This is a genomic window from Lachnoanaerobaculum sp. Marseille-Q4761 (assembly GCF_017565785.1).
In the GTDB taxonomy this organism is placed as follows: Bacteria; Bacillota; Clostridia; order Lachnospirales; family Lachnospiraceae; genus Lachnoanaerobaculum.
The window spans coordinates 519,043-576,713 of the sequence record NZ_JAGEKB010000003.1 but is presented as its reverse complement, the minus strand read 5'-3'; the positions used below and the strand labels follow the sequence as shown (position 1 = coordinate 576,713).

Here is a 57,671-nt window from a genome sequence, read left to right as displayed (position 1 = left end):
GAACCCCGGGAGGGGAGTGAAAAAGAACCTGAAACCCTATGTTTACAAACTGTGGAACACCGCAAGGTGAACCGCGTACTTTTTGTAGAACGGTCCGGCGAGTTACATGTACAGGCAAGGTTAAGTATTAAAGATACGGAGCCGAAGGGAAACCAAGTCTTAATAGGGCGAGTTAAGTCAGTATGTGTAGACCCGAAACCGGGTGATCTATCCATGTCCAGGTTGAAGTTTGCGTAAAAGTGAATGGAGGACCGAACGCACATCCGTTGAAAAGGGTGGCGATGAGGTGTGGATAGGGGAGAAATTCCAATCGAACCCGGAGATAGCTGGTTCTCCTCGAAATAGTTTTAGGACTAGCCTCGTTAACAGTCTACCGGAGGTAGAGCACTGAATTTTTGCGGGGGCGTCAAAGCCTACCAAGAGATATCAAACTCCGAATGCCGGCTAGATGATAAACGGGAGTCAGACTACACGAGATAAGTTGGGTAGTCAAAAGGGAAAGAGCCCAGACCTACGGCTAAGGTCCCAAAGTGTGTGTTAAGTGGAAAAGGATGTGGGATTTCAAAGACAGCTAGGATGTTGGCTTAGAAGCAGCCATACATTAAAAGAGTGCGTAACAGCTCACTAGTCGAGAGGTCCTGCGCCGAAAATGTCCGGGGCTAAACACAACACCGAAGCCTGGGAATGTATTTTATACATTGGTAGAGGAGCATTCTTATAAGCGTAGAAGCCATACCGGAAGGAGTGGTGGAGTAATAAGAAGAGAGAATGCCGGAATGAGTAGCGAGAAAGAGGTGAGAATCCTCTTGGCCGAATATCTAAGGTTTCCTGAGTAAAGCTGATCTACTCAGGGTAAGTCGGGGCCTAAGGCAAGGTCGAAAGACGTAGTCGATGGATAACAGGTACAGATTCCTGTACTACATATAATCAGAACTGTGGGGACACGGAGACTAAAAACCGAACCCGGGAGGACAAAAACCGGGGCAAGCGAAGTACCTGTATGGGAGGCAAATCCACCATGCAAAGGGAAAACGTGATGCGTACCGAAAGTTAGTAGGGAAGTCGGTTAGGGAGCCGTCAAGAAAAGCCGCTATTGTATTATATGTACCCGTACCGCAAACCGACACAGGTAGATGAGGAGAGAATCCTAAGGCCGGCGGGAGAAGCATTGTTAAGGAACTCGGCAAAATGACCCCGTAACTTCGGGAGAAGGGGTGCCACTTTAAAAGAGTGGTCGCAGAAAAAAGGCTCAAGCAACTGTTTAGCAAAAACACAGGTCTATGCGAAACCGTAAGGTGAAGTATATGGGCTGACGCCTGCCCGGTGCCGGAAGGTTAAGAGGAGAAGTCAGGAAACGAAGCTTTGAATTGAAGCCCCGGTAAACGGCGGCCGTAACTATAACGGTCCTAAGGTAGCGAAATTCCTTGTCGGGTAAGTTCCGACCCGCACGAAAGGCGTAATGATTTGAGCGCTGTCTCAACAATGCACCCGGTGAAATTGAAGTACCAGTGAAGATGCTGGTTACCCGCGCCAGGACGGAAAGACCCCATGGAGCTTTACTCCAGTTTGGTACTGGGATTCGGTAATACTCGTACAGGATAGGTGGGAGACATTGAGGCATGAACGCCAGTTTATGCAGAGCCGCCGTTGGGATACCACCCCTGTATTGCTGGCTTTCTAACCTGCAGCCGTTAGCCGGTTGGGGGACAATGCCAGACGGGGAGTTTGACTGGGGCGGTCGCCTCCGAAAGAGTATCGGAGGCGCTCGAAGGTTCCCTCAGAATGGTCGGAAACCATTCAAAGAGTGCAAAGGCAGAAGGGAGCTTGACTGTGACACCGACGGGTGGAGCAGGTACGAAAGTAGGACTTAGTGATCCGGTGGTATAAAGTGGGATTGCCATCGCTCAACGGATAAAAGCTACCCTGGGGATAACAGGCTTATCACTCCCAAGAGTTCACATCGACGGAGTGGTTTGGCACCTCGATGTCGGCTCATCGCATCCTGGGGCTGTAGCAGGTCCCAAGGGTTGGGCTGTTCGCCCATTAAAGCGGTACGCGAGCTGGGTTCAGAACGTCGTGAGACAGTTCGGTCCCTATCCGGCGTGGGCGTAAGATATTTGAGAGGAGCCGTCCTTAGTACGAGAGGACCGGGACGGACTGACCGCTGGTGTACCTGTTGGAGAGTAACTCCATGGCAGGGTAGCTATGTCGGGACGGGATAAACGCTGAAGGCATCTAAGCGTGAAGCCCCCCTCAAGATGGGATATCTCATGTGAAAACAGTAAGACCCCTTGAAGACTACGAGGTAGATAGGGCCAAGATGTAAGTACAGTAATGTATTAAGTTGATGGTTACTAATAGGTCGAGGGTTTAACCAAAAGATAGGAAAATTTATAATACTCGGGATTTGGTAGGCAGTTTTGAAGATACATTTTCTTCAAAAATCTCTTGACATTTTGCTCTCTAAAGAGTAGAATATCACAGTATTCGGCCCCATGGTCAAGCGGTTAAGACATCGCCCTTTCACGGCGGTAACACGAGTTCAAATCTCGTTGGGGTCATGGCGAAAGCCTTTTTTGGAGCTTTAGCTCAGTTGGTTAGAGCAATCGGCTCATAACCGATCGGTCCCGGGTTCGAGTCCCTGAAGCTCCACTGCCCTTAGTTTTCTAAGGGCAATATTCCTTGATAGCTCAGTCGGTAGAGCATGCGGCTGTTAACCGCAGTGTCGTAGGTTCGAGTCCTACTCAGGGAGCTAAGATTTTATATCTTTAAAATATGGCCCGATGGCTCAGTTGGTTAGAGCGCCGCCCTGTCACGGCGGAGGTCGTCGGTTCGAGTCCGATTCGGGTCGCTTTTTATGCCGTAGTGGCGGAACAGGCAGACGCCCGGGACTTAAAATCCCGTGGGTAGAAATACCCGTACCGGTTCGATTCCGGTCTGCGGCAGTTTAAAATATGGCTCAAATCCTTGATTAATAAGGGTTTAAGCCTTTTTTATTTGCAGTTAAAAGTAGACGTTTCCAGGTGTATTTAAATGTCTAATACTGGTCTAAAAATACCTTTTAAAAGTAAGATGTCTAATATATATCAAGAATGCAGGCAGAGATGTAGCCTGTTTTTTATTATAAAAAATTTACTATAAAAAGCAGATTTCATAGTCCTTACAGAAGTAAGTATTCAAATGGTTTTCAGCATCAAATTGTACTAAAATAGTATAGAATAAAAAATAATAGTATAAATCTATTGATTTTATTATTCAACTTTGCTATTATATGGTTAATTATTTAACAAAGAATATGTCCATAAGAACATAAAAAATGATCTCATAGGGTATCACATCTTATGTGGACAGAAAGATTTTTAGGCTAGGAGGAAATGATTTTCTTAATGAGAGATAAGCCGGATGATTTGATTAAGCCTGTAATTAAAATAGAAGATTAATTTTATGGATATCTTGATTGTATCAGGCTTTTTAGGGGCAGGTAAGACTACATTTATAAAGGCTCTTTCGGAAAAGACCGGTAAAGAGTTTGCAATTTTGGAAAATGAATATTCAGACCTCGGTATAGACGGTGAAAGGTTACAGGATTCGACTATAAATATTTGGGAACTGACCGAAGGATGCATCTGCTGCTCTACCAAGAAGGATTTTGCAGAGTCGGTTTTGACAATTGCAAATACTATTTCACCTGATTATTTAGTGATGGAACCCACGGGGGTGGCAAACCTTGGAAATATAATCAAGAATCTTAAAAGGATAGAGTATGAAAAGATCAAGCTACTGTCTCCTCTGTGTATTTTAGATACAGAGGGGATGAGGAGCTATGGCAATGAGTTTCCGGATATATTCAGGTCCCAGATAAAAAGTGCCGGGCAGGTAATTCTTTCAAAGACTGAGAATTTATCTACTGAGGAAAGAAAAGTAATAATAAATGAAGTAAAAAGTATTGATCCTAAAGCAGTAGTTACTGACAGACATTATATGGAATATCATTTTGAGTGGTGGAATGAAATTCTTTGTACTTATTTGGACGGCAGCCGCAAAATAGAGGAAAACTCCGATGACATAAATGTAAATTTGGATACTTTTTCTTTATCAAATGTAACTGTCGGTAGTATCGGAGAGTTTGTATGTTTTATGGAAAATGTGCTCAGGGGAGGATATGGAGATATAATCCATGCCAAGGGCAGTATTTCATTAAAAGAGGGCAGTATCACATTTGATGTGGCCGGAGGAAGATATTCTATTCTTTTGGATGAAGAAAATAAAGACTCCAAAGTAATATTCATAGGAAATCGTATACGAAAACAAAAAATAAGAAAATTACTTTTTAAAAAATCTGAAAGCATAAAAATACTACCTTTTAGAAGGTATAGCAGTGCAGGATTTTAGATTTTTAAAGATTACTTAAAGGTTTCATTAAGTCAATTTCAGTATATCAAAACCAAGAGAGATTTATTTTCATAATTATTAAAAATTATAACAAAAAATAGATGGGAGCAATATGCAATTCTTATAAATTACATATAGCCCCCATCACGGAGATATCATATATATAGTATACAAGATATAAAAATTAATTCAAGTTGATTTTTTATGAATAAAACTTAAGTAATGATTAGTCTAAAATTGTTATTTATCTATTCTCTTTATAAACCGATTAAATTCAAGATCCGACATGGTATCATTTTCGTATTTTAATTTTCTGTAGGCGGATGGAGTAAGCCCGTATTTATGCTTAAAAGCTTTTGAGAAAACGGATAAGGATTCATAGCCACATGAATAGGCGACATTTTCAATAGACAGGGCGGAGTCATCAAGCAGATGGCATGCCTTGTTCAGCTTACAGTAAGTCAAAAATTCCGAAGGAGAATGTCCCATGCTGTTTTTAAAAAGTGTAAAAAGATAATTTCTGCTGATGCCAAGATGTGAAGATACATCATTTACACCTATAGGATGATAAAAATTATTCTGTATAAATTCTATAGCTCTTACCAAATAATCATTGTTTTTTAGCTCGGTTGATTGTCTGATGGATTCTGAGTACATAGTATCAGGGCAGAGAGAACTTAAAAAGTAGTATAATAAGGACTGCCTCTTTAATTCCTCCTTTAAACCGCTTGAATCGGTAGCCAATATATCTTCAGTAATGGAGATAAGATTGTTTTTTTCTCCATGCAAAATAGGGTTGTCTGAACTTATTCCCATTCTCCTTAATATCTCGGGAACTTTTTCTCCCTTAAAGCCTATCCAAAGATAATGCCATGGCTTTTCAAAATCAGCCTGATAAAATGTCATTGAGGTAGGCTCTATTAAAAATGCGGTGTTTTCTTTTAAATCATATTCTACATCAGAACAAAAAAACTTACCCCTTCCGCTTAATATATAATGTATTATATAACAAGGTCTTATAGCCGGACCGAAGCTGTGTCCGGGTTTGCATTGTTCATAGCCGGCAAAATTTATAAGGCAATCAGAGAAGGTACGGTCATTAAAAAGTTTAAAGTTTATACTCTTCATAATCCTCCATATATAGCAGATATTTTACTACAGATATAATTATATTTTATTTTGTTGAGCCTTGAATTGCAATGAGAAAAGTTGGTTTTAAATATATTTTTAAGTATGAATAATATGAAAAATAAAACATCATAGATATGATAAGAGTGAAAACATATTATTGGTGTTATGAAACATCATAAGATACAGACAAAAAAGATGAAACTAATTACATTTTAACAAAATTATATAACATTTTGAAATGCCAAGTCAAAAAAAATATATTATCATAAAACCATAAATTTTGAGGGAGGACTTAAAATGATTAAGAAAAAAATATTTGGTTTGGCAATATCTTCAATAATGGCATTATCTTTGGCGGCATGTGGCTCTTCAAATAATGAAACAACAGCCGGAAATGCTTCACAAAATGGCGAAACATCAGCAGCCGCTTCACAAAACAGTGGAGACGGAAGTAAGATTACAGTTGCTATATGGGATAATGGACAAAAACCCGGATTGCAGGAGATTATAAACGATTTTACCGCAGAAACAGGATATCAGGCGGAACTTCAGGTAATTACCTGGGATCAGTATTGGACATTACTTGAGGCGGGTGCTTCAGGAGGTGATATGCCGGATGTATTCTGGATGCACTCCAATGAATCACAAAAATACATGGAAAATGACATCCTTATGGACTTGACCGATAAGATAGCATCAAGTGATAAGCTGGAGATGGATAAATTCCCGAAGGATATTAAAGAATTATATGTAAATGACGGTAAAACCTATGCTATACCAAAGGATGTGGATACAATAGCACTTTGGTATAATAAGACAATGTTTGATGAGGCGGGAGTGGCATATCCTGATGAGAACTGGACATGGGATGATTACTATGATGCGGCTGTAAAGCTTACAAAGCCTGACGGAAGTCAGTACGGTACAGCCATGAATCCTTCAAACAATCAGGACGGCTGGTATAATATAGTTTATTCAATGGGCGGCAAGGTTATTTCAGATGATATGAAATCATCAGGAATGGATGATCCCAATACATTAAAGGCAATGGAATTTGTAGACAAGCTTAGAAAGGACGCAATGCCTGATGCTACAGTAATGTCTGAAACGGGTACAGATGTACTTTTACAGTCAGGTAAGATTGCAATGTTGCCACAGGGTTCATGGATGGTTGCGCCTTTTAAGGAGAATGAATATCTGGTTGCAAACTGTGATGTAGCTGTACTTCCAAAGGATGCAACAACAGGAAAGAGAGTAAGTCTTTATAACGGTCTTGGTTGGGCTGCCAATGCAGGTACAAAGAATCCGGAGGCTGCATGGAAGCTTATAGAGTGGTTCTCCACAAAGGAAAATCAGGAAAAACAGGCTAAACTCGGTGTTACAATGGCTGCTTATGAGGGAGTATCGGATATTTGGAAGGAGAATACAGATAAGTTTAATCTTCAGGCATATTTAACAATGTTAAATGACAGTGATATTGTAATCAGACCACATTCAAGAGCAACAGTAGTCTGGGAAAATCAAAATACAAAAAATCTGGTAGAGGCATGGAGCAATAAAGTAAGCATGGAAGAGGCATGTAAGAAGGCTGCATCCGATATGAATGAGCTATTGTCACAGGAGTAATAGTTGTGATTAACCATGAGCTGCTACATCTGTAGCGGCTCTTTATTATAGCCGGTAAATGTATTCCTCGTATAAGAAAATTAAAAGGATACTTTAGGGTATGAGTAAATTATCAGTATTACACTGAGGATAAATCAGCACTATAATAAGGAGAGTGTATGAGTAGATTAAAGATGTCACCAAGACAAAAAAGTGAGCTAAGATGGGGATGGGCATTTATGTTTCCGACAGTCTTAGGACTATTGGTACTTAATATATATCCTACATTTAGAACAATTTATCAAAGCTTTTTTAAAACCGGAGATTTCGGTAAAGGAAACAAGTTTGTAGGATTCGGGAATTATATAAAACTTTTTAAAGGTACAGAGATATGGCAGGCAATATTAAACACATTTAAATATGCAATAGTGGAAGTTCCTTTTTCTATAGCTATAGCTTTGGTGCTTGCAGTATTTTTAAACGGTAAAATAAAGGGTAGAGGTATTTATCGTACTATTTTCTTTTTACCTATGGTAGCAGCGCCTGCAGCGGTTGCAATGGTGTGGAGATGGCTTTACAATTCGGAATTCGGACTTATAAATAATATTTTCCACATAAAGGTAAACTGGATTTCAGATCCCAACTTGGCGGTATATTCTATTGCGGTTATAGGTATATGGTCAATAATAGGTTATAATATGATTCTTTTTATTTCGGGATTGCAGGAGATACCAAGTGATTATTACGAAGCATCAAGCCTTGACGGTGCAAGCGGAATACATCAGTTCTTTAATATTACAATACCGCTGCTCTCACCCACTATATTTTTTGTAACCATCACCAGAGTTATCGGAGGATTTATGGTATTTGACCTTATATATATGGTGATGGACAGGAATAGTCCGGCACTGCCAAAAACTCAGTCATTAGTATTTTTATTCTACCAGTATGCTTTTAGAAACCATGATAAGGGTATGGGAGCGGCAGTTGTGGTAATTCTTTTGATAATTGTTATATTTATAACTGTAATACAGATGTTGGCACAGAAAAAATGGGTTCATTATAATTAGGAGGAGATATGAAATTAAACAAGATTTTAATCCATGTGATACTGATTATTGTGTCCATAACTATGATTGTTCCATTTGCATGGATGGCACTTACAGCTTTTAAAACCGTAACGGAATCAACAAGTGTAAATCCTTTTACTATATTTCCTGCAAAGTGGATTACATCCAATTTTAATGAAGTTATCAACAATATGAACTTTATGAAACTATATCTTAATACATTTTTGTTGATAATCGGCAGAGTGTTTTTTGCAGTGATTACATCAACTATTGCAGGCTATGCACTGGCAAGACTTGATTTTCCGGGGAAAACATTATGCTTCGGACTGGTACTTTTTCAAATGATGGTGCCGAGTCAGATATTTATAATTCCACAGTATCTGATGGTAAGTAAGATAGGAATGCTCGATACTGTTTTTGCACTTATATTTCCGGGGCTTGTATCCGCCTTCGGTACATTTTTGCTAAGACAGGCATTTATGTCACTTCCAAGAGATCTTGAGGAGGCGGCAAGAATAGACGGATGTAATATCGGACAGACATTCCTTCTAATTATGATGCCGCTTGTTCGCTCGGGAATGATTGCTCTTGGTATTTTTACGGCGGTATTTGCATATAAGGATTTGATGTGGCCGATGATTGTAAATAAAAATATAATGCCTCTATCTGCGGCACTTGCGAAAATGCAGGGGCAGTATACAAATAACTATCCGCAGCTGATGGCGGCTTCATTACTGGCATGTATTCCGATGATTATTCTATATCTGATATTCCAAAAGCAGTTCGTGGAGGGTATAGCAACATCGGGAGGAAAATTATAAAAATTAGAGGTGTTTATGTCTATAAAAGCAAATAAAAATCTGATTACAATTACAACAAAGAATACATCATATCAAATGAAGATTGATGAGCTCGGCTATCTTTTGCATACATGGTATGGCGAGAGGATAGAGGATAATGAAGATATGTCTTATCGTATCAGCAATATGGACAGAGGGTTTTGCGGAAATCCGTATGAAACAATGGACAGAAGCTATTCGCTTGATGTATTGCCGCAGGAATACTCGACTTTTGGCAATGGGGATTACAGAGCGGACTGTATTCAGGTGATAAATCAGGACGGAACAAATGTAGTTGATTTAAAGTATGATTCTCATAAGATAAGTAAGGGAAAATACGAACTTAAAGGGCTGCCGGCATTTTTCTGGGAAAAAGAAGGGGGAGAGAGCTTAAAGGTAAATCTTATAGACAAAGTAAGCGGTATCAGGGTAGAACTTTTATACGGAGTTTTAGAAAAATATGATATTATCACAAGGTCGGTGAGAATAGTAAATACCTCAGATAATGTTCTTAAAATAAAAAAGGCATTATCCGCATGCATTGATATGCTTGACGGTGATTTTGAACTTGTGCATTTCCACGGAAAGCATGCGATGGAAAGAGAATTTGAGAGGAGTCCTCTTGCTCATGGTAAGCTGGTGCTTGAGAGTAAAAGAGGTACATCAAGCCATCAGCAAAATCCCTTTGTAATTCTTGCAAAAAAAGATACTACCGAAATATATGGTGAATGTATAGGGTTTGCCCTTGTATATAGCGGTTCATTTATAATAGAGACCGAAGTAGACCAGGTAAATCAGACAAGACTTGTGGCAGGGCTGCATCCCGAACAGTTTAGTTATGTGTTAAAGGCAGGTGATGAGCTGGTACTTCCTGAGGCTGTATTTACATATTCTAACGGCGGATTTGAGAAAATGACACATTCATTCCATGATGCTGTCAGAAACAATCTGCAAAGAGGCGAGTTTGTACATAAGCACAGACCTATACTTATAAATAACTGGGAGGCGACATATTTTGATTTTGATGCAGACAAGATATTTGATATAGCCTCAAAGGCAAAGAGCCTTGGTATAGAGATGCTTGTAATGGACGACGGATGGTTTGGTGAAAGATATGATGATACAAAGGGGCTTGGAGATTGGTATGTCAATGAAAAGAAGCTCGGTTCATCATTAAAAGAGCTTGCAGAACGCATCAATGCGATAGATATGAAGCTTGGCATCTGGTTTGAGCCTGAGATGATAAATGAGGATACAAAGCTTTACAGAGAACATCCTGACTTTATGATAAGAGTGCCAAACAGAAAAGGCACTAAGGGAAGGGAGCAGTTCGTACTGGATTTTACCAGAAAAGATGTGAGAGATTATATAAGGGATATGATGGTAAAAATCCTTGACAATGCAAATATCGAATATATCAAATGGGATATGAACAGGAGTCTGTCGGCTGTATATTCCTCTAATTTAGCGGCTGAGAGTATGGGAGAATTTCATTACAGATATGTACTGGGGCTGTATGATTTGCTGGGTGAGCTTACCCGAAAATATCCGAATATTATGTTTGAGGGATGCTCAGGCGGTGGAGGAAGATATGATCTTGGAATGCTTTACTATCATCCGCAGATATGGTTAAGTGATGATACGGATGCCATCGAAAGATTAAAGATTCAATACGGCAGCTCATTTGCATATCCAATAGGCAGTGCAGGTGCACATGTATCCGCATCACCCAATCATCAGACAATGAGAAAAACACCTTTTGAGACCAGAGCAACTGTGGCTATGGGAGGAACCTTCGGATATGAGCTTGACCTGAACAAGGTTTCAAAGACAGAGCAAAAGATGGTAAAAGCTCAGGTGAAGGATTATCTAAAATATGATGAGCTTATACACGAGGGAGATTATTATAGACTTACAAGCCCGTATGATAAGAGCAGAGTTACTGCGTGGCAGCTCTTATCAAAGGATAAATCATTAGGTCTTTTAAGCGTTGTGGTACAAAGCGTGGAGGCAAATGAGTCAAATATCTATATCTATCCAAGAGGTCTTGATGAAAATGCTTATTATAAGATAGTAGAAGAAAAGAGAAGAGGAAAGGTATGGATGAGTGGAGGTCTTGTGCTTCCTAGAATAAAGGAAGAATACGAGTCTTTCAGATTTGAGATAAAGAGGGTATAGACAGTTTTATCATAGATTAAGTTCTCAGTAAAAATAAATATATTTAAATTTTTTATAAGTTTTTTGCGGGTTGATTTTCAGCCCGTATTTTTATGTATACAGATTATATTCTATTGATAAATTTTATATAAAAATGACTGTACGTGTAAGTATAATCACTTCTGCCTTAAACTAATATATGCCGAAAATTATTAAGATTTTCTTATGGAGAAAAGGGGATTCCTTGTAGGATACTAATAAAAATAGTGACTGATTTTATGCAATACCTACAAAGAAAAAACGGCATAGAAAAAAACATTCACAAACTTAAGAAAGCTATATTGACAGCAAGAATTATGACCGATATAATCGTGCCATAAACTTTGTTACAAATTGTGGGCATTATTTAGATATCATTAGATATAATTATTGATTATGTTTAAAGGAGAGCAAGATGAACGATTTGGAACGCAAAGCATTTCTATATCAATCCAGAGAATACATTTCTAAATATTTCGATTTAAGCAGATTAAAAGATGATGAGCTTTATACAAAGATTGAAAAGCTGGTCGGTGAGCAATTAGGAAGTCTTTATATTCCCATACATGAAAGAGTAAATTTAGCAGATGAATTATATTCATCAATAAGAGGGCTTGGGCTCTTGGATATGATCATAAAGGATGATGATATCACGGAGGTTATGATAAACGGCACTGATGAAATCTTCATTGAAAAGAACGGAAAGATTAAAAGGCTGAATCAAAGCTTTGAAAACCAAAGAAAACTTGAAGATATAATACAGCGTATTGTAGGCAGAGCCGGCAGAGAAGTAAATCAGTCAAACCCGATAGTGGATACAAGATTGCCGGACGGCTCAAGAGTAAGCGTAGTATTACCGCCGATAGCATTAAAAGGACCAACTCTAACAATTCGTAAATTCTCAAAAACACCTATGACGGTGGAACAACTCATAAAATATAAATCCATTACACCAAAGATAGCCAAGGTTTTAGAAACATTGGTAAAAGCAAAATACAATATTTTTATAAGCGGAGGAACCGGAAGCGGTAAAACAACATTTCTTAATGCACTGTCTAATTATATTCCCAAAAATGAAAGAGTAATTACAATAGAGGACTCGGCTGAACTTCAAATAGCCGGTATAGAAAATCTGGTAAAAATGGAAACTCGAAACTCCAATTCCACAGGAAAAGGTATGATAACTATAAGAGATCTTATAAGGACATCTCTTAGAATGAGACCTGAGAGGATAATAGTCGGAGAGGTAAGAGGTGCCGAAACTTTGGATATGTTACAGGCAATGAATACAGGTCATGACGGTTCACTCTCTACAGGACATGCCAATTCTACTAAAGATATGCTTAGCAGACTTGAAACCATGGTACTTATGGGAGCTGAGGGCTTGCCGCTTGAAGCTATAAGACAGCAGATATCCTCAGCTGTAGACATCATAATACATTTATCAAGACTTAGAGATCATAGCAGAAAGACTATGGAGATATCCGAAGTTATGGGAATAAAAGACGGAGAGATAGAGCTAAATCCTTTGTATGTATTTGAAGAGAGCGAGGAGAGTACTATGGACAATGTAATAGGGGAGCTTAAAAGAACAAAAAATCCATTAAAAAACACATATAAGCTGAAACTTATGGGCTATAAAGGAGTTATCTGATGTTTGATTTTTTAAAGAAAAGTGCAAATACATATAATGAGAATCACGGACTTATGGGAAATGCGGATGATTATAATATATATCATATGACTTGGAAGGATTATATCATAGGTTATTTAATAGGTTTTGTGCCGGGATTTGTGGTAATTATGATATTTTTTAGAATAATGATAATCTCGGCAATAGTAGGAGCTTTTTGCGGAATACCTGCTATACGCCTTTATCGCAAATATCGTAAAGAAAAAAGGAAAAGAGACTTGCTTATAGAATTCAGAGATTTGCTGGAGGCACTTACAACATCATATTCATCGGGAAAGAATACTATGGAAGCCTTTGCGGAAAGCTATCAGGACTTATTAAGCCTATACGGTGAAAAGTCGGATATTGTAAATGAAACCAGAATAATAATAGCAGGTATGACTAATAATATAATCATTGAGGATCTTTTAAAGGACTTTGCAAAAAGATGCGGACTTGATGATGTGGAAAGCTTTGCATCCACATTTGAGTCGGGACTTAGACAGGGTGGAGATATAAAGCAGGTTGTGTGGGACAGTAGAAAAATAATAAATGATAAGATAGAGATAGAGATGGAAATAAAAACCATGCTTACAGAAAAGGAAAATGAATTAAATATCATGATGGTAATGCCGCTTGTAATAATGATTACATTAAGCGGAATGGGAACAATGTCTGCGGCGGCAAATACAGCTTTTTCGGTAATGGTAAAAATATTTGTAATAGCATTGTTTGCCGGAGCATATATTATGGGAAGAAAAATAGTCAATATAAGGATATAAAAACATGATACTTATGATATTAACCACTTTGCTTGCTGTATTTGTCTTATATTTGCATTTTAAGTTTCATAAAAGATTTGATGAGGTCTTATCGGGAATACCGGAGGGTGAATACCCTATGTCGGATATTTATTATATCGGATTTGGATTTATGGAATTGATACATTTTGATATGAACAGCAAAAGTGCAAGGGGAAAAATAAAGCTTATTTCAGAAATATACGGAAAACAATACGGTCCTTATTATTTTTATATATTAAGGGGCGGACAGATAACATTCGCTATAGTACTTAGCGTACTGATGTTTTTAATAACGGGATTAAGCGGCAATTATAAGCTTGTGATAGCAGGATTAACAGTCGGAGGCATGATGGTATGGTATCTGGATGAAGTATTAAACGATAAGATAAATTCCAGAAGAGATGAACTTTTAAGAGATTATCCCGGAATGCTCTCAAAGCTTACCTTGCTTGTAAATGCCGGTGTGCCTATAAGAGAAGCATGGGTGAGGGTGGCAGCTGATAATGAGGGATTACTTTATCAGGAGATGAGAAACACGGCTATGGAGCTTAGCAACGGTATACAGGAAATAGAGGCTTATAAGGCTTTCGGTGAAAGATGCTCTATAAAATCCCTCAAGAAATTTTCTACAATGATGATACAAAACCTGCAAAAGGGTAGTAAGGAAATAGTTATATTTCTTAAAGATATGAGTAATGAAGCATGGGAAGAAAAAAAGCATGAAGTAAAAAGAAAAGGTGAAAAGGCAAGCAGTAAGCTGATAATGCCTATAGGACTTATATTTTTGGGAGTAATGATTTTAATAATTGTGCCAATGTTTGCAAGTCTTAGATTTTGATGTTAAAGCGAATGTCGACTAAAGCTTTTTCATAAAATTATTAAAAAGAGAGGAGAAATAGGAATGGAAAAAATGTTTGAACTTATTGATCTGTTTTTTATGACACAGACAATGAAACTTCAGGGAGCTTTGAAGGCTTTTTGTGAAGAGGAGAACGGAGCTTCCGATATGGTTGCGGTTATGGTACTTATAGTTATTATAATTGCAATTGCAACTCTATTTAACGGAAGGCTAAGTGAAATAGTAGGACAGATACTTGATAATCTGGGAGCCTTTGCAAGAGGTGGTACACAGTAAAGCCTTTGAACTAAGGAGGAGATATGCGAGGTGAAAATAATCGTGGTACATTGATGGTGGAAGCGGCATTTATATATCCATTGTTTTTATTTACAATAATTGCAATGCTGGTATTGGGACTTTTGAAACTGGAGCAGACTCTTGTACAGTTCGCTGCTACAAAGATTGCTTCACAAGCTGCAAGAGAAGCGGCATATCCGGGATATGAAGAATATCTCGCACCTGTGAGTACAGGTATAGATATAGATATAATGAGTTTCCCTGATGCGACAGGAGTTGACAGCTTTTATAAAGAAAGAGAACTTTATGCAGGATTTTTTAGAAGTAAGGATGAAGTTGGGAACAGTTTTGAAGAAAAATTAAATGAGCTTTTACAAAAATACACCATGGTTAGCGGATTGAGAGTAGACTCCGATATAGAAATTACCGGAATAATAACACCTACAGTAAAAGCCAATGTAAAATACGGCATAAGATTGCCTGACGGGCTTGCAAAGGCACTCAGCCATGTAGGTGTTCCGGCAAGTTTTGAACTTTTGGAATCAAGCTATGCATTCTCCTCCAATGCAACAGAATTTGTAAGAGACATCGACCTCGGTGCAGACCTTATAGATTTCCTTTTAGAAAGATTTAATCTAAAGGAGAGAGTCGATGTCTATGTAAATAAGCTAAAGACATTAAGAGATAAACTGGGCGGAACAGGCAGGTGAAAATATGAAAATCTTTTATAACAAGCGTGGTTCGCTAACCGTATTTATGGCAGGTATCTTAACAGTGGTTATTATACTTACGACTGTTTTGGTAGACGGCGGAAGAATAATACTTGCAAGAAATATAGTATCGGGTGCAGGTGATATGGCACTTAATGCAGGACTTACATATTATAACTCGGTTCTTCAAGATACATACGGACTCTTTGCCATTTCCAAAAATATGGATGAACTTGAGAAAAATCTTGAGGTATATTTTAATGCTACATTAAAAAGTGGCGGACTGTATAATCAGGGCTTGGTAAAAGAACTTGTTGATATAGCATTATCGGGAAGAGGTACACAAGAAGTTTCCGATATAATGAAAATGAAGTTGGCTAAGGGAGATTTTTCTATAAGCCAAGCAACAGGTGCAAATCTATCCAATGTAAATATTTTAAGGGCACAGGTACTTGATTATATGAAGTACAGAGCACCGGCGGTTATAGGATATGGATTCTTAGAAAAAATGAATATACTTAAATCATTGCCGGCTCAGCAAAAGGCATTGGAAGATAAAAAGGATTATGAAAAAAAGCTAAAGGAGATACAAGACCTTTGTTTAGAAATATATAAGCTTTCCAGGGAGTATGAGGATTATCTTATAAATGCAACAGGAAATTTTAAAACACCTAATGAGATAAAAAATGATATATATAGCCTTGGTGATAGAAACTTTGAATATGCTACAAAAGATGCGCTTGCATACATACAAGTAGAAAAATTACCTAAAATCACTTACAATGAATATTGGTTGACTGATAATGGTGATGTGCAAGGAGGTGATTTGGAGTATTCTATGGAGAATTTTGAAAGTGAAATAGCTGACTTAAAAACGGATTTTTATACAGTCACAAGTTCACTTTCATATAGTGGCAGGATAGCTACACCAAAGGGGGATGCTTCTTTAGAATACAATAGATTTAGTGATTATTTAAAATATTATAAAAGGTATAAGACAGAAGTTTATGAATTTCAAACAGTAGTTGCAAGGTATAATATTGCAGAAAAAAATTATATAGAAAGGAGGGCGGAGTTAGAAAAGAAAAAGAGTGCTTATAAAGCTAAGCGTGATGAAGAGAATGATTATGCAGCTGAAATAGCGGACTTGAATAATCAATTAAAGGATTTAGACGATAATTGGAAAATACTAAAAGAATGGTATGATAAAAGTTTTGTCGGAGATTGGGAACAAACAGGTGTAAATGAAGTTGTACCTGATAATTATGGAAGCTCAGAATTATCAAGTGCACCATTGGGACCAAATTATAATGTAAACAATCTTAGAGAAAAATATATGAAAGACCTTAAAGAAGATATCAAACTTCTTGCTACTCCTCAAATGAGAAATGCAAGAGAATATCATTTATGGTTTAGCGGATTAAAAAAGAGAGCTGTAGATGTAAGAGATAAACTTGTAAAATTAAAGAGTGCATCAGAACAATTACAGGAAATAGCCGACAAATGGAATGTGGATATTGGTAATATGGCGGATTCAGGTGTAAAAAATGATATGCGTCAAGATTATAATACCAAGACTAAGGCGGTTATAGAGGGATATGTTGATGAAATGACAAAAATATTTACAAGGTCTATAGACTATTCGACCAAAGTTATAACAAATCTGGAAGCTTTCAAATATGCAGGTATAACTCCGGCTACTTCGGATGACAGTGATGATGAGTGGGTGGACAGCATAATATCCTATGTATCATCATTGACAAATACCGACACTTTAGAAACGGTTGCTGCACTTGAATCAAAGCAGGAAGCACTTCATACTCTGGGGGCTTATATGCCTACAGTGGATAGTGAACTTCAATTCCTTGGTTTTGAGAGCACTATACCGGCTAAGATACCTAAAGTAGTGGAAAAAGATGACGGATATGAAGTGGTAGAATCAGAATTTATATATAAAGAGCCAAGACTTAGAAACTTTCTTGGTGTAGAATGTTATGACTCCAAAGCAATATATAGTGAAAGCGAAACAGAAAATACTGACGGAAAGTACTATGTAGATCTGCTTTTTGCATTCCTTGAGAAAAACAGCTTGGCAACAAAGCCTGAGGATGAAGCCTCGGAATATAAAGAAATGCGAAAAAAGATGATCAAAGGCTCGGATATTGACAATACACCGGAACCGGTGCAGATAAGCGATACTAAAATAGCTGATGTAATGAATACAAGTGCACAGGCCGCCCAGATAATGGATGCAGATACTGTGGAGTCATTGCAAGGCAGTAAGGCGGATGATTTGGCGGACAATGCTTTGAAAGCATCAAAAGAAGCTATTTCAGGCTTTGATAAAATAGGGGATATACTGGTAGGCGGAAGAGATAAGCTATATCTTATGGCATATACCACTACAATGTTCAGTTGTTATACCACGAATAGAGAAGAGGGAGGCAACAAGAATGAAAAGACTCTATCAGGTGTACCCTTTAGTGAAAAAAACAATGAAGCCTACAGAGCAGAGCAGGAGTATATACTCCTTGGAAGCCCAAGTCTGGAAGAAAATGTGAATGGTGTAAAGTTAAGAATATTTGGGATAAGATTTTTGTTGAACGCCATATATGCATACACCAGTGACAGTGAACTAAGAAATGAAACCTTCACTATGGCTACTGCAATAGCCGGTTGGACAGGTTTTGGAGTGCCGCTGGTACAAAATATATTGTTGCTTGGAGCTGCACTTACTGAGAGTGTATTGGATATCAATGATCTGGTATCGGGTAAGACTGTAGCACTGTATAAGAATCCTCAGGTATGGAGAGCAAGATATTTCCGAGGAATAGTTCAGGCAGCAGCACAGGCTGCTGTAGGGGAATTGTATAAGAAGATGAATGAGTATACTGATGAGGCAAAAGAGGAGTTTAATGATACACTTGATAAGTATGTAGATAATATGGTGAATACATCTACAGATACCATTATTACATCCATACAGACGCCTATACAGGAAAAGGTGCTGTGGTGTACGGCACAGGTAGGAGATGCCAGAGACGGACTGGAAGAAAGGCTTAAAACTGCACTTAAGGAAAGTTTTGATCAGATTCAGGCTGATTTGGAAGCCGAAGTGGCAACCGGAGGCTTGATGGCACAGGCAAAACTTAAGGCATTTAAGACTATTAACAACAGTGAAACCATAGATAAACTTGTAGAGAATGTTATGGAGATAGCAGGTATTAATAAGGATAATGTCAATCAATTAACAGAAAGTATAAATGATAGTATTAAGTTGTTTTTTGACGGCAAAAGAAAAGAGTTAGAGGATGCAATACATTCTGTTATTGATAGAACACAGCTGAAAGAAAAACTTAAGAGCAATGTTAACAATGCTCTTGATGCTGCAAATAGTAATGCTCAGGAAGCTATAAATAATAAGATAAATGAGTTTAATAAAGAATTTGAGGGTGCAGGCGGAGATTCTCTTACTATAGGAGATGGAGATAAGAAGCTTGAGCTAAACGGCTTTGATAAGACCAAAGCAAGTGTTTTTAATATGAGCTATAAGGATTATCTGATGGTTTTCTTAGCCATACAGTACTTAATAGATGAGCAAAGTGTAATATGCAGGATGGGAAATCTTATACAGACCAATGCGAGCAAGGAAGGTTCGCTTTATTATGCAGGGGAAGGATTCTCCATGCAAACAGCTACAGTACTGTTACAGGTAGAGGCTAAGGCACAGATAAAGCCTGTATTTTTGCAGAATGAAAAAATAAATAATAATAATGAGAAGTTTAAATTGGAGGGTCAATTCGGCTATCCTATAAATTATAAGGGTGTATTAGGATATTAAATATGGAGGTTGCCCCATAGGGCTGAAAAAAAGATGAAAAGTATTAGAAGAATGTTACTTATAGGTGTATTGGCTGCAGCAAGTATTATAGGAAGCGGATGTGGTAAATCAGATACAAGTACAGGTGGTACTATGAACAGCGAAAATGCAACAAACGGCGAAAGTACCGCAAAAGAAAGTAAGGTTGAAGAGACTACACAAAAGTCCACAAAGAAAAACAAGTTTGAATATCCTATAACACTTGGAACTATAGGTGGTATGGACCTTATGGCAAACCGTGAGTTCCCTAAGGCGGGTTTTTTTCCGGCAGGTGCTGGGAGCATTTTGGGATTTGAAGAGAATAAAGGAGAACTTGCATCCTGTTTTTATCAACGTGAATGTACATCTAAACGAGCTGCAGAACAAACTTGGAAAGTAGAATATACTGAGGATTTAGAAAAAATACCGGATTCAATGAAGGGATTGAAAACCTTATGGGATGATTTTGTAGCTGATGATAGATTGTTTTACATGTACTCTGCACAACAATATGAAGTGGTTGTAGATAATACTGAGAAGGTTACTTATAATGGTGTAGACTTTATAAAAGAGGAAGGTCGTATAGATGTAACAAGAAAAGATCCTTCAAATACGAGATATCCTGAACTTGTAAGAGGTAGATATATAGCATATTATTACTTCAGCCCTGAAGGGGCAGGTGCCTATGCTGCTGATGATAACCAAGGCTATGGAATGGGAATGGCGATATGGGGAGTAAGACCTGTTGATATGTCGGATGAAGCGGAAGCAAAGACTATGGAAGAAAACTATGAAAAGCTAAAAAATACAGCTAAAGCCTCTATGGAAACACTTATCAGCTTAGATGAATATTGGGAATTGAAAAGTAGGAAGGAATAGTGATAAAGTATCCTAAAAACAGCAGAGTAAATATTATTATTGTGATATTTGGTAAATACAATAAGTTCTCTTATTCATAAGCTTAGAAGAATATCGAAAGTCGGATAAATAGCTTATATTGAATATTTAAGTGTCCTATACACTCTATAAAATGCCCTATATTCCAAAAGCTTGAACTTAACGGTTTTGATAAGACTAAAGCAAGTGTCTTTAATATGAGCTATAAGGATTATCTTATGGTTTTCTTAGCCATACAGTACCTGATAGATGAGCAAAGTGTAATATGTAGGATGGGAAATCTTATACAGACCAATGCAAGTAAGGAATGTTCGCTCTACTATGCAGGAGAGGGTTTCTCTATGCAGACAGCTACAGTACTGCTACAGGTAGAAGCTAAGACACAGTTAAAGCCTGTGTTTTTGCAGAAGGAAGAAGTTAGTAATATTAATGAAAAATTTAAAAAGGATGATCAATTCGGCTATCCTATAAATTATAAGGGTGTATCGGAGTACTAAATTAAGGAGATAACAATGTGCAAAGATAAGCAGAAAGGTATTATTACAGTAGAAGCCAGTCTTATATTAATGATTTTTATTGCGTCATATATAACACTTTTAAGTATGATAAATGTGTATAGGGCGTATACATGTATACAGAATGCTATAGATCAGACGGCAAAGCAGGTATCTGAGTATGCTTATATAGCAAAGAAGCTGGGTGTACATAATATAGGACAGACTGCATCGAATGATGCAGGAGAATTTACTGATAAAACCAAAAAAATGTTAAATACGATACAGGTATTTTTTAATGCCAGTGCCAATGGATTGGAAAATGCAACGAATGTGAGTAACAATATCCTGAATGAGGACAGTCAGCAGTATCCGGAAGATGTTTTATCACAGATGGAGAGCGTGGGAGAGAGTGCACAGGAAATATATGATTCCGGTCAAGCTATATATACCTCAGTCAGTGGTTACTTTTCTGATGAGAAAGCTATTTTTAACGGAATCCTTGCTGTTATAAAGGACGGTGCTTATGATGCCGTGAAGCTGGCGGTAGCAATGCCTATCAGCAGGGCTGTTACAAATAAGTATTTAGAGGGGTATCCTACGGGTTATCTTGAGCATCTGGGAGTACAGGGAGGAAAGAACGGTATAAATTATTGGGGTTCAAGCTTCTTTCTGGATATGCAAAGCATTGAGATAAGTGCTTCATATAAGATGAGAATACCTCTGCCGTTTATAGATAAATATGATTTTGTATTGAAAAACACTGCATCTACAAGAGCCTGGATAGGAGACGGAAGTTTCAATGAGCCGAATGAAGTCGGTGGAGAAGTGGCAGGTGCCGCACTTGAGGACGGTGCAGATGAAAAACCCGGTGAGGAAGATAATTTTGATGATATTGTTCCGGTGCCTCCACAGGGCAATAAGCTGAGTATTCCGGCTTCCGTATGGGAGAAGAGTACAAAGGAGAGGGGCGAAGAGATAAGCAACTATGATAATACCGTCGTAAAGAGAAATCTGGATTCAAGTAGGTTTAAGGATATAGGTATATTTAATGAATCAGAGCGTTTTGTTGCCAGAACTCACAGTATAGATACTGATATGGTAGAGTATCAGGACGGCAAGAAGCTTTTGAAAGCCATAAAAAAGGATATGAAAAAACTGGAAAAATTCAGTGAACAAGACGAGATTACAACAGATAAATATGATACAAAATATTATTATCTGGTTGTAAAAAACAAGGAACTTACTATAGAACAACAAAAAGCGATAATAGCTGCCACCGAGTATGCAAAGCAAAACGGAATTATCTTAAAGCTATATACCACAGAATAGGAGATACAGGCAATGGTAAACTTGGTTTTCAGTATAGTATTTATGTTGATAACATATGCTATCACAGTATATATATACAAAAAAAGATATAATACTTCAAAGCAGAATATATTTTTGGCAGGTATATATTTATTGATAGGAATTACTATAGGTATCTTATACACTATATACGGTTATGATATTCTGAAAGTTTTTAAGGCTTTGAATATAATTTCTGTAGCACTCATAGTAGCGGGTGTTGATTATAGAGAAAAGATAATACCTAATGAAGCGGTTGTATTTATACTAAGTTTTGCCTGTATATTTATACTATTAAATGTGTTTAAAAGCACCACGGAAGCTCCGGCTGTTTTTATTGACGCATTGGTAGCGGTGCTTTTGGGTGGAGGACTATTTGCGATAAGTAAGGCAATAAGCAAAAACGGAGTAGGAATGGGAGATATAAAGCTTGTAGCTGCTCTAGGTCTGTATCTGAGAACTTATGCTCTGATGGGTGTATTGATGGTATCGCTTTTATCCATCGCATTATTCGGGTTTTTTAAGGTGTTGACCAAAAAGGCGACTACAAAGGATGAGATACCATTTGCTCCCTTTATAGCCTTCGGTTTGACAGTCTGTATGATATTGGGATTTTAGGAGCTATATATGACAATGAAGAAGATTTTGGTGCCGATAATAATATTGTTACTCATATGTGGCTGGGGCAATATAATAGGGAGAAATGCCGGAGAGATTAAGAGCTATAAAGAGCATATGGCAAATGCCAAGGCACTGGATGAAAAAGAGATTTATGTAGACGCCCTTGAGCAGTATAAGAAGGCATTGGAGTTTACAAAGGACAAGTTCCCTATAGAAGAGGCTATTCTTGATGATTATCTAAATCTTAAAAAGTATCAGGACTTTGAAAAGCAGGGCAGCATGATTTTGGAAAATTATAATTATCCAAGAAGTACAGTTAAAAAGATGGTTGACTACTATATGGATAGGAAGCAGTCAGCCAATGCCCTAAAGCTTGTAAATGCTTATCTGGAAAAGAATAAAGATGATGAAGAATTAGTAGAGTTACAGGGAAAGCTTAGGGGAATCTATACAGATGTTTACTTTTCAGGTGATTCTATAAATGAAGAGTATAACGGCTTTTATGTATTTACTGATGACGAAAAAGAAGGCTTGCTAAAGTCGGACGGTACGGAGAAGATAAAGGCTATATATGATGAAATATACCCATACGGTAAGGAGCCCAACTATGCCGCAGTATCTGATGAGGGCCAGCTTTATTATATTGATAAAAACGGCTATAAGAAGCTTATGACCGATTTTGAGGTGGAGGCTCTGGGTGTATTTGGAAATAAGCTGGCACCATATGTAAGTGAGGGAAAATATTCTTATATTGATGAGAATGCCGATAAAGCTACAGAAACAATATACGACTTTGCAGGAAGTTTTGCAAATAAGAGAGCCGCCATAAAGCAAGGTGATAAATGGGCAATTATAAAAAGTGATTTTTCACAGGTTACAGATTTTATATATGATGATGTGATACTGGATGACTTAGGGTTTTCCACTTCACAGAATGTATATATAGCAAAGCTGAACGGCAAATATCATATTTTTGATTTGGACGGAAATATGAAAGGAAGTGAAGGCTTTGATGAGGCAAAGGCATTTATGTCCGATGATGCCACTGCTGTCAAAATAGACGGCAAATGGGGATTTGTGAATAGGAGCGGTGATATAGAGATGATGACGGAGTATAAGGATGCAAAGCCTTTTTCAAACGGATTTGCGGCTGTATATGACGGGAAAATGTGGGGTTATATAAATAAAAACTCTACTGTAGTGATTGATTTTGAGTTTAATGAAGCAGGCTCTTTTAACAGCAGCGGGATAGCGGCTGTAAGAAAGGGTGCCTGGAAATTTATAAAACTTGTGGAATAGGAGGTTTTTAATGAAAATCAGACTGGCTTTAATAGATGGTGACGAGGATTACAGGAAAAGATTGTCAGATTTTTATATTAAAAATTATCATGACAAAATAGAAATACTTAATTTTTCTTCATTAGATTCATTTGAAAATAACAGGGGAAATAAGACCATTGATATTATGCTTGTATCTGAAACTATAGAAGATGATTTGTCTATGTATAGTGAAAAGATAAGTATTGCGTATTTATCAGACAGGGATTTAATAGAGAGAAAAAACAATATAAAGACAATAAATAAGTTCAAAAAGCCTGAAAAGATATATAAGGAGATATTGAATGTCCTTGCAGACGGAGTGAACGGAGATATTGCATATAAATTCAGTGAAGGAAATAATACCTTGGTGGAGGTGTTTATGCCGGTAAACGGAGGTGCCGGTGCGACTTCTTTAGCGATAGCATATGGAAAGAGATTGGTAAGGCAGGGTATACCTACACTTTATTTAAACTTTGAAGCATTAAGCTCATCCAATATTTTTTTGCCCGGAGAGGGGAATACGGGATTTGATGAAATAATATATGCGCTAAAGAGCAAAAAGCAAAGTGTTTCACTGAAAATAGAGAGTAATGTGCTAAAAAATGAGGACGGACTTGATTTCTTTAATGAGGCAAGGATAGTTCTTGATATGCTGGAGATGAGCGATGAAGATATATCTGTACTGATTAGAGAAATACAAAGTATGGGCAAGTACAGGCATATAATCATAGACAGCAATTTAAATCTTGGAAGCAGATTGAATATTTTCTCAAAGCTGGCTTATAAGGTTATTTTTGTTTTTGAAGACACGAAGCTTGGGATAAAGAAAATGTCTGATTTGAATGAGGCATTGCATCTGTTGGAAAATGGTGGAAATATTGATATAACAAATAAGCTCAGTCTTATATGTAATAAGGTAAAAGATATGAATCAGGTTTCTATTCCCGAAAGTCTTTCTGTTAGAGATTTTGTAAAAAATTATAATGTGGACAGCAAGGAATTAACACAGATTTTGTCACAGACTCCGTTTTTGGAGAATTTGAGATAGGGGGCTTTTGATGTTTAAAAAAAATGATACAGATAAAGGTATCGAGCTGATATATGATGTGGGTAAGAATGACAGGATTGATAATGTAAGTATTGGAATGATGAGGAATAATGATATTCCCGGACTTTTTCCCATAGATATAATCACAAATGATACCAATATTGAATTTAAGTATAAGCTTGGTCAGGTGAAAAATCTAAATGAGTATCTTGAAGAAGATCTTACAAAGGATGATTTATTAAATATATTTGAAAATATTTGTAAAGCAATAAGCTGTATTGAAGAATATATGCTTAGTGATACTCAAGTTTTTTTGGAAAATGAATATATATTCATAAAGGATGATACTCTAAGACTTATTTTATTGCCTGTATACGACAGAAGAAACAGTATAAGTATGCCCGTGTTCTTTAAAAATTTACTACTCGATATGATGGTAAAAAATGAGTATGCGGCTTATTTTGCATCTGATATAACCAGGCAGCTTACGGAGGAAGAAAGTTTCTCATATGATAAGTTTCTTGAACTGATATCTGCTTTAAAGCTTAAAAAACATATAGAAAAGCCGGAAATCAAAAAGCCTGCGATTAGCTCTGAAGCTAAGGAGAGAAGAGTCAATAATATAGAAAATTCTTTAAAACCCCGGTATTTAGGAGTTGATTATCAGGGATATAGTGATACAAAATATAATAATTCAGGATATAATAATATAAATCATAATAAAAAATATAATAATAACATCTTAACAAATTTCGATATTCAAAATTCAAATAAAATTCTTAATCAAAATCCAAGTCAAGATACACAAACAAATACCATAAATCCAGCTAAGGAAGGAAAGAAAAAGGGGCTGTTTTGCTTTGGAAAGTCTGAAAAGAAAAAAGAAGAAAAACAAGTAAGTACAAGCAGTTTTCAGACCAATAACAGCTTCCTTATTCCGGGAAGAGAAGAGCCTGTAAATGTAGGTTCACAGGAGAAAAAGGAGAAAAAGAAGTTTTCTCTTTTTGGAAAGAAGAAGGAAAAGGAAGTTGTTCAAAAGGATAATAATATTTCCCATACAATTCCTGTGGGAGGAAATTTTGGAGAAACCACTGTTTTACAGCAAAATCCGATAAATCCCGGTGAGACAACATTGCTTAACTTTTTCCCAACCACCTTAAGTTCATTTCTTATATGGATAAGAACGGGAGAGAAGATATTTATAAATAAGTCAAACTTTAGAATAGGCAGAGAGAAAAACTATGTGGATTTTTGTATAATCGGTAATACCTCTGTAGGAAGAAATCATGCCGAAATCATACAAAAAGACGGTTCGTTCTTTATAAGGGATCTGAAGTCATTGAATTTCACTATGGTAAACGGTGAGAAAATATCACCAAATCTGGAGGTGGAGCTTTGGGATAATGATATTATAAGTCTGGCAAATGAAGAATTTGAATTTCATATAGGATAGCTTATGAATTATTTTGTTGCGGCACAAACAGATATTGGATTAAAAAAAGCATGTAATCAGGACAGTATCATTTTAAAAAGAGCAAAATTTAAGGGAGAAGAGGTTTGTCTTGGAGTTATTTGTGACGGATTGGGTGGTCTATCCTGTGGGGAACTGGCAAGTAAAAGTATTGTGGAGGCATTTTCCGATTGGTTTTTACACCAATACAGTAAATATGAGAATGTTTGGGATGAAAACCGTTTTAGAATTGATATGGGAAATATTTTAATCTCTGAAAATGAAGGATTATTATATTATGGTAGAGAGCATGGTATATATCTGGGTACTACTATAACGGCGATAATATTGGCAGGAAATAAATTTTTTGCATGTCATGTAGGCGATACCAGATTATATAAAATATCATTGTCAAAAATCAGACTGCTTACCAATGACCATACTTTTATTGCAAAGGAAATAGCAGAGGGTAGGCTTACAAAAAAGGAAGCAAAAAATGCCCCCGAAAGAAATGTTCTTTTGCAATGTATCGGTGCGACAAAGGATGTAAAACCGGATATGTTTTGCGGAGAGGTGCAAAAAGGTGATATATTGCTACTTTGCAGCGACGGCTTTAGACATAAAGTGTCGGAAAAAGAGATTTTATCCGGGCTTTTAAATTGTGAGAATCAAAGGTTTAATGATGTATTACGGGATTTGATAGATTTAAACCTTAAAAGAAAAGAACAGGATAATATTACAGTTGCTTTGATAAAGGTGCAATGATAGGTGAAATATGTTGGAGATTGGCAGCCTTTTAGATGGAAAATATAAGATTTTAAATAAAATCGGTCAGGGAGGTATGAGTATTGTTTACCTTGCTATGAATGAAAAGGCAAATAAGCAATGGGCAATAAAGGAGATGAGGAAGGAAAAAAACAAAAATTATGAGGTCATGAAACAAAGCCTTATAACCGAAACCAATCTCCTAAAAGAGCTGAAACATCCCTACCTGCCAAGTATCGCTGATATAATTGAAAATGATGATACTATAATTATAGTGATGGACTATGTGGAAGGCAGACCTTTATCTGATATTCTGGCAGAAGAAGGTACGATAGAAGAGGAAATGGTAGTGGAATATGCCATACAGCTTTGTGATGTGCTGGACTATCTGCATTCACAAGATCCACCTATAATATACAGGGATTTAAAGCCGGCAAATATAATGTTAAGACCTGACGGCAAGATCACTTTGATAGATTTCGGAACGGCGAGAAAGTATAACTATGACAGTATATCGGACACCACCTGTCTTGGGACAGTGGGATATGCCGCACCTGAGCAGTTTGCCGGAGAAACTCTAAGGCAGACCGATGCTAGAACCGATATATATAATCTGGGTGCCACTATGTATCATCTTTTGACAGGTGTAAACCCTTCAGAACCGCCGTATGAGCTATATCCTATAAGAAGATGGGATGAGAGATTATCAAACGGACTGGAAAAGATAATACTCAGAGCTACAAGAAAGGATCCTGAAAAAAGATTTAATGATTGCAGGGAAATGGCATATGCGCTAAAGCATTTCAGGGATTTGGATGATTCATATATAGCCGGGCAAAAAAGAAAATTATTGTTTTTTGTAACAACTCTTTTTTTATCATTTTTTTGTTTTTCTATGTCTGTAGTTGTAAACGGAATGGAAAAAAGAGAGATATCCAAGGTATACAATAATTATCTCTCTGATGCGGCTCTTCACATTGCCTCAAGTGATAATAAAAAGAATATTGATGGTGATGTTTTAAAACTTTTTAAAGAAGCGATAAATATAGCACCGCAAAACACGGAAGCATATATAAGAATGCTTGATTACTACTGTGACAGAGGACAGACAAGAAACGGTTTGATGGCTATTTCCGCCATGATTGCATCAGGTAAGGGAGACTTAAGTAAGAATGACGATCTGATGATGAAAATGGGGCAGATATACTTTCTCGGTAACAGCAAGGATGCAGATTTCAGTGTTGATTACAGCAGTGCTGCAAGCTATTTTGATAAGGTGGATACAAAAAAATATCCTCAGGCAAAGTATTATTCTTCACTTTCCGGATCGCTTTCAGAGATAGGTACGGACTGGGAGGGAATAGTAAAGGATATGAATAATGTGGATGAGTATTTGAGTACGGAGGTAAATGAGAGGGAAAAAGTAGAAATATATATAACATTGTCAAAGATATACAGAGCAAATGCTTTCGGCATACAAAAGGTTGGAGAAAAGCCTTTTGATAAGGCTATGGAGCTTCTTATGAAGGCGGATGAGATACTAAAAAGTCCTTATACAGACAATGATTTAAAGGAAAATTATTTACCTGAGGTATACTTTGGACTTGCAGATGCCTACTATAGAAGAGCCAATATTGATTTGCAGGATAAAAGTGCAAAAGATGATCTGTATGAAGCTGTTTCATATTATGAACAGTATCTTATATTTGCCACATCCACACAGTCTATTATTTTTGAAAACAGAATAGGGGATATTTATAGGACACTTGGAGAATATGACAGAGCAGTGACTGAATACAAAAAAATCATTGAAAAGTATCCTATGGATGAGACGGCATATATAAGCCTGTCTACAATGCTTCTTATGGATATGAAGGATGTGGAGGGTTCAGCTGATATTTACAGAGAGGCAAGTAAGCTACCTGATATTGAATTCAATTCAAATTTTGTTTCATTAAAAAACAAATTACAAAATGTCGGAGGTATATAATGCACAGGATTTTATATTTTGGAGGACTTGCATCAGGTGCTGTTATGCTTATATTAAGTATTTTGATATGGTTTAAACTTGGTATAAGAAAGGCTTTCAGAGATGTTTTAAGCTATGGCTCAAAAGGTAAGTGGTTGGTAGATCCACAAATATTAAATAAGACCATGCCTCTTAGAAAGACTGATTCAGGCAGGATAATAACAGGTGCAACAGTAAAGAAAACAACAAATAAAATAAAAAATAATAAGATAAAAAACGATCCGGGTATAAATAACTCTGCTAAAATAAATTCTACAAGTACAAGCTTATTAAATACATACCATTTAAATATAATAAATCAGGAAGAAACAACTCTTTTAGAAAATTATCATGGTCAGATTCTTAAAAATCACAAGGAAAATATCAATTTGGAAATTATCGAGGAAATCAATTTAATTGCGGGAGGTAGATAGTTTTATGAATGTTGGAGATAAGGAAAAAAGGATAATATCAATAGTTATTTGTATTTGTTTTCTGTTTCAAATCATTTTCAGGTCTTTTGTCTTTGATTCTTTTGCGGCAGAGGCAAATCCTGTTATAGCATTGATTTTTACAGATGGTAAGGGATATTACATTAAGGAAGTTTCAACATTATTAAATCCGGATGGTACATTAATTCTACCAAGTCCAAGAGACTTTTTGTATGGTAATGATGAAAGCTACACAAGCTGGACTCCGGTACTTATAGAGAATTCTTTTGAAAATGTAAGAAAAATTATATTGAACGGGGGAAGCCTTGAGATAGCTGAGTATGATATTTCAAGACCGCCGACTCTTGCCACATCATCAGTTGCGACTCCGTCAAGAGCCACTTCATCCAATGCTGAAAGAGAAGATATGGTGATAAGAAACGGATTTATAGAAATAAAGGAAAATGAAAGCAGAAATACAAGCATTACTGTTTATAAGAGCAATATATATTTTGAAGTAGGAAGCAGACTGGATATACTGGATGGGAATAATCGAAATACGATTTCTGAGAATATGAGGCAATTTATTTCCAAGAATGGAAATAAAAATCAGATTTTCTTTGTTTCAGTACAACCACCGTCAACGGAAAGAGAGAATGGAGAAAATCGGGAGATTATGAGCAAAGTACTTTCAAGCTCACGAGTAGAAAATATTGCTTTAAGGGAAGGGGCACAATCTGCAAATAACTCAAGTGGAAAAAGAGGTGAATCCGGTAAGAGAAGTTCACAAAAAAGCGGTAGAGAAGGAATTGGAGAAGGAAAAGCCTCACAAAAAAGCGGTGGGGAAAGAAATGGAAGTATAAGCTCAGAGCAAAATAATGAAGAAAGAAGAGCCGGAGGTATAAATTCAGAGCAAAATAGTGAATCAAGGAGCTTGAGAGAAATAAGCTTAGAGCAAAATAATGAAGAAAGAAGAGCCGGAGGTATAAATTCAGAGCAAAATAGTGAATCAAGGAGCTTGAGAGAAATAAGCTCAGAGCAAAATAATGAAGAAAGAAGAGACGGAGAAATAAATTCTCGGACGAATAGAAATGCAAATGCTGAGAGCGACACACAAATAAATGAAACAGGCAGTATACAAAATAATATCTCATCTAATATTCAAAGAAGTCGGGGTAATAGAGGAAATAGAAGAAGTAATGTTTCAGTCAGAGCCGTAGAAGAGAATAATACTTCGCAAAACAGCCTTGATATAAATACTGTTCCTGATACAAATACTGTGGGAAATACAGATATTTCGTCACAAGACCAAAGATTTTATGTACCGATAGGCAGCACGGAGAGAAAAAATTCTGATATCGGCAGTGCAGCTACCAATATCGGAAGCTTAAGCACCAATATAGTCGGTACAAATCCCAATGCGGATGTTACAAATCTCAATCCAACCGGTACAAATCCCAATATAGCCGGTACAAATCCTGATATCGGTAGTGAAAATCTCGATACAGGAAGTACAAATACCGATGGTGTTAGCTTCAATATAGGCAATATAAGTACCAACACCCTAAATAATACTTTAAGTGCCGATATCAATACAGGCAGCAGAAGAAGATCCGGAGTAAGTATAAGCAGAGGTACTTCAGATAATAAAGTCAACGGTTTTATCACCACAAAAAATACATCTGTAAGTATAAATGATGATAATTTTAATTCAAATAATTATTCGGTACTTGTATATAAGAATGTAGGCGGAAAAGAAGTATTGTCAGAAACCAAATATTCATGGAGTTCAAGCGGTGACAGTCATAGAGCCGATATTTCATTTGAGGATGACGGAGAGTATAGAATTGCCGTTGTCAGAAATAATGCAAATTCGGATAGAGAAGGAGTAAGGTTTGAAGAAAAGGTAAAAGTGGATTCTACAGCACCGTATATAACTATCACGGGAGTGGAAGATCTGACCGCAAATGCAAGAACGGTTTCACCTGTGGTAAAATACAGTGATGTAAATATTGATTTGCAAAGGTCAAAGATCACTCTAACTTCGGTTACTGACGGTAAATCAAGAGACCTTATATACAAGGCTAAAAAGGAAGATGACGGATATATACTTAATCTTGATCCTATATATATTGATGATAACTATATTCTTACAGTGAGTATATATGATTTGGCAGGTAATGTTACCGAGCAGAAGGTGAATTTTTCTGTAAATAAAAACGGTGCTACTTTTAAGTTTAAGCCGGAAGATATTGTAGGACAGTATACAAATAAGTCATTTAAGCCTGTTATCGAAGTATGGAATACGGATGAGATTTCTATAGTATCGGCTACAATAAACGGAATGGATGAGCCGTATGAGTTTGTAAACGGTGAGTTGAGATTTTTAAAATCCATTGATAAGGACGGTAAATACACCTTCAATCTTGAAGTAATAGATACGGCAGGCAATAAGGCTTCTATGAAGCCGGTGGAAATCATCTATGATGCCACAAAGCCCGTAGCTATGATTCTTGGGGTGGAGGAAAGTAAGAGCTATGAGGGTAGTGTAAACATTATATTAAGCACCGAGCTTCCGGGAGATTTTATTGAGTCGGTATGGCTGGATAAGAGACTTCTTGCAAAGAGTGAATATACATTAAAGGATGACGGCAAAGTCACTCTTAATGTCAGTGTAGAAGGAAATCATACTATAAAGGCTCAGGCAAAGGACAAGGCAGGCAATCTAAGCGATATCGTCTCTGTAAGTTTTGATATAAAGGTGCCGAAGGCAAATTTATTATCTGCCGGTTATATACCTTGGGCGGTAATAACACTCGGTCTTTTAACGGGGCTTGGAATAGCCTTTGCCAATTATAAAAAGGGCTTGAAGAGAGAGGAAGAATAAATCTTCGCTAAATCATCTTGTTAAGAAAAAATTTATTTATTGAAAAAGATATTTACTTATGCTAAAATAGTTTCGCATAAAGCTTGTTGTCGTAGTATCGACATAGAAGGAGAATGTATATGAAGCATGTTGTTACTTTAAATGAAAAAACTCTTAAAGAGAGCTTAAAGCGTGGTGGTTGTGGCGAGTGCCAGACTTCTTGTCAGTCAGCTTGCAAGACATCTTGCACAGTTGGAAATCAGGGTTGTGAGAATCCTAACAGATAAGACGCTTGTATCAAAAACCCCCCTTTACGGTCTTTGACTGTTAAGGGGGCTTTTCATGTTGTAATATTTGCTTCATGATAGAAAGAGGAATAATTTGTTACACCAATATAAAAATAACGGATACAACATAGTTTTGGATGTGAATTCAGGCTCTGTTCACGTAGTGGATGAGCTTATGTATGATGCAATGGAGCTTGGAGAAAAGCTTATAGGAGAAATAGATGCTCCTATAAAGCTGAGTGATCAGATAAAAGCTGATATCAGAACCGGCTTAAAGGATAAGTACAGTGCCGAGGAGATAGAAGAGGCTATATCGGATATACAGGAACTTATAGATGCAGAGGAACTTTATACAAAGGATACCTATGAGTTGTATATCAATGATTTTAAAGAAAGACAGACTGTGGTAAAGGCACTCTGCTTACATATTGCTCATGACTGTAATCTGGCTTGTAAATATTGCTTTGCCGAAGAGGGAGAATATCATGGCAGAAGAGCATTGATGAGCTATGATGTGGGTAAGAGAGCGCTAGATTTTCTTGTTGCCAACTCCGGAAACAGAAGAAATCTCGAGGTTGATTTCTTTGGCGGTGAGCCGCTTATGAACTGGCAGGTGGTAAAAGACCTGGTAAAATACGGAAGAAGTCTTGAAGAGGCAAACAATAAGAAGTTCAGATTTACTATCACCACAAACGGTATGCTTCTAAATGATGAAATCATGGAGTTTTGCAATCAGGAGATGTCCAATGTGGTACTAAGTCTTGACGGAAGAAAAGAAGTAAATGATGCTATGCGTCCTACCAGAGGAGGTAAGGGAAGCTATGATGTTATAGTTCCCAAGTTTGTAAAATTTGCCGAGTCAAGAGGTACAAAGGACTATTATATCAGAGGTACTTTTACAAGAAATAATCTGGAGTTTTCAAAGGATGTATTGCATTTTGCGGATCTTGGATTTAAGCAGACCAGTATGGAGCCTGTGGTAGGCGAGGATGGTGAGGCTTTTGCTATCAGGCAGGAAGATATTCCAAAGATTATGGAGGAATATGATAAGCTTGCGGTAGAGTATATCAAGAGAAAGAAAGAGGGAAGAGGATTTAATTTCTTCCACTTTAATATAGATTTGACTCAAGGTCCATGCGTAGCAAAGAGATTATCAGGCTGCGGATCAGGAACCGAATACCTGGCAGTGACACCATGGGGCGACTTATATCCATGTCATCAATTCGTTGGTAAGGATGAATTTTTGCTTGGAAATGTATTTGACGGGTTAGAGAGAAAAGATATTAGTAATGAGTTTAAGCTATGCAATGTTTATGCTAAACCAAAGTGTAAGGATTGCTATGCAAGATTTTATTGTAGTGGAGGATGTGCAGCTAATTCTTATAGCTTCCACGGCTCTATTACGGATACTTATGATATCGGTTGCGAACTTCAAAAAAAGAGAATTGAGTGTGCAATAATGATAAAAGCAGCATTAGCTGGGTAAAATAGGAGAAGATAATGAAGGACAATAAGCAAAAGGGCTTAGCCTCTCTCTTTATCACATTTGTGATTTTGGTGTTTTTAGGTTTTCTTGCCTACAATGTTTTGTCAGGGGGTAAGAATACCGAGATTGCGGCAAATTCAAGTGAAACTGCAATAACAAGTGCAGATAGCGCCGCATCAAGTGAAAGCGGTGAAAGTTCTGAAAGTTCATCCGTTGATGAGAGTAGTGATGTATCAAAAGAGGCAATCGCCGAGAGTACTATAAGCGGTGAGACGACAGAGGATACAGGTAAAACTTCCAAATCCGGTACAGGTAAGATAAAGCTCGGACTTGATTTGGCAGGTGGTGTAAGTATTACTTACCAGACAGTGGAGCCTAATCCCTCAGATGAGGATATGGCGGATACTATCTACAAATTGCAGCAAAGAGTTCAAAATTATTCAACAGAGGCTGAGGTTTACAGAGAGGGTGGAAACAGAATAAATATTGACATCCCCGGAGTATCTGATGCCAATGCTATTTTGAATGACCTTGGAAAACCTGGTTCTTTGATTTTTATGGATCCGCAAGGTAATACCGTACTTACAGGCGATCAGGTGGCTACGGCAAAGGCGGGTATTATAGACAATAACGGTAACAGCGAGTATGTAGTATCACTTACATTTACAGATGAAGGCTCAAAGGCATTTGAAGATGCTACAGCAAAGCTTATTGGTCAGCAGATTGCAATTATATATGACAATGTGGTTTATTCCGCTCCGACAGTTCAATCAGCTATAACAGGCGGAAATGCTCAAATTACAGGAATGGAATCTTATGAAGTTGCAAAAAATCTTGCATCTACCATTCGTATAGGTTCACTTTCACTTGAGCTGGAAGAGCTTAGAAGTAATGTAGTTGGAGCAAAGCTCGGACAGGAAGCTATATCTACAAGTGTGAAAGCGGCAATAGTAGGATTTATTGTTTTGGCTATATTTATGATAGCTGTATTCTTACTTCCGGGTGTGGCATCCGTAATTGCACTTTCATTATATGTAATACTTGAGATTCTTCTTTTATCCGCATTTGAGATTACACTTACATTGCCGGGTATTGCAGGTATCATACTTTCAATAGGTATGGCGGTGGATGCAAATGTTATTATCTTTACAAGAATAAAAGAAGAGATAGGTCTTGGAAAGAGCGTACATGAGGCTATAAATCTTGGATTTAAAAAGGCATTGTCCGCTATTATTGACGGAAATGTTACCACACTTATAGCGGCAGCCGTACTTTATCTGCGTGGTTCAGGTACTGTAAAGGGCTTTGCACAGACACTTGCACTCGGTATTATACTTTCTATGTTTACAGCATTGTTTGTAACAAGATTTGTACTTACGGCATTCTACAATATAGGACTTGAAAGTGAAAAACTATATGGCAAGAAACTTGAAAGAAAGCCTATAGATTTTGTGGGAATGAAGAAGATAACCATGGCTGTTTCTGCTGTTATCATAATTGCAGGTATAGCGGGTGCAGGCTTTAACAAGGCTAAGATAGGTGATTTATTTAACTATGGTATAGACTTTAAGGGTGGAACATCTACAAATGTTACATTCAATGAGGACTATTCATTAGAGCAAATCTCAAAAGAGGTTGTACCTGTTGTAGAATCTATAACAGGAGAGGCGGGTACACAGACACAGAAGGTAGAAGGCTCAAATGAGGTTATTATAAAGACTCGTACACTTACAGTGGATGAGAGAGAAAAACTTAACAGTGCACTTGCAGAGAAATTCGGTGTGGATGCTGAAAAGATAACAGCCGAGTCTATATCAGCTGCGGTAAGTACCGAGATGAAGGCGGATGCCGTAGTTGCAACAGTGATTGCGACAGTACTTATGCTTTTATATATCTGGTTCAGATTTAAAGATTTCAGATTTGCAACAAGTTCCGTATTGGCACTTGTACATGATGTACTTGTTGTTGTTACATTCTATGCACTTCTTCGTTGGAGTGTAGGTTCAACATTTATTGCATGTATACTTACAATAGTAGGTTATTCTATAAATGCTACAATCGTAATCTTTGACAGAATAAGAGAAAATAAGGCATTACTTTCAAGAGCAACCAAGGAAGAGATTATCAATACAAGTGTTACCGAGACTCTTACAAGAAGTATTTATTCATCGCTTACTACATTTATAATGATTTTTGTTCTGTTCATAATGGGAGTATCTTCTATCAGAGAATTTGCACTTCCAATTATGGTAGGTATTGTAGCGGGTACATACTCTTCAGTATTCCTCTCAAGTATATTCTGGTATATATTCAGCAATAAGTTTGAGAATAAGATAGAAGAACAAAAAACAGAGAATAATAAGGGCAAGAAGAAAAAAGCTAAAAAGGTTGAAATAAATAAAGACAGCAATGGTGCTGTAGTTTAGGTATTTTATGAAATATGAAATAAAGGCTGTGGATAAAAGGGCCAAAAGTGCTACTATGGAAACAGTTCACGGTACTGTAGAGACTCCGCTTTTTATGAATGTCGGTACGGTAGCCGCTATAAAGGGTGCCGTATCAACTGATGACCTAAAGGAAATAGGTTGTCAGGTGGAACTTTCAAATACTTATCACCTGCATGTAAGGACAGGTGATAAGCTTATAAAGGAGTTCGGAGGTTTGCATGAGTTTATGCACTGGGACAGACCGATACTTACGGATTCGGGCGGTTTTCAGGTGTTCTCACTTGCCAAGCTTAGGAAAATCAAGGAAGAGGGAGTTGCTTTTAACTCTCATATTGACGGAAGAAAGATTTTTATGGGTCCTGAGGAGAGTATGCAGATACAGTCAAATCTCGGCTCCACTATAGCTATGGCATTTGATGAATGTCCTCCGGCGCTTGCAGAAAGAAAATATATAGAGGATTCTGTAGCACGCACCACCAGATGGCTGCAAAGATGTAAGGTGGAGATGGACAGGCTCAATTCTTTGGAAGATACTATAAACAAAGAACAATTGCTTTTTGGTATAAATCAGGGCGGTATCATTGACGATATCAGAATCTCACATGCAAAGACAATAAGTGAGATGAATCTTGACGGATATGCCATAGGCGGTTTGGCAGTGGGTGAGAGTCATGAGGAGATGTATCATATCCTTGATATGACTGTAGAGCATTTGCCAAAGGATAAGCCGACATATCTTATGGGAGTGGGAACTCCTATAAATATACTTGAAGCCGTGGACAGAGGAGTTGATTTCTTTGATTGTGTATATCCCAGCAGGAACGGCAGACATGGTCATGTATATACAAACTATGGAAAGCTGAATCTTTTTAATAAAAAATATGAATTGGACAAAAGACCTATTGAAGAAGGGTGTAATTGCCCTACTTGCAGGTCTTATTCCAGAGGCTATATCAGGCATCTTTTAAAGGCAAATGAAATGCTTGGTATGCGTCTTTGTGTATTGCACAATCTATATTTCTATAATACAATGATGAGTGAGATTCGCACAGCTATACGCGAAAATAGGTATACAGAATATAAAAATAGTAAGATAAGAACGATGCTTGAGGGTTCTAAATAGGAGGATTATGAATATTTTGGCAGCTGCAAATGCAGGCGGAGGTTTTGGAGTAGGTGCTATTGCGATGTATGTTGTGTTCATTGCGGCTATATTTTATTTTATGGCGTATAGACCTAACAAAAAAGAAAAGGCTAAACAGGCTGAACTTTTCGCAAGCTTGGAGGTTGGTGATACAGTAGAGACTGCATCAGGTTTTTATGGTGTTTTGATTGATATTACAGAGGATACTGTGATAGTAGAGTTTGGAAACAATAAAAATTGTCGTATTCCGATGAGAAAAGATGCCATTGTAAAAAATGAAAAAATGACATCTTAAAATAAAGTAAAATCTAAGCACATCCTCCGGAGGATGTGCTTTTTTGGAAAGGTGGATATGGATAGTTATATAGTACTTGATTTGGAATGGAATCAAAGTCCAAACGGTAGAGAATATAGTAATAAAGATCTTCCCTTTGAAATAATAGAAATAGGAGCTCTAAAGCTTAATTCAAGACTTGAAATAGTGGATGAGTTTCACAGAGTAATAAAGCCCACGGTATATAAAAAGATGCATTTTAAGGTGCATGAGGTGGTGCAGATAGGTATTGGAGAATTAAAGAAAAAGGGTGTTCCCTTTGTAGAAGCTATAAGAGATTTTTTTGAGTTTTGTGAACTTGACAATCCTGAGAAGAAAAAGATACTTTGTACATGGGGCAATCTTGACCTTGTGGAACTTCAAAGAAATATGAAGTTTTACGGGGTGGAAAATAAATTTGATTATCCCTTGTTTTACTATGATATACAAAAGCTTTTTAATATAAGATATCCAAATGGAGAGCAGGACAGGATACCTCTTGAAAGAGCCGTAAATATGCTTGGTATAGAAACAAGGAGACCTTTTCATCACGCCTTTGATGATGCCTTTTATACGGTGAAGGTATTGCAAAATATGGATTTTGAACCTGTAAAAGAATATTATTCGCTGGATTATTACCGTGTACCGAGAAACAGCGATGAAGAGATATATTTGCATTTTTCGGGTTATTCAAAGTTTGTATCCACTTTATTTGCAACCAAGGAGGAAGCCGTTGCCGATAAGCACAATTCGGATCTTATATGTGATAGATGCAATAGGATGTTAAAGAAAAAAATTAAATGGTTTTCAACAAATCAAAGAAATTATTATTGCATAGGACTTTGCCCTGAACATGGGTTTGTAAAGGGTAAGATAAGAGTCAGAAAAAGTGATGAAAAATACTATGTGATAAAGACTACCAAGGTAGTGGATTCCACAGTGTATGAAGAAGTCAGGTTAAAATATGAAGAGAGCAAAAAAAAGCGGCTTATTAAGAGCAAAAGAAGGCTTTCGAAGGGTATGGGAGATTTTTAATTGGAGCTAAAGCAAACAAAAATAAAAAAAATAGATATAAAGGATATTTGTAAACTGTATGAAAATGCGGATATCAAAGAGGCTGCCGATATAATAAGGTCAGGTGGTTTAGTGGCATTTCCGACTGAAACCGTCTATGGACTTGGAGCAAATGCTCTTATGAGTGAGGCTGCCAAAAAGATATATGCAGCAAAGGGAAGACCAAGTGATAATCCGCTGATTGTGCATATTTCAAAGACTGAGGATGTAAATAATATTGCAAGGGAAATACCTGAGATATTTTATAAATTGGCTGAGTGCTTTTGGCCGGGACCGATGACGGTTGTTTTAAAAAAACGGATTATTATACCTGATGATACCAGCGGAGGTCTTGATACCGTAGCAGTAAGATTGCCTGATAATAATATAGCAAGAGCATTGATAGAGGTATCAAAAGTACCTATAGCCGCACCGAGTGCCAATACTTCGGGCAGACCTTCTCCCACAAGGGCATCACATGTATTTGATGATATGGATGGCAGAATAGATATGATAATAGACGGTGGAACTGTGGGAATAGGAGTGGAGTCCACTATAGTGGATTTGACGGGAGATATACCGACTCTTTTAAGACCGGGTGCCGTTACTGTTGAAATGCTTCAAGAGGTTTGCACTGAGGTAGATATAGATCCCGCCATAGAGCATTTACTTGCATCAGGTGAAGCTCCGAAAGCTCCCGGTATGAAATATAAGCATTATGCTCCAAAGGCGGATATGAAGATGCTTAAGGGGAATGAGGCTGCCGTTTTGGATTATCTTAAAAAAGAAATTTCTAAATCCGAAATAAAGACGGCAATACTTACAGTGGATGAACATTGGGCTGTATTGGAAAAGATCATAGAGGATAATAAAAAAGAGAATATAAAGCTTTTAAGTCTGGGCAGCTTAAAGGATATGAAAACTGTCGCCCACAATCTATTTGATGTGCTTAGAAAATGTGATGAACTGGGAGTAAGTACCATATTATCCGAGTCATTTGATGAAAGCGGTATAGGAAGAGCGATAATGAACAGGCTGAAAAAAGCTTCGGGCTTTAATATAATATATTTAGGTGAATTATGAGCGAAAAAAGAGAAGATTATATAAACTGGGATGAATATTTTATAGGTGTGGCAAAGTTAAGTGCAAGAAGATCAAAGGATCCGAGCACTCAGGTGGGAGCCTGCATAGTGAGTGAGGACAATAAGATACTTTCTATGGGATATAACGGATTTCCAAGAGGTTGTTCGGATGAGGATTTCCCATGGGGCAAGGAATATGAAATAACCGATCCTTATAATGCAAAATATTTATACTCCACACATAGTGAACTGAATGCAATATTAAATTACAGGGGAGGTTCACTTGAGGGCAGCAAGATATATGTTACTCTCTTTCCCTGCAATGAATGTGCAAAGGCTATTATACAGGCGGGAATAAAAACAATAATATATGAGGATGACAAATATGCAAGCAGTCCCTCGGTAAGAGCAAGTAAGAGAATGTTAAATGCGGCAGGTGTAAGATATTATGAATATCAACCAAGCGGAAGAAAAATAGAGATAATTGTATGACGGATAAAAGACTTGAAAGAATATTAGCTAAACTTGATGAAACATATGGTACAGAAAAAATTATATATTTGGAGTATAATACTCCATGGCAGCTTTTATTTGCCACCATACTGAGTGCACAATGTACGGATGCCAGAGTAAATATGGTTACAAGGGATCTGTATAAAAAATATGACAGTCTGGAAAAATTTGCTTCCGCAAAACTTGAGGAAATGGAGAAGGATATACATTCCATAGGTTTTTATCATAATAAGGCAAAGAATCTGATAGCCTGTGCAAGGAAGCTTTTATCGGACTTTGGAGGTGAGGTTCCAAGTGAACTTGAGGATCTTTTGACACTTCCGGGAGTCGGAAGAAAGACTGCAAATGTTATCAGGGGCAATATATTTGATATGCCCAGTATAGTGGTGGATACACATGTAAAGAGAATTACAAAAAAGCTGGGATTTACGCAGAGCGATGATCCGGTAAAGATAGAATTTGAACTCATGGAGATATTGCCGAAGGATCATTGGATAGTATGGAATACAGATTTGATAACTCTTGGCAGAACTATATGTATTGCAAGAAGAGAAAAATGTGATATTTGTTTTTTGAGAGAGGATTGCCCAAGTGCTAAAGTATGAGTACTTTAAATTATATTGCAATTGACCTTGAAACAAGTGGTATAAAGCTAAGAAATGATAAGATAATAGAGGTTGGACTTTTAAAAATAAAAGATTCGCATATAACGGATACCTTTTCCTGTCTTATAAACCCGGAGATAGAGATAAATGAAGATATACTGAGTCTCACAGGTATAAAGAAGAGAGAACTTTATAATGCTGAAAGTATAAATGAGGTAATAGGGCATATAGTCGAATTTTGTGAGGATTATGATCTGCTTGGACATAATACGGTTTTTGACTACAGCTTTATAAAAAGGGAGGCAAGTAGGGCAGGACTGGTCTTTGATAAAAAAGGATCGGATACATATAAATTATGCAAGAAGATACTGCCGGCGGATATAAAGAAAAATCTGACGGATGCATGCAGGTACTTTGGAATAGAGAGAAAAAATCCGCACAGAGCATTTTCGGATGCGTATTATACTCATCTTTTGTTTCAAAAGATTATGGAGAATTTCCCTGATTTTAATTTCAGTCCTGAACATATGGAAGTAAAGTTGAAAAAATTTATTCCTATCAGAAAAAGAACAAAAGAGGACTTGCAGAAATTATTAAATTGTCATAGAATTGGTTACAAGGTAAATATTGATTTGCTTTCAGAATCTGAAGCTAAAAGAATGATGGATAAAATCAAGTCCGGAAGTAAGGGTTTTGCTTTATAAAGCGTAAGTATTACAATCTACTTTCTGTGGATTGAAAAAGTTTCACTATTATAGTTTATCTTTTATAGAAAAGAGGTTTATATGGATAACAAGAAAAAAAGACAGATAATTTCAATAGTTATAGTTACGATTTTAGTCTTAGCTATGGTAGTACCTGTAGTAGTATCGGCATTGATTTAAAAATATCAGAGCAGCTAGTGTATTTATAGGGTATTATAGAGAGGACAGAGGGAAAGTTGAATAAGAATATAGGAAATATAGCCGTAGCTGTAGCCATATTTATGGCAATTGCAGGACTTGGCATAAGTACGAGTGTAGGAAGATTTGATATTAATGCAGCACAGACAGAAGTAAATCCGGAAGTACAGAGTCCGGAAAATAAGACTATGTCTACAGGCAGTGATGCACAGGGGGAAGAGGCAAATAATCCCGAACAAGATAGGATAAAGGCTGAAAGAAGATTACCGGAAGGTTTTAGTGTAATAGGTATTGACGGTGTAAGAACTATGGAGACCTTAAATAATGCACTTGCAAATCTTCAGGATAGGATAAATAATAAGACGTTTATTTTAGAGGTGAACGGCGAACAGATAGAGAGCGCTTATTCAGAGCTTGGTGTAAGCATAGAGAATATTGAATATATATTATCAGAGGCTCAAAAGTATTCTTCGGGGAATATGATTGAGAGATTTTCAAAGAGTAATGCACTGGTTGAAAATCCTGAAAGCATAACTCCGAATATAGTTTTTAATGATGAAGCCTTAAAGGCATTTTTTAATAAGGCAAACTCCAAAAATCCGAGTGCGCCGGTTAATGCAAGTATAAAAAGAGTAAACAATGCTTTTGAGATAACTCCTGAAAGTGACGGTTATGCGATTGACACCGAATCAACAGTTGCAAAACTGAAGGAGGCTATATTAAAGGATGGCGAAGAGACTATACATGCCGAGGTGACAAAGCAGGCTGCAACCGTTAAAGCCGAGGATTTAAAAGATATACAGGATATTTTAGGAACATTTACCACAAACTATTCATCATCATCATCTGACAGAGCTACAAATATTGCGGTCGGAACAGAGAAGATGAACGGTGTATTGTTGATGCCGGGAGAGACCATCTCAGGATATGAGAGAATGCATCCCTTTACCATAAACAACGGTTATAAAATGGCAAAAGCATATGAAAACGGATTGGTTGTTGACAGTGTGGGCGGAGGTGCTTGCCAGATAGCTACTACATTGTATCAGGCTGCACTCAGAGCGGAAGTTGAAATCACGGAAAGAAAAAATCACTCCATGATAGTAAACTATGTACAGCCAAGCGGTGATGCGGCAATAGCGGGTGATTATAAGGATATTAAGGTGACCAATAACAGGAGTACTCCTATATATGTAGAAGCTGTTACATCAGGAAGAAATGTCACATTTACCATTTGGGGTAAGGAAGACAGACCTGCAAACAGGACTGTAGAATTTGTTTCAGAGGTACTAAATGAAACTCCAAAGGGAAAGACCTATGTGGATGATGCTTCAAGAGCGGTCGGATATTATCATAAGGAATCGGACGGACATAAGGGTAGAGTGTCAAAACTTTGGAAGGTTACAAAGGAAAACGGTGTGGAAATAAGCAGAGAACTTGTTTCAAGCGATACCTACAGAATGGCTAATGATATCTATATCAGAGGTACAAGACAGGATGCACCGCCGCCACCTCCTGCAGAGACTCCGGAAGCACCATTGGAGGACAATTCGGGAGCTACACAGGATCCGCCGGCTGATAATACACAGGCACCTGATATGAGCCTTGGACCTGCATTTGATCCGAACCTTCATCCGACAGAGTAATGAAAAAATATATAATATTTTGCGGATATGCCGGACTTAAAGGCTCTTTAATCCTTGCAGAAAGATATTATGATGATCTTTGCAGGTATTTTAACAAAATATATTTGGAGAGCATAAAAAAGCATATCGGAGATTGTGGTTATTATGGGAGATATTTATCTCCCATATATAATGACAGAGCGGATGAGAGGCCTGTAAATATAAACAATATATTTGCAGGCTTTAGTGGTGAAATGGTGGATGTTGCAGAAGGAGGAATCTTAAAGGCATTATATATGTATGCAAAATCAAGAAACTGCGGTTTTGAGATAGAAATAAAGAAAATAAGTACAATTCAGATATGTATTGAAATTTGTGAGTACTTCGGCATAAATATATACAGACTTTTAAGTGAAGGAAAGATAATAATAAGTGAAGATCCGATATCCGATTGTAATTATTTGAATAAAAACGGAGTGGTTGCACAGATAATAGGCAATTTAACTCAGGGCAATGATAAGCTGATAATGGATAAAGAAAATATAGAATTTGTAAACAGACCTGTACAGGATGAAATTTTTAAGGTGATAAATGATGAGAGAGAAGATACTGTCGGTAATTGAAAAAAATTCCAGAATTGATATTGGAGAGCTGGCTGTTTTATTGGGAGAGGATGAGGCAGCTCTTGCAAATGAAATAGCAAATATGGAAAAAGAAGGTGTGATATGCGGTTATCATACCTTGATAAATTGGGAGAAAACAAAAAATGAAAAGGTGAATGCGCTTATTGAGGTAAGAGTTACACCGCAAAAGGGAATGGGCTTTGATAATATTGCGGAAAGAATCTATCAGTTTTCAGAGGTCAGTGCAATATATTTGATGAGCGGTTCATTTGATTTTACAGTATTTATTGAGGGAAGAACAATGAGAGAGGTGGCACAGTTTGTTTCGGATAAGCTTGCACCTATGGATTCGGTACTTTCTACCGCAACACATTTTGTATTAAAAAAATATAAGGATCACGGAACCATATTATCTCCTAAGAAGAAAGATGAGAGGCAGCTTATTACACCATGAGAGATCCGTTATCAAACACAATAAAATCAATAAAGCCTTCAGGCATCAGAAAGTTTTTTGATATAGTAAATACCATGGAGGATGCCATATCTTTGGGTGTGGGAGAGCCTGATTTTGATACACCGTATTTTATAAGGGATGCGGGTATATATTCTCTTGAAAAGGGGAAAACATTCTATACCTCAAACTCAGGTCTGATGGAGCTGAGAGAGGGAATCAGAAAATACCTTATAAGAAAGATTGATGTAGAGTATGATCCGAAAAATGAAATGATTATAACCGTAGGAGGCAGTGAGGGTATTGATATTGCACTCAGAGCAATGCTTGATGTAGGTGATGAGGTCTTGATACCGCAGCCTTCCTATGTTTCTTATGAGCCATGTACCATACTTGCAGGAGGCAGACCTGTGATAATAGAGCTTAAGGCTGAGGACAGTTTTAAGCTTAAAGCAAGTCAGATACTTGAAAAAGTAACGGATAAGACCAAGATTCTTATTCTGCCTTTTCCTAACAATCCTACAGGTTCAATACTTAATATAGATGAGCTGAAAGAGATAGCAAGAGTATGTATAGAAAAGGATCTGTATGTGATCTCTGATGAGATATATTGTGAGCTTACATATGAGGGAGAACATGCATCAATAGTACAGATAGAGGGGATGAAGGAAAGAACCATATTGATAAACGGTTTTTCCAAATCCTATGCTATGACCGGATGGAGACTAGGATATGCTACAGGTCCAAAGGAAATAATTGCACAGATGACAAAGATTCATCAGTATGCCATAATGTGCGCTCCTACCACAAGCCAGTATGCAGCGGTGGAAGCTCTTGCACATGGTGATTTGGAAGTGGCAAATATGAGGGAGTCATATAATCAAAGAAGAAGATATTTGCTGCACAGATTCACAGAACTTGGGATGACCTGCTTTGAACCGCAGGGGGCTTTTTATGTTTTCCCCAGTATAAAAAGATTTAATATGAGTTCCGAGGAATTTGCGACAAAACTTTTGGAAGAACAAAAGATTGCTATAGTACCGGGAACGGCTTTTGGCGAATGCGGTGAGGGATATGTAAGAGTATCCTATGCTTATTCTATGGATAGACTTAAGGAAGCAATATCAAGAATTGAGAAGTTTGTAAGGAGTCTTTCATGAATATAGTACTGCTTGAACCTGAAATACCTGCAAATACCGGAAATATAGCCAGAAGCTGTGTTGCAACAAATACAAGACTCCATCTTATAGAGCCTCTGGGATTTAGAATCAGTGAAAAGCATATAAAGCGTGCCGCCATGGACTACTGGGAAAAGCTTGATTACACCGTTTATTCGGATATAAATGATTTTTATGAGAAAAACCCCGCTGCAAGGGAGCATATGTATTTTGCAACCACAAAGGCGCATCATACATATAAGGAAGTGAGCTTTAATCCGGATGATTATATAATGTTCGGAAAGGAGAGTGCCGGTATACCTGAGGAGATTCTTTCCGAAAATGAATCCGCTTGTATCAGAATCCCTATGTGGGGAGATATCAGAAGTCTTAATTTATCAAACTCGGTGGCAATTATATTATATGAGGCATTGGCACAAAACGGCTTTGAAAAAATGAAGCTTACAGGTGATTTGCACAGATTGCAATATAAAAAGAATACAGTAAATAAAAGAACTCCACACCGCTAGGCATGGAGTTTTTTATTAATGCTTTTCATATAAATAATCATCATTTTTCTTTGGAGGTTTTTCGTTTAAATTTCCCTCATCAAAGGTGGTTTCATTTGAAAGATCTTTTTCGGTATTTTCTCTTTCGTCCACAGGAATATCATTTACTTCCATACCTTCAGCGGAAACAAGCTTTGTCTGATTTATTTCGCTGTTGTTAAACTCGACCTCACCCTGGTTGCCTGCGGTATCGGATACAAATGCCCTTATAGAATAGGTTTTAAACTCAAATGTAGCTCTTCCTTCTCCCTCATCTATCTTAGAAGGCTTAAGCATTTTATCATCACTGTCCAATGCATATATACTGTCGTAATCAATATCCGAGTGACCGTCCTCAAAGGTTATATTAAGAACGCCCTTTTTTACCAGCTGTGCAAATATGGTCGGTGATGTAGAGTCAATACTGTCTATTCTCTCATACATAGTCTGAGACATAGTGTTAAGATTTGTAGCAACAACCTCGAGGGTACCGTTATGTGTGGCGGTAGCCACATAGGTATTACCGTTTTTGGTATATGATAGCGGTGAATCATCAAGACTCATAATAAAACTTTGTAATGGGAAAAAGCTTTTCTGTGTCACTCTGATTTCTACAGATTTAGCATCAGGATCCGGCACTATAGAGATTTCAAAATCAGGCTGTGAGGTTACAACAAAAAATATGATTACATTTATGAATATAAATGCTATTATATATTTGAGTTTTGAAAACTTCCTTTTTTTAGGTTTTTCCTTTACATTACTTTCATCTGACATAGACTTTCCTCACTTTCACTTGTACAAGCAATCTTTGATTAGAATAACAGACTTAAAAAAAAACTTCAAGTTAAAATTGTATTTATAATAAATAAAGGAGTTGAGATGATAGAAAAAGCGGTTAAATTTGCAATTAAGGCACATGAAGGTCAATTTAGAAAGGGAAGTACAATACCATATATCATACATCCTTTGGAAGTATGCACCATTGTATCGCTTATGACGGAGGATATGGATGTAAGGATTGCGGCTCTATTGCATGATACTGTGGAGGATACGGCTGTAACGATAGAGGAGATTGAAAAAGAATTTGGCGCTAAGGTGGCAACTCTTGTAGGAAAGGAATCAGAGGATAAGTCAAAATCATGGATTGAGAGAAAAATGCATACAATAGAGCATTTAAAAAGTGAAAGTATTGAGGTGAAGATGATTGCTTTGGGAGATAAGCTTTCAAATATCAGAACCTCAGCCAGAGATTATCTTAGCCTTGGGGATGAGTTTTTATTAAGATTTAATGAAAAGGATAAGGTGAGGCAGGGAAGATATTATTTTGGATTATTGGAAGCCTTAAAGGATTTGGAAAACAGCGGATTTTATAAGGAATATGAAAAGCTTGTTAATTTTGTTTTTGGAGATGTGAAAGAGAAGATATGAAAGACGGTTTTATAAGAGTGGCGAGTGTATCACCTGATATCAGAGTGTGTGATGTGGCGTATAATAAGGAAAGTATTAAAGATGCGATAAAAAAGGAATGGGATGAGGGGAGTAGTATAATAGTTTTTCCTGAGCTATGTCTGACTTCTTATACCTGTAATGATTTATTTTTTCAGGATATACTGATAAAAGAAGCGAAGCATGCACTAAAGGAAATTGTGGAGTTTAGCAGCGGTCATAAATCAATTATATTTATAGGACTTCCATGGGATTTTAAGGGAAAACTTTATAATGTGGCGGCTGTTATCTCAAACGGAATACTTTTGGGACTTATAAATAAGCTTAATCTGCCTAATTACGGTGAGTTTTATGAGGCTAGATATTTTAACAGAGGTTTTAAAGAACCGGTGTGGGTGAACTTTTTTGATGATGTAATTCCTATGGGAACAAATATTTTATTTGAATGTTCCAATGTGCCGAATCTGATTATCGCAGGTGAAATCTGTGAGGATCTTTGGGTGCCGAATCCTCCAAGTGTGGAACATGCACTTGCCGGGGCGAATATTTTAATAAACTGTTCGGCATCAAATGATATAGTAGGTAAGATGTCTTATAGAGATAATTTGATAAGCAATCATTCAAAAAAGCTTATATCTGCTTATATTTATGCCAATGCAGGTGAGGGCGAGTCCACTCAGGATCTTGTTTTTGGAGGACAGGGAATTATTGCCGAAAACGGTAAGATTTTAGCAAAAAGTACACGCTTTAAAAACGAGGCGGTGAGAATAGAAATAGATGTAAACAGACTTGTACTGGAAAGAAGAAAACAGACCACCTTTGAACAAGGTGATGAGGACGGTTATTTTAAATCGGAGTTTGAACTTGAGCCGGTGGAACTTGAGCTTAAAAGAAATTTCGACTCAAAGCCCTTTGTACCTGATGATATGTCAAAGAGAAAGGAAAGATGTGAGGAGATATTGACCATACAGGCTCTTGGACTTAAGAAGAGATTGCTTCATACCGGTGCAAAAAATGTAATTCTTGGAATATCCGGAGGACTTGATTCCACTTTGGCACTTCTTGTATGTGCAAAGACCTTTGATATGCTGGGATTTGATAAAAGCGGTATAAGGGCTGTTACAATGCCGGGATTCGGAACAACCGACAGGACATATAATAATGCCTGTGAGCTGCCTGAAAGCTTTGGTGCCACATTGGAGGAGATTTCCATTGTAGAGTCTATAAAAAGGCATTTCCTTGATATAAACCATGATATAAATATAAAAAATATTACTTATGAAAATGCACAGGCAAGGGAAAGAACTCAAATCCTTATGGATATAGCAAACAGAGATAACGGACTTGTGGTGGGAACCGGAGATTTGTCGGAGCTTGTGCTTGGATGGGCAACATATAATGGTGATCATATGTCAATGTATGGTGTAAATGCATCCATACCTAAGACATTGGTAAGGCATCTGGTAAACTACTATGCGGATACCACCGATGATAAGAAAATAGCGAATATATTATATGATATTTTGGATACTCCTGTATCGCCTGAGCTTTTGCCGCCTGAGAACGGTAAGATAGCTCAAAAGACCGAGGATTTGGTAGGACCTTATGAATTGCATGACTTTTTCTTATACAATGCCCTACGCTTCGGATTTATGCCTTCAAAGATATACAGAATGGCAAAGAAAGCATTTGCCGGTGAATATGAAAGTGAAGTAATACTTAAATGGCTAAAGGTATTTTATTCAAGATTTTTCTCACAGCAATTTAAAAGATCCGCACTGCCTGACGGACCGAAAGTTGGAAGTATTGCAATTTCTCCGAGAGGAGATTTAAGGATGCCGAGTGATGCCTGCAAAACCTTATGGATGGAAGATTTGGAGCTAATAAAGGTTTAATGGGAGTATGTTGGAGAAAATAATGATTACTTCATCGGGAAATAAAAAAATAAAGGAGCTCATGGCATTGATTAAAAAAAGCAGTGCCAGAAAAAAACAAAATGCCTATATTATTGAGGGCATCAGAATGTTTAGAGAGCTGAAAAAAGATGAGATACTGGATGTATTTGTAAGTGAGAGCTTTGACGCCCTAAATAAAAAGCTTATATCTGAAATATATCCCGGATACGAAGTGGTAAGCGATAAAATATTTGAATCTGTATCAGATACCAAAACTCCTCAGGGAGTGATGGTTGTTGTAAAAAGAAAAGAATATACTCTTGAAAATATACTGACGGTAAGAGGAGAATTCCCACATAATTTACTTATTTTGGACAGCCTGCAAGATCCGGGAAATCTGGGAACTCTTGTAAGAGCCGGAGAAGGTGCCGGTATTACAGGCATTATAATGAATGAAAGTACTGTGGATATATATAATCCGAAAGTAATACGCTCCACAATGGGCTCCGTTTTTAGAGTGCCTTTTATATATGTGAAGGATTTAAAGGATATTATAGAAGAGCTATATGCAAGAAAAATTGATATTTATGCAAGCAGTCTTGAAGGTGCGACAGAATATGATGCTCCGGATTATAGGGGCAGTATTGCATTTATAATAGGCAATGAGGCGGCAGGTATATCAAAGGATGTACTTGATGCGGTAAAAAACAAGGTAAAAATTCCGATGCTTGGAGAGGTGGAATCTTTAAATGCGGCTGTTGCAGGCAGTATTTTGATGTATGAGGCTGCAAGGCAGAGAAGAAAATAAAATATTATGAATTTTTATACAGACAAATTCATATTTATATGTTATTCTTATAGAAAATAAGAGAGGAGCATATTTATGAATTTATTTGGAAGACATTTTCTTACATTAAAAGATTTTACAAGAGAAGAGATAGAGTATTTACTTGATTTGGCGGCAAAGCTTAAGGAAGAAAAGAAAAAGGGAATCACAGGTAACAGATTAAAAGGGAAAAATATTGCTCTTTTATTTGAAAAACCTTCAACAAGAACAAGATGTGCCTTTGTTGTAGGTGCAAGGGATGAGGGGGCTTTTCCCGAGTATCTGGGAAAGGATGATATCCAGCTTGGACATAAGGAGAGTGTTGCGGATACGGCAAGAGTTCTTGGCAGAATGTTTGACGGAATAGAATTCAGAGGCTTTAAACATTCCACAGTGGAGGAACTGGCAAAGTTTGCCGGAGTGCCGGTGTGGAACGGGCTTACAGATGAGTATCATCCTACACAGATTCTTGCGGATATGCTCACAATGAAGGAGCATTTTGGAAAGCTTTGCGGATTGGAATTTGTCTATGTGGGTGACGGCAGAAACAATATGGCAAATTCCCTTATGATAGGAATGACAAAACTTGGGGTAAATATGACGGTGCTGGCACCGAAGTCACTTTTTCCATCCGAGGATTTAATAAATTTATGTGAGAGTTATGCCAATGAGTCAGATACAAAGCTTCTTGTTACAGATGATATAAATTCTGTGAGCGGAGCGGATGTAATATACACAGATGTATGGGCTTCTATGGGGGAAGAGGATAAGGCGAAGGAGAGAATAGAGCTTTTAAAACCTTATCAGGTAAATAAGAGTTTGATAGAAAAAATAGGAAAGGAAAGTACAATATTTATGCACTGCCTGCCTGCCGTAAAAGGATATGAAGTAACTGAGGATGTATTTGAAAGTGCAAATTCGGTTGTATTTGATGAGGCTGAGAATCGTATGCATACGATTAAGGCAGTGATGGTAGCTACATTGGGTAAGGAAGATGACAGGTAGAAGAAAGCAGGGGTTTCTTTTAGTCAGGGATGTTTTGCATATAATTCTGGCGATAGTGATTATTATAATGGTGGTATTCGCTTTTTTATCTCCAAGCAAATATGCAATATTTTTCCCTCTGATTTTTTTATTGTTTTCCATAAATTGTCTGCTGGATGCAATAAAATATTTTAAGAATGAAGAGCGTTTAAAGTATGGTTTTATAAGAGCGGTATTTATGTTTCTGATGTTTTTATTTATGCTTTTGATGTCAACTATAGGATTTTTGAATATATAAAAGTAAAATTAAAACTTCGCAGGATTTTACGCAGTCTGCGTAACTCGTTTGTTCGCTTGGGGAGCAGCGAACTGCACTCAAACAAGTACTCGACTGCTTAATCCTGTCTCGTTTTTACGAAAGAGTTAAACGCTACAAGGATTGTAAAATTAAAAGTCTCAAAATATATAGTACCTGAACTGTAATTTTATTTTCAAGTGTTTTTTAATCTTAAGAATATAAAATCTTGATTTTTTTACCGGAGTAGTCTAATATTCTTATAGTGTCGGAATCATATTTATTCAAAGATTCTGCATAGAATATAGGGATGGAATTTATTATGACTTTCAATCACAAATCGGTTCTTTTAGATGAAGTGATAGAATCTTTGAATATAAAGGCTGACGGGTACTATGTTGACGGTACTTTGGGAGGGGGAGGACATGCCCTTGAAGTAGTCAAAAGATTAAAGACCGGCAAACTGATAGGTATTGACCAGGATATGGATGCTATAAATGCCGCTACTCAAAGATTGATTGATTACAGTAAAAGTGTTATTATTATAAGAGACAATTATGTCAATATAGAAAATATATTAAAAAAAGAAAATATAGAAAAAGTTGACGGTATATATATTGACCTTGGCGTATCCTCCTACCAGTTGGATAACGCAGAGAGAGGTTTTACATACAGATTTGATGCACCGCTTGATATGAGAATGGATGACAGGAATGAACTTAAGGCATCGGATATTGTAAATGAGTATTCGGAGAGCGAACTTTTTCATATTATCAGAGATTATGGAGAGGACAGATTTGCAAAGAATATTGCAAAACATATAGTAGAGTATAGGAATAAAAAGAGGATTGAGACAACTTTTGAACTGGTGGATATTATAAAAGCCTCTATTCCTATGAAAATACAGGTGACAGGAGGACATCCTGCAAAAAGAACATTTCAAGCTATAAGAATTGAATTAAATAAAGAGCTTGAAGTATTGACCGATTCCATAAATGTTATGATTGATTTGTTAAAACCGGGTGGCAGATTGTCTGTTATCACTTTCCATTCTTTGGAAGACAGAATAGTAAAACAGGCATTTAAAAAGGCTGAATCTCCATGTGTCTGCCCGAAGAAATTTCCGGTATGTGTTTGCGGAAATAAATCAAAGGGAAGAGTTATTACAAGAAAGGCTATATTGCCGGGAGAAGAGGAGCTGGAGGAAAATTCCAGAGCAAAAAGTGCTAAACTGAGGGTATTTGAAAAGGGAGTTTAATATGAAAGAAAAGAGAAAAAGGCAGGAAATAAAAAGAAAAGCTAATGAAGAAATGGAATATTATGTAGAGGGTAGCGCCGTAAGAAAGCTTGAGCCCGTTGTTCCAAGAAAAGATACAGGCGGCAGAGAAGCCGAAGTTTCAAAAACCAATAGGATGATAAGAAAGAATAGGGAAAGAGCATTATCTATGAATTTGCCCTATCTTGTTATGTTGTCTGTAGCTATGGTAGCGGTATTGGTTCTGTGTGCGAACTATATTTCAATGCAATCTCGTTTGACTTCTACCATAAAGCAGACACAAAAAAATGAGTCTAAACTTGAAAAATTGAAAAATGAAAATGATTCAATGGAAAATATGATTGCGACTTATGTTGACCTTGATTATATACATGATGTAGCTACAAATAAGTTAGGTATGATTTATGCAAGGAAAAATCAGGTTATAACATACGAAAAAACGGAAAGTGAATATGTCAGACAATTTGAAGATATCCCCCAATAAAAAGGGAAATAATAAAAATAGCAAGGATGGAAATACTTCTAATCCTTTAGATATTTTGCAGGGAAGGCTTGTGATCATACTGATTATGATTATACTGGCTTTCGCTGCATTGTTTTTTAAGATTATAATGTTACAGAGGAATAATTCCGAGGAATACAATCAAAAGATACTTTCACAGCAAAAATATGATTCCAGAGAGATACCCTATAAAAGAGGAGATATCCTTGATAGGAACGGAACATATATGGCGACGAGTGAAAAGGTCTATAATTTGATTTTGGATCCGAGGCAGATAAATACAGATCAGGATGATTATTTAAAACCCACAGTTTCCATACTTGCAGAGGTATTCGGATATAGTGAAGATGATTTAAGAAATGCTATTGCGGATAAATCGGACAGCTCATATTTAAAGTATGATAAGGATATCAGCTATGAGCAAAAAATAGCCTTTGAAGAGAAAAAAGAAGAATGGAATAAATGGTATAAGGAACATAAAAGCTCGGAAAGAGTATATGGTATCTGGTTTGAGGAAAGTTATTTAAGAAAATACCCATATGGATCAACCGCCTGCAATGTATTGGGATTTGCAGGTAATGATGATATCGGAGGAAATGGCGGAATAGAGCAGTATTATAATGATACTCTTGTGGGAATATCAGGCAGGGAATACGGATACTTAAATGAGGAATCCTCACTTGAGAGAGTTATTAAAGCTCCTACTGACGGAAATAAGGTGGTATCCACCATAGATTTGAATATACAAAAGATTGTGGAAAAACATATTGCGGAATGGCAAAACTCTACAGGCTCCAATATTACCGCAGCTATAGTTATGAACCCGAACAATGGTGAAATACTGGCTATGGCTACCAGCAGAACCTTTGACCTTAACAATCCCAGAGATTTAAACAATTATATTTCTCCTGAGGATCAGGCGAATATGGATGATAAAGCAAAGGTGGATGCATTAAGCAATTTGTGGAGAAATTATACCGTAAGCGATACTTATGAGCCGGGTTCTCCCGCAAAGGTATTTACAGTGTCATCAGCCATGGAAGAGGGTGTGATAACAGGAAATGAAACTTATAATTGCGGCGGTTTTGAGGAAATAGGCGGCTGGAAGATAAGATGTGCCAATAGAAACGGACATGGTCTTATCAATGTCACAGAGGCTCTTATGGAGTCATGCAATGTGGCAATGATGGATATTTCAAGAGCTGAGGGAGGCAAAAAGTTCTATGAATATCAAAAAGTATTCGGTTTCGGAACAAAAACCGCAATAGATTTACCGGGAGAAGCGGATACAAGCGGACTTATACACACCGCAGACAATGCCGGAGCAACCGATTTGGCTACCAATTCCTTCGGACAAAACTTTAATACTACTATGATTCAGCTTGCGGCGGCATATTCCTCAGTGGTAAACGGAGGTTCATATTATAGACCTCATGTCGTGAGGCAGATTTTAAATGCGGACGGTGCTATAATAGAGAATATTGAGCCTGAACTTGTAAGGGAGACGGTATCTGCACATACCACAACTTTTATAAATGAGGCACTTAGAAGAACTGTAGCCGAGGGTACAGGTAGTGCCGCAGCTGTAGCGGGATATGATGTCGGAGGAAAAACAGGTACGGCTGAGAAATACCCCAGAGGAAACGGAAATTATCTGGTATCTTTTATAGGAAGTGTACCTGCACAAAGTCCGGAGGTGGTATGTTATGTGCTTATAGATACTCCTCATGTGGCGGATCAGGCAAGATCCGCATACGCAAGTGCATTGTTTTCAAGGATAATGACTGAGGTATTGCCATATATGAATATATATTCAAATGTGGATGAGGGTATAGATGTGAGTGCACTTCCTTCAGCCGAGGGTATTACAGATGCCAATACAGCCACAGCACCTGAGACAAAGAGCTACTCCACAGAAGAGGTAATACCGGATGACGGAGGAAACAATTTGCCGGGAGTACCTGCGGGAGAGGGAGAAGAATAAAAAATTTGGAGATATTATGTTAAAAGATACATTGATTGCATTATTGATAGCTTTTGTTGTTACTGCGATAGTCTGTCCTTTTTTTATACCGATTTTACATAGATTTAAGTTCGGACAGATGGTCAGGGATGACGGACCTAAGGAACATTTAAAAAAGACAGGAACCCCTACTATGGGTGGAATATCATTCCTTATAGGAATATTGGCTGCAAGTGTTTTTTTGATTCCAATGTATAAAGATGTTATTGTAGTATTTTTATTTACTATATCCTATGGTATAATAGGACTTTTAGATGACATACTAAAAATAAAGAAAAAGAAGTCTGAAGGGTTAAAATCATCACAAAAGTTCTTACTTCAACTGATAGTAAGTATTGTTTTTATAGTATATCTTTATAAGATATACGGCTTTGACTATGGGATTCTTATTCCTTTTACCGGTTCATTTGAAAACGGCATAATACTGAAGCTTGGTATAATATGGATACCTTTTGCACTCTTTGTTATACTTGGAACAGATAACGGAGTGAATTTTACTGACGGACTTGACGGTCTGTGCTCGACTGTTACTATAATTGTTTCCTTATTTTTTATGATAATAGGGTTAAAGGGGAATTTCAGTGTAACACCTGTTACAGGTGCGATCATAGGAAGTCTTATGGGCTTTTTATTGTTTAATTCTTATCCGGCAAAGGTGTTTATGGGAGATACGGGTTCACTTGCCCTTGGAGGTTTTGTCGCCTCCTATGCTCTTATGTGCAAAATACCTGTTTTCATTGCGATTATAGGCTTTATATATATGATGGAGGTTATCTCGGTGATGATTCAGGTGGGATATTTTAAAGCCACCAAGGGTAAAAGATTTTTTAAGATGGCACCGATACATCATCATTTTGAACTTTGCGGTTGGTCTGAAACAAGGACTGTAACAGTTTTTAGTATAGTCACAATAATATCGGGTATTCTGGTATATATATTTATGTAGGAGGCAATATGATTGGAATTGCGGGCTTGGGGAAAAGCGGTATATCTGCCGCCAACCTACTTCTAAAAAATAATAATGAGATTATACTTTTTGACAGCAATAAAGAACTTGATAAAGATGAATTGCTTAAAAAATTTGATAAAAGATATCATGATAAAATCAAAATAATTCTCGGAGATTTAAAGGCGAGCGATTTAAAGGATATGTCATATTGTGTTATAAGTCCGGGAATAGATTTGGAAGTTGATTTTGTTCAAACCTTAAAGAAAAATTCCATTCCTATATGGAGTGAGGTGGAGCTTGGATATAAGTATTCAAAGGGAGGGCTGATAGCCATAACAGGTACAAACGGCAAGACAACCACTACATCACTTGTAGGAGAGATAATGTCGGATTTTTTTGAAAAAAGTTTTACAGTGGGTAATATCGGTATACCATATACCGATATTGCGGATAAGACTGATGAAAATTCGGTAACAGTGCTTGAGACTTCCTCATTCCAGCTTGAAACAATTATTGATTTTAAACCGAAGATATCAGCCATACTTAATATAACTCCGGACCATTTAAACAGACA

The 57,671-nt window shown here is 37.1% G+C and carries 49 protein-coding genes, 5 tRNA genes and 1 rRNA gene (2 of these 55 only partly in view); 53 read left to right on the top strand and 2 right to left on the bottom strand.

What is annotated here, in order from left to right; all coding sequences use genetic code 11:
- The 7 genes from J4O15_RS13860 to J4O15_RS13830 form a co-directional block, all read left to right on the top strand.
- Window positions 1-2,378, top strand: a 23S ribosomal RNA gene (locus J4O15_RS13860); it begins 512 nt to the left of the window's first position.
- 111 nt (window positions 2,379-2,489) lie between these two features.
- Window positions 2,490-2,561: transfer RNA gene (locus J4O15_RS13855), tRNA-Glu, on the top strand.
- Between the two features lie 17 nt (window positions 2,562-2,578).
- Window positions 2,579-2,652 (top strand) — tRNA-Ile (locus tag J4O15_RS13850).
- 27 nt (window positions 2,653-2,679) lie between these two features.
- Window positions 2,680-2,752, top strand: a tRNA-Asn gene (locus J4O15_RS13845).
- Between the two features lie 25 nt (window positions 2,753-2,777).
- Window positions 2,778-2,851 (top strand) — tRNA-Asp (locus J4O15_RS13840).
- Window positions 2,852-2,859: 8 nt separating this feature from the next.
- Window positions 2,860-2,945: transfer RNA gene (locus J4O15_RS13835), tRNA-Leu, on the top strand.
- A 499-nt stretch (window positions 2,946-3,444) separates the two neighbouring features.
- Window positions 3,445-4,392, top strand: coding sequence for a GTP-binding protein (locus J4O15_RS13830; RefSeq protein ID WP_208101166.1), 948 nt, complete (start codon window positions 3,445-3,447; stop codon window positions 4,390-4,392).
- A gap of 240 nt (window positions 4,393-4,632) precedes the next feature.
- On the opposite strand, the gene J4O15_RS13825 is transcribed toward J4O15_RS13830, so the two are convergent.
- Window positions 4,633-5,520, bottom strand: coding sequence for an AraC family transcriptional regulator (locus J4O15_RS13825; protein ID WP_208101165.1), 888 nt, complete (start codon window positions 5,518-5,520; stop codon window positions 4,633-4,635).
- A gap of 300 nt (window positions 5,521-5,820) precedes the next feature.
- Here J4O15_RS13825 and J4O15_RS13820 point away from each other — a divergent pair, with 300 nt between their 5' ends.
- The 36 genes from J4O15_RS13820 to J4O15_RS13645 all read left to right on the top strand — a co-directional run bounded on the left by J4O15_RS13820 (window position 5,821) and on the right by J4O15_RS13645 (window position 46,880).
- The gene (locus tag J4O15_RS13820; protein ID WP_208101164.1) at window positions 5,821-7,149 is read left to right on the top strand and encodes an ABC transporter substrate-binding protein; all 1,329 of its coding nucleotides are present in this window, start codon (window positions 5,821-5,823) and stop codon (window positions 7,147-7,149) included.
- Between the two features lie 158 nt (window positions 7,150-7,307).
- Window positions 7,308-8,198 carry a carbohydrate ABC transporter permease gene (locus J4O15_RS13815; protein WP_208101163.1) on the top strand — a complete coding sequence of 297 codons (891 nt, stop codon included), beginning with the start codon at window positions 7,308-7,310 and terminating at the stop codon, window positions 8,196-8,198.
- Between the two features lie 8 nt (window positions 8,199-8,206).
- A complete protein-coding gene (locus J4O15_RS13810; protein WP_009219198.1) occupies window positions 8,207-9,019 on the top strand; it encodes a carbohydrate ABC transporter permease in 813 nt (270 codons plus the stop codon).
- 15 nt (window positions 9,020-9,034) lie between these two features.
- A complete protein-coding gene (locus J4O15_RS13805) occupies window positions 9,035-11,215 on the top strand; it encodes an alpha-galactosidase (protein WP_208101162.1) in 2,181 nt (726 codons plus the stop codon).
- A gap of 433 nt (window positions 11,216-11,648) precedes the next feature.
- Window positions 11,649-12,887: a CpaF family protein gene (locus tag J4O15_RS13800; RefSeq protein WP_208101161.1), complete on the top strand. Its 1,239-nt coding sequence runs from the start codon at window positions 11,649-11,651 to the stop codon at window positions 12,885-12,887.
- Window positions 12,887-13,687 carry a type II secretion system F family protein gene (locus J4O15_RS13795; protein ID WP_009219195.1) on the top strand — a complete coding sequence of 267 codons (801 nt, stop codon included), beginning with the start codon at window positions 12,887-12,889 and terminating at the stop codon, window positions 13,685-13,687. Before J4O15_RS13800 ends, J4O15_RS13795 begins: the two co-directional genes overlap by 1 nt.
- 13 nt (window positions 13,688-13,700) lie before the next feature.
- A complete protein-coding gene (locus J4O15_RS13790; RefSeq protein WP_243762072.1) occupies window positions 13,701-14,546 on the top strand; it encodes a type II secretion system F family protein in 846 nt (281 codons plus the stop codon).
- A gap of 63 nt (window positions 14,547-14,609) precedes the next feature.
- Entirely contained in the window at window positions 14,610-14,843 is a 234-nt protein-coding gene (locus J4O15_RS13785) for a hypothetical protein (protein WP_009219193.1), read from the top strand.
- Window positions 14,844-14,866: 23 nt separating this feature from the next.
- On the top strand, window positions 14,867-15,553 hold the full coding sequence (locus tag J4O15_RS13780; protein WP_208101159.1) for a TadE/TadG family type IV pilus assembly protein: 687 nt from the start codon (window positions 14,867-14,869) through the stop codon (window positions 15,551-15,553).
- Window positions 15,554-15,557: 4 nt separating this feature from the next.
- Window positions 15,558-19,394, top strand: a complete 3,837-nt coding sequence (locus J4O15_RS13775) for a DUF5702 domain-containing protein (RefSeq protein ID WP_208101158.1) — start codon at window positions 15,558-15,560, stop codon at window positions 19,392-19,394.
- A 33-nt stretch (window positions 19,395-19,427) separates the two neighbouring features.
- Complete coding sequence (locus J4O15_RS13770; RefSeq protein ID WP_208101157.1) at window positions 19,428-20,291, top strand: hypothetical protein; 864 nt, start codon at window positions 19,428-19,430, stop codon at window positions 20,289-20,291.
- A gap of 215 nt (window positions 20,292-20,506) precedes the next feature.
- A complete protein-coding gene (locus tag J4O15_RS13765) occupies window positions 20,507-20,806 on the top strand; it encodes a hypothetical protein (RefSeq protein WP_208101156.1) in 300 nt (99 codons plus the stop codon).
- A 15-nt stretch (window positions 20,807-20,821) separates the two neighbouring features.
- The gene (locus J4O15_RS13760; RefSeq protein ID WP_208101155.1) at window positions 20,822-22,135 is read left to right on the top strand and encodes a hypothetical protein; all 1,314 of its coding nucleotides are present in this window, start codon (window positions 20,822-20,824) and stop codon (window positions 22,133-22,135) included.
- A gap of 12 nt (window positions 22,136-22,147) precedes the next feature.
- Window positions 22,148-22,771: a prepilin peptidase gene (locus tag J4O15_RS13755; RefSeq protein ID WP_208101154.1), complete on the top strand. Its 624-nt coding sequence runs from the start codon at window positions 22,148-22,150 to the stop codon at window positions 22,769-22,771.
- Between the two features lie 9 nt (window positions 22,772-22,780).
- Window positions 22,781-24,073 (top strand): WG repeat-containing protein, encoded by a 1,293-nt coding sequence (locus J4O15_RS13750; RefSeq protein WP_009219187.1) that lies wholly within the window; start codon window positions 22,781-22,783, stop codon window positions 24,071-24,073.
- A gap of 10 nt (window positions 24,074-24,083) precedes the next feature.
- On the top strand, window positions 24,084-25,142 hold the full coding sequence (locus J4O15_RS13745) for an AAA family ATPase (RefSeq protein ID WP_208101153.1): 1,059 nt from the start codon (window positions 24,084-24,086) through the stop codon (window positions 25,140-25,142).
- Between the two features lie 10 nt (window positions 25,143-25,152).
- Complete coding sequence (locus J4O15_RS13740) at window positions 25,153-26,595, top strand: DUF6382 domain-containing protein (RefSeq protein ID WP_009219185.1); 1,443 nt, start codon at window positions 25,153-25,155, stop codon at window positions 26,593-26,595.
- 3 nt (window positions 26,596-26,598) lie between these two features.
- A complete protein-coding gene (locus tag J4O15_RS13735; protein WP_208101152.1) occupies window positions 26,599-27,357 on the top strand; it encodes a PP2C family protein-serine/threonine phosphatase in 759 nt (252 codons plus the stop codon).
- A gap of 10 nt (window positions 27,358-27,367) precedes the next feature.
- Window positions 27,368-29,347 (top strand): serine/threonine-protein kinase, encoded by a 1,980-nt coding sequence (locus J4O15_RS13730; protein WP_009219183.1) that lies wholly within the window; start codon window positions 27,368-27,370, stop codon window positions 29,345-29,347.
- The gene (locus J4O15_RS13725) at window positions 29,347-29,799 is read left to right on the top strand and encodes a hypothetical protein (protein ID WP_009219182.1); all 453 of its coding nucleotides are present in this window, start codon (window positions 29,347-29,349) and stop codon (window positions 29,797-29,799) included. The genes J4O15_RS13730 and J4O15_RS13725 overlap by 1 nt, the downstream gene beginning before the upstream one ends.
- Before the next feature lie 4 nt (window positions 29,800-29,803).
- The gene (locus J4O15_RS13720; protein ID WP_208101151.1) at window positions 29,804-32,683 is read left to right on the top strand and encodes an Ig-like domain-containing protein; all 2,880 of its coding nucleotides are present in this window, start codon (window positions 29,804-29,806) and stop codon (window positions 32,681-32,683) included.
- A gap of 119 nt (window positions 32,684-32,802) precedes the next feature.
- Window positions 32,803-32,949: a six-cysteine ranthipeptide SCIFF gene (scfA, locus tag J4O15_RS13715; protein WP_007593215.1), complete on the top strand. Its 147-nt coding sequence runs from the start codon at window positions 32,803-32,805 to the stop codon at window positions 32,947-32,949.
- 94 nt (window positions 32,950-33,043) lie between these two features.
- The gene (gene scfB / locus J4O15_RS13710; protein WP_009219179.1) at window positions 33,044-34,435 is read left to right on the top strand and encodes a thioether cross-link-forming SCIFF peptide maturase; all 1,392 of its coding nucleotides are present in this window, start codon (window positions 33,044-33,046) and stop codon (window positions 34,433-34,435) included.
- Between the two features lie 14 nt (window positions 34,436-34,449).
- Window positions 34,450-36,861 (top strand): protein translocase subunit SecD, encoded by a 2,412-nt coding sequence (secD, locus tag J4O15_RS13705; RefSeq protein WP_208101150.1) that lies wholly within the window; start codon window positions 34,450-34,452, stop codon window positions 36,859-36,861.
- A 7-nt stretch (window positions 36,862-36,868) separates the two neighbouring features.
- Window positions 36,869-38,005: a tRNA guanosine(34) transglycosylase Tgt gene (tgt, locus tag J4O15_RS13700; RefSeq protein ID WP_208101149.1), complete on the top strand. Its 1,137-nt coding sequence runs from the start codon at window positions 36,869-36,871 to the stop codon at window positions 38,003-38,005.
- A gap of 7 nt (window positions 38,006-38,012) precedes the next feature.
- Window positions 38,013-38,321, top strand: a complete 309-nt coding sequence (gene yajC / locus J4O15_RS13695; protein ID WP_009219176.1) for a preprotein translocase subunit YajC — start codon at window positions 38,013-38,015, stop codon at window positions 38,319-38,321.
- 57 nt (window positions 38,322-38,378) lie between these two features.
- Window positions 38,379-39,374, top strand: coding sequence for a 3'-5' exonuclease (locus J4O15_RS13690; RefSeq protein WP_243762071.1), 996 nt, complete (start codon window positions 38,379-38,381; stop codon window positions 39,372-39,374).
- Entirely contained in the window at window positions 39,375-40,475 is a 1,101-nt protein-coding gene (locus tag J4O15_RS13685) for an L-threonylcarbamoyladenylate synthase (protein WP_208101147.1), read from the top strand.
- On the top strand, window positions 40,472-40,966 hold the full coding sequence (locus tag J4O15_RS13680; RefSeq protein WP_009219173.1) for a deoxycytidylate deaminase: 495 nt from the start codon (window positions 40,472-40,474) through the stop codon (window positions 40,964-40,966). The genes J4O15_RS13685 and J4O15_RS13680 overlap by 4 nt, the downstream gene beginning before the upstream one ends.
- The gene (gene nth, locus J4O15_RS13675; protein ID WP_208101146.1) at window positions 40,963-41,592 is read left to right on the top strand and encodes an endonuclease III; all 630 of its coding nucleotides are present in this window, start codon (window positions 40,963-40,965) and stop codon (window positions 41,590-41,592) included. The genes J4O15_RS13680 and nth overlap by 4 nt, the downstream gene beginning before the upstream one ends.
- Window positions 41,589-42,296, top strand: coding sequence for a 3'-5' exonuclease (locus J4O15_RS13670; RefSeq protein ID WP_208101145.1), 708 nt, complete (start codon window positions 41,589-41,591; stop codon window positions 42,294-42,296). Before nth ends, J4O15_RS13670 begins: the two co-directional genes overlap by 4 nt.
- Before the next feature lie 236 nt (window positions 42,297-42,532).
- Window positions 42,533-44,140 (top strand): VanW family protein, encoded by a 1,608-nt coding sequence (locus tag J4O15_RS13665; RefSeq protein WP_208101144.1) that lies wholly within the window; start codon window positions 42,533-42,535, stop codon window positions 44,138-44,140.
- Window positions 44,140-44,742 (top strand): AIR synthase-related protein, encoded by a 603-nt coding sequence (locus J4O15_RS13660; RefSeq protein WP_208101143.1) that lies wholly within the window; start codon window positions 44,140-44,142, stop codon window positions 44,740-44,742. Before J4O15_RS13665 ends, J4O15_RS13660 begins: the two co-directional genes overlap by 1 nt.
- Window positions 44,714-45,196 carry an Lrp/AsnC family transcriptional regulator gene (locus tag J4O15_RS13655; RefSeq protein ID WP_040457567.1) on the top strand — a complete coding sequence of 161 codons (483 nt, stop codon included), beginning with the start codon at window positions 44,714-44,716 and terminating at the stop codon, window positions 45,194-45,196. Before J4O15_RS13660 ends, J4O15_RS13655 begins: the two co-directional genes overlap by 29 nt.
- On the top strand, window positions 45,193-46,353 hold the full coding sequence (locus J4O15_RS13650) for an aminotransferase class I/II-fold pyridoxal phosphate-dependent enzyme (protein ID WP_208101142.1): 1,161 nt from the start codon (window positions 45,193-45,195) through the stop codon (window positions 46,351-46,353). The genes J4O15_RS13655 and J4O15_RS13650 overlap by 4 nt, the downstream gene beginning before the upstream one ends.
- Window positions 46,350-46,880, top strand: coding sequence for a tRNA (cytidine(34)-2'-O)-methyltransferase (locus J4O15_RS13645; RefSeq protein ID WP_208101141.1), 531 nt, complete (start codon window positions 46,350-46,352; stop codon window positions 46,878-46,880). The genes J4O15_RS13650 and J4O15_RS13645 overlap by 4 nt, the downstream gene beginning before the upstream one ends.
- Before the next feature lie 15 nt (window positions 46,881-46,895).
- Here J4O15_RS13645 and J4O15_RS13640 read toward each other — a convergent pair whose 3' ends face one another.
- A complete protein-coding gene (locus tag J4O15_RS13640) occupies window positions 46,896-47,675 on the bottom strand; it encodes a hypothetical protein (protein WP_208101140.1) in 780 nt (259 codons plus the stop codon).
- Between the two features lie 105 nt (window positions 47,676-47,780).
- Between J4O15_RS13640 and J4O15_RS13635 the strand changes: the two genes are divergently transcribed.
- The 10 genes from J4O15_RS13635 to murD form a co-directional block, all read left to right on the top strand.
- Complete coding sequence (locus tag J4O15_RS13635; protein ID WP_009219163.1) at window positions 47,781-48,329, top strand: HD domain-containing protein; 549 nt, start codon at window positions 47,781-47,783, stop codon at window positions 48,327-48,329.
- Entirely contained in the window at window positions 48,326-50,242 is a 1,917-nt protein-coding gene (locus J4O15_RS13630; protein WP_208101139.1) for an NAD(+) synthase, read from the top strand. Before J4O15_RS13635 ends, J4O15_RS13630 begins: the two co-directional genes overlap by 4 nt.
- A gap of 22 nt (window positions 50,243-50,264) precedes the next feature.
- Window positions 50,265-51,050 (top strand): TrmH family RNA methyltransferase, encoded by a 786-nt coding sequence (locus J4O15_RS13625; RefSeq protein ID WP_009219161.1) that lies wholly within the window; start codon window positions 50,265-50,267, stop codon window positions 51,048-51,050.
- 75 nt (window positions 51,051-51,125) lie between these two features.
- Complete coding sequence (gene argF / locus J4O15_RS13620) at window positions 51,126-52,073, top strand: ornithine carbamoyltransferase (RefSeq protein ID WP_208101138.1); 948 nt, start codon at window positions 51,126-51,128, stop codon at window positions 52,071-52,073.
- Window positions 52,063-52,350, top strand: a complete 288-nt coding sequence (locus J4O15_RS13615) for a hypothetical protein (RefSeq protein ID WP_009219159.1) — start codon at window positions 52,063-52,065, stop codon at window positions 52,348-52,350. The genes argF and J4O15_RS13615 overlap by 11 nt, the downstream gene beginning before the upstream one ends.
- 319 nt (window positions 52,351-52,669) lie before the next feature.
- Window positions 52,670-53,605 carry a 16S rRNA (cytosine(1402)-N(4))-methyltransferase RsmH gene (gene rsmH, locus J4O15_RS13610; protein ID WP_009219158.1) on the top strand — a complete coding sequence of 312 codons (936 nt, stop codon included), beginning with the start codon at window positions 52,670-52,672 and terminating at the stop codon, window positions 53,603-53,605.
- 1 nt (window position 53,606) lies between these two features.
- On the top strand, window positions 53,607-54,107 hold the full coding sequence (locus J4O15_RS13605) for a septum formation initiator family protein (RefSeq protein WP_208101137.1): 501 nt from the start codon (window positions 53,607-53,609) through the stop codon (window positions 54,105-54,107).
- Window positions 54,076-56,109 (top strand): peptidoglycan D,D-transpeptidase FtsI family protein, encoded by a 2,034-nt coding sequence (locus tag J4O15_RS13600; protein WP_208101136.1) that lies wholly within the window; start codon window positions 54,076-54,078, stop codon window positions 56,107-56,109. Before J4O15_RS13605 ends, J4O15_RS13600 begins: the two co-directional genes overlap by 32 nt.
- 16 nt (window positions 56,110-56,125) lie before the next feature.
- Complete coding sequence (mraY, locus tag J4O15_RS13595; protein WP_208101135.1) at window positions 56,126-57,094, top strand: phospho-N-acetylmuramoyl-pentapeptide-transferase; 969 nt, start codon at window positions 56,126-56,128, stop codon at window positions 57,092-57,094.
- Between the two features lie 8 nt (window positions 57,095-57,102).
- A protein-coding gene (gene murD / locus J4O15_RS13590) for a UDP-N-acetylmuramoyl-L-alanine--D-glutamate ligase (protein ID WP_208101134.1) crosses the window boundary here: on the top strand, window positions 57,103-57,671 show its beginning. Its footprint extends 778 nt past the window's final position; the window shows 569 of its 1,347 coding nt (coding positions 1-569); its start codon is at window positions 57,103-57,105; its stop codon lies beyond the right edge, outside the window.

Coding starts and splice junctions, on each gene's coding strand:
- J4O15_RS13830 (WP_208101166.1), top strand. CDS start 3,445: ATGGATATCTTGATTGTATCAGGCTTTTTAGGGGCAGGTAAGACTACA.
- J4O15_RS13825 (WP_208101165.1), bottom strand. CDS start 5,520: ATGAAGAGTATAAACTTTAAACTTTTTAATGACCGTACCTTCTCTGAT.
- J4O15_RS13820 (WP_208101164.1), top strand. CDS start 5,821: ATGATTAAGAAAAAAATATTTGGTTTGGCAATATCTTCAATAATGGCA.
- J4O15_RS13815 (WP_208101163.1), top strand. CDS start 7,308: ATGAGTAGATTAAAGATGTCACCAAGACAAAAAAGTGAGCTAAGATGG.
- J4O15_RS13810 (WP_009219198.1), top strand. CDS start 8,207: ATGAAATTAAACAAGATTTTAATCCATGTGATACTGATTATTGTGTCC.
- J4O15_RS13805 (WP_208101162.1), top strand. CDS start 9,035: ATGTCTATAAAAGCAAATAAAAATCTGATTACAATTACAACAAAGAAT.
- J4O15_RS13800 (WP_208101161.1), top strand. CDS start 11,649: ATGAACGATTTGGAACGCAAAGCATTTCTATATCAATCCAGAGAATAC.
- J4O15_RS13795 (WP_009219195.1), top strand. CDS start 12,887: ATGTTTGATTTTTTAAAGAAAAGTGCAAATACATATAATGAGAATCAC.
- J4O15_RS13790 (WP_243762072.1), top strand. CDS start 13,701: ATGATATTAACCACTTTGCTTGCTGTATTTGTCTTATATTTGCATTTT.
- J4O15_RS13785 (WP_009219193.1), top strand. CDS start 14,610: ATGGAAAAAATGTTTGAACTTATTGATCTGTTTTTTATGACACAGACA.
- J4O15_RS13780 (WP_208101159.1), top strand. CDS start 14,867: ATGCGAGGTGAAAATAATCGTGGTACATTGATGGTGGAAGCGGCATTT.
- J4O15_RS13775 (WP_208101158.1), top strand. CDS start 15,558: ATGAAAATCTTTTATAACAAGCGTGGTTCGCTAACCGTATTTATGGCA.
- J4O15_RS13770 (WP_208101157.1), top strand. CDS start 19,428: ATGAAAAGTATTAGAAGAATGTTACTTATAGGTGTATTGGCTGCAGCA.
- J4O15_RS13765 (WP_208101156.1), top strand. CDS start 20,507: ATGAGCTATAAGGATTATCTTATGGTTTTCTTAGCCATACAGTACCTG.
- J4O15_RS13760 (WP_208101155.1), top strand. CDS start 20,822: ATGTGCAAAGATAAGCAGAAAGGTATTATTACAGTAGAAGCCAGTCTT.
- J4O15_RS13755 (WP_208101154.1), top strand. CDS start 22,148: ATGGTAAACTTGGTTTTCAGTATAGTATTTATGTTGATAACATATGCT.
- J4O15_RS13750 (WP_009219187.1), top strand. CDS start 22,781: ATGACAATGAAGAAGATTTTGGTGCCGATAATAATATTGTTACTCATA.
- J4O15_RS13745 (WP_208101153.1), top strand. CDS start 24,084: ATGAAAATCAGACTGGCTTTAATAGATGGTGACGAGGATTACAGGAAA.
- J4O15_RS13740 (WP_009219185.1), top strand. CDS start 25,153: ATGTTTAAAAAAAATGATACAGATAAAGGTATCGAGCTGATATATGAT.
- J4O15_RS13735 (WP_208101152.1), top strand. CDS start 26,599: ATGAATTATTTTGTTGCGGCACAAACAGATATTGGATTAAAAAAAGCA.
- J4O15_RS13730 (WP_009219183.1), top strand. CDS start 27,368: ATGTTGGAGATTGGCAGCCTTTTAGATGGAAAATATAAGATTTTAAAT.
- J4O15_RS13725 (WP_009219182.1), top strand. CDS start 29,347: ATGCACAGGATTTTATATTTTGGAGGACTTGCATCAGGTGCTGTTATG.
- J4O15_RS13720 (WP_208101151.1), top strand. CDS start 29,804: ATGAATGTTGGAGATAAGGAAAAAAGGATAATATCAATAGTTATTTGT.
- scfA (WP_007593215.1), top strand. CDS start 32,803: ATGAAGCATGTTGTTACTTTAAATGAAAAAACTCTTAAAGAGAGCTTA.
- secD (WP_208101150.1), top strand. CDS start 34,450: ATGAAGGACAATAAGCAAAAGGGCTTAGCCTCTCTCTTTATCACATTT.
- tgt (WP_208101149.1), top strand. CDS start 36,869: ATGAAATATGAAATAAAGGCTGTGGATAAAAGGGCCAAAAGTGCTACT.
- yajC (WP_009219176.1), top strand. CDS start 38,013: ATGAATATTTTGGCAGCTGCAAATGCAGGCGGAGGTTTTGGAGTAGGT.
- J4O15_RS13690 (WP_243762071.1), top strand. CDS start 38,379: ATGGATAGTTATATAGTACTTGATTTGGAATGGAATCAAAGTCCAAAC.
- J4O15_RS13680 (WP_009219173.1), top strand. CDS start 40,472: ATGAGCGAAAAAAGAGAAGATTATATAAACTGGGATGAATATTTTATA.
- nth (WP_208101146.1), top strand. CDS start 40,963: ATGACGGATAAAAGACTTGAAAGAATATTAGCTAAACTTGATGAAACA.
- J4O15_RS13670 (WP_208101145.1), top strand. CDS start 41,589: ATGAGTACTTTAAATTATATTGCAATTGACCTTGAAACAAGTGGTATA.
- J4O15_RS13660 (WP_208101143.1), top strand. CDS start 44,140: ATGAAAAAATATATAATATTTTGCGGATATGCCGGACTTAAAGGCTCT.
- J4O15_RS13655 (WP_040457567.1), top strand. CDS start 44,714: ATGAGAGAGAAGATACTGTCGGTAATTGAAAAAAATTCCAGAATTGAT.
- J4O15_RS13650 (WP_208101142.1), top strand. CDS start 45,193: ATGAGAGATCCGTTATCAAACACAATAAAATCAATAAAGCCTTCAGGC.
- J4O15_RS13645 (WP_208101141.1), top strand. CDS start 46,350: ATGAATATAGTACTGCTTGAACCTGAAATACCTGCAAATACCGGAAAT.
- J4O15_RS13640 (WP_208101140.1), bottom strand. CDS start 47,675: ATGTCAGATGAAAGTAATGTAAAGGAAAAACCTAAAAAAAGGAAGTTT.
- J4O15_RS13635 (WP_009219163.1), top strand. CDS start 47,781: ATGATAGAAAAAGCGGTTAAATTTGCAATTAAGGCACATGAAGGTCAA.
- J4O15_RS13630 (WP_208101139.1), top strand. CDS start 48,326: ATGAAAGACGGTTTTATAAGAGTGGCGAGTGTATCACCTGATATCAGA.
- J4O15_RS13625 (WP_009219161.1), top strand. CDS start 50,265: ATGATTACTTCATCGGGAAATAAAAAAATAAAGGAGCTCATGGCATTG.
- argF (WP_208101138.1), top strand. CDS start 51,126: ATGAATTTATTTGGAAGACATTTTCTTACATTAAAAGATTTTACAAGA.
- J4O15_RS13615 (WP_009219159.1), top strand. CDS start 52,063: ATGACAGGTAGAAGAAAGCAGGGGTTTCTTTTAGTCAGGGATGTTTTG.
- rsmH (WP_009219158.1), top strand. CDS start 52,670: ATGACTTTCAATCACAAATCGGTTCTTTTAGATGAAGTGATAGAATCT.
- J4O15_RS13605 (WP_208101137.1), top strand. CDS start 53,607: ATGAAAGAAAAGAGAAAAAGGCAGGAAATAAAAAGAAAAGCTAATGAA.
- J4O15_RS13600 (WP_208101136.1), top strand. CDS start 54,076: ATGTCAGACAATTTGAAGATATCCCCCAATAAAAAGGGAAATAATAAA.
- mraY (WP_208101135.1), top strand. CDS start 56,126: ATGTTAAAAGATACATTGATTGCATTATTGATAGCTTTTGTTGTTACT.